The sequence below is a fragment of the Kitasatospora sp. NPDC101447 genome (assembly GCF_044767225.1).
Classification (GTDB): Bacteria; Actinomycetota; Actinomycetes; order Streptomycetales; family Streptomycetaceae; genus Kitasatospora.
This window is the reverse complement of the sequence record NZ_JBIWNL010000049.1, coordinates 1-56,285: the sequence shown is the minus strand read 5'-3', so window position 1 is coordinate 56,285 and position 56,285 is coordinate 1. Positions and strand designations below refer to the sequence as shown.

Genomic DNA, 56,285 nt, shown 5'->3' with positions numbered 1-56,285 from the left:
CGCAGGCCGACGGCGCGCAGCTGGCGGCGGGTCATCAGGTCGGGGGACGGCCGGTAGCGCCAGGGGTAGGTGGGCAGGCCGCCGTGGTGTTCGCCGGTCGGGTCGAGGTCGGTCGCGCGCACGGGCTCCTCCGGGGGTCAGCGGATGCGGGCCGGTTCGGGGCAGGCCGGGGCGGTGACGGTGATCCGGTCGACGTGGGCGAAGCCTTCGGCGAGCAGCTGCTCGGCGCTTGGCACGTGCTGTTCCTGGTCGACGAGGACGTGGTCCGGGACGACGCGTTCGCGGCCGGCGTTCAGCGCGCGGCGGGTTTCGAGGGAGACCTCGAAGAGCACCGCCGCGCATGGCCGCTGCCAGTAGCGGGCGCGGGCGAGCAGGCCGGCCCTGACGTGAGGCAGGAGCGCGGTCGAGTCGACCACGGTGGTGAGGTTGCGCGAGAGCCTGGCGTCGAGCAGCAGCGTCTGGACCTGGTCGGCGACCGGGGTCGCGGACTGGTCGGCCATGTCGTCGGTCGCCATGGCGCGGTAGTCGTCCAGGCTCAGGCGCCAGGTGGTCGGCCAGCGGCTGGCGAACGTGGTCTTCCCGGCGCCGGATCCGCCGACCAGGGCAATCAGCGAACCGGGGACGGGGACGAAGGTGGTGGGGTTCACGAGCGGTGCCTTTCGGATCGGGGATGAGGTGGGCCGGGGTCGGCTGCTGCACCGAGCGGTTCGGCGCAGCAGCCGGGCGAGCGGGGTGTCAGCTGCGGCCGGGCGGGAGCGCCCTGGCGCCCGGCTCGGTGGTGGCCTGGCGGTGCTGGAGGGCGAGCCAGGCCCCGGCGGCGGTCATCAGCAGGCCGTCGCCGAGGGCGTCCAGCGGGGCGGTGTCGATGTCGTGCATCAGCTCGGCCGGGTCGAGGGGGCGCATGAAGACGACCGGCGCGTAGCGGATGACCTCGTCGGTGGCCAGGACCTGCACGGTGGCCTTGTCTTTGAGGTAGTGGTTGTCGGCCAGGACCTTGCAGACCTGGGTGTGGTCGGGGTGGCCGGCGAGGTAGCGGTCGGCGTCGCGGTAGAGGACGTAGGTGCCGGGGAGCGGCTTGTCCGGGGCCTGGGTGGTCTGGGGCTGGGTGGTGGGCTGCATCGCGGTGTCCCCTTCGTCGGGTCGGTGCCGGCCGGGCGGCCGGTCCCTGTCCCCGGATGCGCGCCGCCCGCCGGGCTGGGTGCCGGGCGGGCGGTGCGGTCCGGGGGCGAGGCCGGCGGCCGGGTCAGCTGATGAGCGCGAGGACCAGGACGAAGAGGAGCACCGGCACCACCGCGGCGACGGAGCGCGGGATGTCGATGCAGCCCTTGAGGCGCTCGATCTCGTCGCTGATCGCCTCGCACTCGGCGAAGGTCCGGGCGTGAGTGCGGGAGCCGGCGGGGACGTTGGCGAGGGTCTGGCTGCGCTCGTGGAGGAGCTCACGCTGGGCGGCGATGCGGGCGTCACGGTCTATGGCGAACAGGACGGGTCCCCTTCCGGGATCGGTTCGGGCAGCGGGTTGGTGTGCGGGAGGATGGGGGCGGGCCGGTGGCGAGACCGGCCCGCCGGCACCCTCGGGTGCCTTGGCCTCCGGGGTGTCTTCTTCATCCCGGAGGCCGCTTGCGTTCGGGCGCAGTTACGCAGCGCGAGCGGCGGGCTTGAGCGCGGGCTCGTCGGCCTCGACCGCGTCGCGCACCCGCTGGCAGGTGCTGCGCGTCTGCTCGGGCGTGCCGGTGAGCAGTCCGCGCTCGGTGAGCGCGGCATGGATCTCGCCTGCGCGCGGGCGGTGGTCGAGAGCGTCGAACAGTGCGCGGACGGTCGCCTTGCGGGCGTACATGAGCGCGGCGTCACTCATCGGCGCTCCCTGGTGAGCGCCGCCGGTGTTCGGGACGGCGGGCGGGAGCGCGCGCTGAGCGCCACTGGTCCCGCCACCTGCGGCGATCTCGCGCTCACGTGAGCGCTCGCCGTGAGCGCCGGGCCCGAAGGTGGCCGTGCCGTGAGCGGCGGGCAGCGGCTGGCCGCCGTACGGCGGGCACGGGGCGGGGACCTCGTGAGCGCCGACCGTGGCGGCAGTGGGCGCGGCCGGGGCCTGGGCGGGTGCGGCCTGCTCGCCGTGAGCGTCCTTGCCGTGGTCGATGAGCTCGTGGACGCGCCAGATCGCGATGGGGACGACCATGGCGAGCGGGATCGCCAGGCCCCACTGGATCTGCCACTCTCCGTGAGCGTCCTGCTTGACGCCGAGCAGGTGGAGGTCGGTGAGGATCGCGGCGATCTGGCACAGCATCATCAAGGCGAGCGCGATGCGGGTCTCGCGCCGCATCTTGCTGCGGGTCGCGGCGATCACCCAGCCGTCCAGGCAGACGGCGAGCAGCCACGCGAGCATGGTGTTCATGCCGGCCACCACCGCGAGCTGGTGCTCGCGGGTGGAGGTGAAGGCGATGCCGGCCCACAGGACGGCGCGGGTGAGCAGCCAGGGGATGCGGCCCAGGTACCAGCGGTGGGCCCGCCGGTACCAGCGGTGGTGCCGGGCGGCCATCGCCGCCTCCAGGCGCTCCTGTTCCTCGGCGAGTTCCACCACCCGGGCCTCGGCTTCGGCGACCTGCGCCCGGGCCTCGGCGACGACCTTGTCCGCGTCGCGGCGGGCGGTGTTGCGGATCCGCTCGGCCTCGGCGTCGGCCTTGCCGCGCTTCGAGCTGGCCTGGCGCAGTTCCTCGCCGGTGGCCGCCTTGACCTCGTCGATGGCGGCCTGTGCGTCCCGGCGCAGCCGCTGCACGGCCTGTTCGCCGCGCTCGCGCGTCTCGGCGGCCTGGCGGGCGCCCTCCTCACGGAGCTCCTGCGCGTCGGCCTCGGCCTCCTCCCGCAGCCGGCGGGCCTCGGCGTCGGAGTCCTCGCGGACCGTGTCGGCCTCCGCGCGGGCGGCCTCGGTGACGCGCCCGGCCGTCGCCTCGGCCTCGGTGCGGGTCTCCTCAGCCTGCTCCTCGGCCGCCGCCGTGATCTGACGGGCGGTCTCGGCCGCGCGGGTGCGGATCGCCTCGGCCTCCGTGGCGGCCTCGGTCAGGGTCCGGTCGGCCGCCGCGGCCGCGTCCCGCTGCACGGTGGCCGCGAGTTCCCGCGCGCCGGTCAGGTCCTGCTCGGCCTGGGCACGGTCGGCGACCGCCTTCTCCCGGGCGCGCTCCAGCTGGTGGCGGGCGTCGTCGACCTGCTCGCGGACGTCGGCGAGGTCGCCGGCGGCCCGACGCGCCGCCGCCTCGGCGCCGCGCTCGGCCTCACCGAGCAGTTTGGCGGCCTGCTCCTCGGCGGTGGCGGTGATGCCGGCCGCCACGGCCAGGGCCCGCTCCTCGGCCTCGGCGACGATCCGCTCCGCCTCCTGCTCGGCCTGGACGCGGACGTCGGCGGCGCGCTGCTCGGCCTCCGCCAGCAGCACCGCGGCCCGCTCGGTGGCCTCCTCCCGCACCCGGTCGGCCGCCGCGTGGGCGTCGGCGTCGGTACGCTCGCGCTGCTCCCGGGCGGCCCGGCCGGCCTCGGCGAGCATCCGGTCGGCGTTCTGCTGGGCGGCGTCGAGGATCCACCGGCCCATCCGGTCGGCACGCTGCGTGACCGCTTCGGCCTCGGCTGCGGCGTCCGCGCGCAGCTGCTCAGCCTCGCCCGCCCACTGCCCGGCGGTCGCCAGCTCGCGGCCGGCCTGCTCGGCGGCGCGCTCCAGGACGGCGAGCGCCTGGTCCTCCGCGAGGGCCAGGACGTCGGCCGCCCGGTCGGCGGCATCCGCCAGAACCGGCTCGGCAGACGAGCGGCCGGTGAAGGTCGCGGGAGGCTCGGCCGGGGGGTTCGGCTGGGCGTCGACCGGGGTGGCCGGGCGGGCCGCGGGGGTCTTGGCGGCGGTCTTCTTAGCGGGGGTTCGGGTGCGGCGGCTGGTGGTGCGGGCCGGGGGCATGGCGGGAGACTCCTGTCTCTCGTGGTAACGGTGCGTATCGGTCTGGGGGTCGGTTCCGGGGCGCGGCCAGCGGGGCCGGCGGTGGGCGTGGAAACGGCCCTGAACGGGGGTTTCGGGGCCGTTTCCGGGGGGTGTGCGGATCTGATCGGCTGGATTGGATTCCGCAGCTCAGAATTGGTTTCTGATCGGCGGCTGTTCGGCCAGTGATCGGCGGGGCATCGGCTGCCCCGCCGATCGTTTGCCGATCAGGAACCGATCGGCTGCCGATGACGTGCTACCGCGTGCCGGTTACTCGCTGTGCTGTTCGGCGTGCTTGGCAGCGGCCGTGAGGAGATCGGTGCGGCGGATTCCGCGGGGGCTGCCGTCGAGCTCCTCCAGGCGCTCGGTGGACAGCTCGATCCCGGCCTTGCGGAGCTCGTTTCCGAGGTTCTTGCCGATCTCCCGGAGCCGGGCGGTGACGTCCTTGTCGTGCCAGCGGTCCCACCGCTTGGGGTCGTGGGCGATCAGGTGCGGGTGGAGCTGGTCGAGGGTGATGCACTCGGCCTTCTCCTCGTCCAGCGCCTGGAAGAGCACTGCGACGATCTCGGGAACCGGGACTTCCTCGGCCTGGGGTTCCGGGTGCGGGACCGGCTCGGGGATGCCTGCGGCGAGCCGCTCCTGTGTACGGAGAGTGGCGGTCGGGGCGTCGAGGTGGGTGGCCTTGCGCAGGATGGGGTCGCGCAGGCCGGGGGCGAGGATGTAGTAGCAGCCGGCGTCCGCGGGGTCCCAGTCGCCGGGGCTGGGGGTGAGGCGGTGCGGCATCCAGCCCTCGGAGATCGCGGTGTCGGAGCCGACCACGAGCGGGACGTCGGCCTTGCGGGAGGGCAGCATGATCCGGATGCCGAAGACGTCGGCGATGGCGTCGCCGACGACGTCGCTCGTGGCGTCCTGGGACAGCAGGATGACCGTGACGCGGGCCTTGCGGCCGATCCGCCCGAGCTTGATGACTTTCTGCTTCTGCTTCGGTGTCAGCTGCGGGTGCTCGTCGACGAGGACGAAGACGGCCGGGTCGTCCTCGGTGACCTGCCAGTTGTCGACGTCGTCGCCCATCCGCTCGGTGCGGATCTCGGCTTCGCGGATCGCCCAGTCCAGGGTGTCGTCGATCCGTTCCTCGTCGTAGGCGCGCATCGCGGCCAGACGGCGCAGCGGTCCCAGGCCCCGGCCGGTGGGGTCGATGTCGATGACGATGGCGTCGGTGCAGCTGGTGATGTAGTCGGCCATGCTGCGGACGATCATGGACTTTCCGCCGCCGGGGACCGCGATCACCATCACGTTCTGCCCGGCCAGGGTGACCTGAGTGGGCGTGCCGTCCATGGAGGGGCCCAGCGGACACGGCTTCAGGATGCTGTTCGAGCGCGGCGCGTGGACCGGGTGGGCCGGCATCGGGTCGAACGGGTCGCCGAGGAGCACGCGCAGCACGACGGAGCCGGCGGCGGCGCTCTGGGGCTGGGCCATCACGCCGCCCGCGCGCACACCGAGCGCGACGTCGAGTTCGGGCAGGCGCAGGACGAGGGCGGACGGCTTGCCCTTGGTGAGGTGGGCGGTGGCCTTCCAGCCCCACTTCTCGTGGGTGACGTCCGTGACCGCTCCGACGGCCAGGCCCTCGCCGAGCAGGGCCTGCAGCAGGGTCGTGCCGGCTTCCTCTGCGGTGGTGGCCTGGGCGATCGGGAACGGCTCGACGCCACCGGTCGGGGTGGCCTTCTCCTTCTCCTTCTCCTTCTTCTTCTCCTTGTCCTTGTCCTTGTCCTTGGGCTGCTTGTCCTGGGCGGGCCGGCCGCTCTCGATCTCGTAGGCGAGCGGCGGGACGTCGGGCAGGGCGCGGCGCCAGCCGGGGATCCTGGCCTTTGCCCAGCCGGTGAGGGCGATGCCGGCGGCGGTGAGCGCCGGGAGCAGCAGGCTGCCGATGGCGAGTTCGAGTCCGCCGATGGCCAGGGTGAGGGTGGCGAGTGCGGCGCGACGCTTGTGGGCGGTGCGGCGGCGGTGGTGTTCCAGTTCGGCGTCGCTGGGGTCGATGTGGCCGGTGTAGGGCTGGGCGTGGATGTCGCGGACTCGCTGGCGCCAGGCGGCTGCTTCCTCGCGGAGCGTGGCGGCGGCGGCGCCGGCCTGCTTGTGGTCGGCGGCCGTGGCGTCGTCGCTCTGCCCGGCGGCGGCCGCGCGGCGGGCCTGCTTCTCCAGTTCGCCGGCCTTCTCCTCCAGTCGTTCGATCTCCGCGTTCTGTTTGGCCTGCCAGGTGCTGTAGCGGCGGTTGAGGAGGGAGGCGCGCAGGTGGGCGGGGGTCTCCTCGGAGGCGGCCGCCCAGGTCCCGGTCTCGGTCTTGAGGATGGTCAGGCCGGTGCGCAGGACGGCGTATTCGCGGCGGGCCAGGTGAAGGGTGGCGGTGGCGAGACGGACGCCGAGGCCGAGGCCGGGGCCGGTGTCGGCCGGGCCGGTCTTGGCGTCGGTGTCGGTGTTCGGGGTGGGCTGGTCGTCGCCGGTGAGGAACTCGCCCTCGGTCTCGACGTCGATGATGATGCGCTCGGGCGGGTAGGTCGTCACGGTGCTCCTCCAGGGCGCTGTGTAGGGGGCGGGGTCCGGGCGGTTGCGGCCGTCCGCGCGCCGCGGCCGCGCCAGGGGCGCGGTGCGGGGCGTGGGCGACCGGTGGCGTCCGGGCGGGGTCAGGCGATGGTGCCGACGAGGGCGGCGCCGGCGGCGTTCACGGCGGGGATGACGGTGGCCATGACGACGCCGCCGAGGGTGGCGGACAGGCCGAGGAGGATCCCGGAGACGATGCCCAGGCGCATCTTGGGCTTGGCCTTGGTCGGGATCGCCTTCCAGCCGCCGATCACCACGACGGTGAGCAGCAGGAGGACGAGATTGCCCATGCCGGTGAGTTCCAGGTGGCTGGAGCGGGCGGCGAGGGTGGTTTCGCCGCCGGTGCTGCCCCACATGGCGAGGCTCCCGGCGGCGTTGCCGAACCAGGTGATGGCGCCGGTGGAGAATCCGATCAGGCCGCTGGTGGTGGCGGTGGCGATGCCGCCGTAGGCCATGCCGGCGGCAAGCGGCACCAGGTCAAGGGCGCCCTTGGTCGCGGTGGCGCCGTTCTTGATGCTGCCGATCGCGAAGCGGCTGACGTGCCACAGCGGCAGGGCCATGCCGACGAACAGGCCGCCGATGGTGAGGGTGGTGGCGGGGACGAACACGGTGGTGACCTCCGGGAGGAAGGAAAGAGGGGAGGGGCGGGCGCCGTCGGGCGGCCGAGGTGGTGGTCAGGGCTGGGTGTGCTCGGGGTGCTCTCGCTCCCAGCGCCGAATGGAGGCGACCAGGAACGGGATGGCTGCGGCGCCGAGGGCGACAACAGCGGCGTCGATCCACCACGGGTGGTCGACCAGGACGACCCACGCACCGTGCCGGAGGAACGGCGTGCACACGACGACGCCGGCCGCCGCGCCCAGGCCCGCACCCCACCGGACCGGGCGCAGCCAGCCGAAGCGGGTCCGCCAGGCGGGCAGCGGGGCGAGGTGGTGCAGGAATGTGCCGATCCCGGCGCCGAGGGCGACAGCCAGGGGTAGGCGGTCGAGGTGGTCCATGCGGCTGGGGTCTCCTGACGGTCAGTGGAAGGCGGCGAGGATCTGGCCGCCGAGGTGGTTGGCGGCGGGGATGAGGGTGGCGGCGGCGAGGCCGGAGATCCCTCCGGCGAGGCCGAGCGCGGAGCCGGAGACGATCCCGGCGGTGAGCTGGCGGCGCAGCTGGTAGTCGCAGCAGCGCCAGGCGAGCACGACGACGATCAGGAGCAGGGTGGTGGCGACGCCGCCGCCGGCGTTCATGCCGGCGGGGGCGGCCTGGGGGAGGAGCTGGCCGGAGCCGGTGCCCGCGATCTTGTTTCCGAGGGGGTTGGTGGCCTTGCGGACGAGGTAGTGGGCGGCAACGCCGAGCAGGCCGCCGGTGCACAGGGCACTGAGCAGGCCCATCAGCAGGCCGCCTGCCAGGGCGGCGGCGCCGGGCATCTCGCAGCCGCGGCGCCACCAGCGCACGGCAGTGGAAACGAGGACCGCGACGGCCAGGGCCAGGCCGCCGAGGGAGAGCTGAGCGGCGGTCATCCGGTGGCCCCCGTCATCAGGTAGCCGATGAGCTGCTGTCCGGCCGGGGTGATCACCAGCGAGGAGATCATCGTGCAGGTGAAGACCCGCACCGGCCACCAGACCTGGTAGCGGTGCCAGCGCCACTCCAGGACGGCCGCGACGGCCAGGCCGAGCACCGGCAGGCCCATCGGGTCGGTGAAGAGGTGGAAGAACTCGTTCACGGGGCCCTTCGCGAGGACCACCCCGGTCGCGGCGGCCAGGCCGTTGGCGACCGGGCGGATCCGACGGATCTCGAACCGGGCCGCGGCCGGGCCCGGGGCGGCCGGCGCCGGAGCGGCCGGGTAGTAGTGGTGGTGGTGCACCTCGGCGGGCGGCGCGTACACCGGGGCCGGAGCCGTCGCCACCCCACCGCCGCGGCCGCCGCCGGGCCTGCGCCACCACTCACCGGGCTCCGGCAGACCCCCGGAAGCGGGCGGCGGACCAGACGGCGGGGGCGGCGGCGGAGTGCCGGCTCCGGCGGGCGGCGGCTCGCTGCCGCGCCGGAGCGGCGGCAGGAAGGCGTCCGGCCCGCCGACCGTCGGCGGCTCGGACGGCGGCGGGGGCGGCGGGGTGGTGGGGCGCTCGCCGGACAGGACGACGTTCGTGGGCTCGATCGGCTGGTCAGCCATCGGAGTCCTCCGTCTCGGCCGGGTCGGCCGGGGTGAGGAAGCCGGTGGCGGCCTCGGCGACCAGCACCAGAAAGGCGGTGGCGGCGCTGCCGGCGAAGAAGCAGAAGAAGATCTGCTGGTCCATGTGCGACCTCCGTACGGGACTGGGTGGTGATGCGGTTCGCGCCGCCGGCCAGGGCCGTGGGCGGGTGGATCAGGCGGGGCCCGGTGCGGGCGACGAGTGGAGCCGATGGGGCGTGCGGGGCGGCTAGTCCCGGGTCGGGCGGGGGCCGGAGAGGGCCCGCGGGGTCTCGCTCCAGCGGCGGCCGTTGCGCCAGGGCGACCAGGTCTTGACCTGCTCGCGCTCGTGGCGGCTCCAGGCGTCCAGCGGGTCGTCGCCGAACGCGGCGAGCTCGACGGCCGTGTACTCCTCCAGGGCGAGCTCACGGATGCGCTCGCGTCGGCCGGCCGTCGCGGTGACCCGGGTCCGGGCGGCGGCCGCGGCGTGATCTGCGGCGTCGGCGGCGGCCTCGTTGGCGATCTCCGCCTCCAGCTCCGCGAAGTCGCAGCCGACCTCGGCCGGGAGGACCACCTCGATCGAGGCGTCGGTGCGCACGATCGCGTCCGCGCTCTGCGCCAGCAGCCGCCAACGGGTCTCGCTGCCGTCGAAGTCGCTCTCCAGCCACATCGCGGCGTCGGTGCCGGTCAGCTCGGCGACCTCGGCGGCGAACCGCTGCGCCGAGCCGGCCCAGGTCTGCGGGGCGGTCGTGGTGGTGGCGCGGACGATGTGCCGGGCGAGGGCGGCTGCGCCGCTGGTCGGGACGGCGGCCGGGCGGCGGCCGGTCAGGGTGTGGGACATCGGGTGCCTCCTGGATCGGCGGGAGCGGGGAACGTTGCTGGTGGTGGGCCCTGGCGGGGCCCGCCGCACCACTCCCGACCCCGTTCCGGCATGGGCATGCCAGAACGGTTCCGAGAGGCAGGCGGCGGGAGACTGCCAAACTGCGAGGGAGGGGAGGGGAGGGGGTCGGCTACTTACCGGTGCCGGAGCCGCCGGCCTTCGCCGCGTCGCGGCGGGCCTGGTCCTCGCGGGCCCGGCGCAGGGCCTCGTCGGCCTGGTTGGAGAGGATCATCGGCCGCCTCCCTTCGGGGCGGGGGCCTTCTTGTCCTTGCCGTCGCCGTTGGCGAAGGCGCGGCAGATGTGGCTGATCGTCACCGCGCACCCCCGTCCTCGCGGCAGGGGCGGCCGAAGTTGCGCCGCGTGCTGCTGTCCGGCCGGCTGTAGGGATCGGCGGAGTTCACGCGGCCGCCGCGCTGGTCGGTGCCCGCCGCCGGCAGCGAGACCTGCGCCTCGCGGTGGTGACGCCGGGCAGTCTCCTCGTCGGAGCGGTGCCAGCCGGTGGTCGACATCCCGCTGGTGCGGGTCGCCGTCCCGGAGGAACCGGAGGAGAGGCTGGAGCCGGTGGAGCCGAAGCCCAGGAAGGAGCGGATGCCCATCACTGGCCTCCCGCCTGCTGCGCGAGCTGCTGGCGCAGCCGCTCGGCCTCCTGGCGAGCCCGGTCGGCGGCGGCAGCGGCCTCGGCCGCCGAGCGCAGCCGGGCCTCGGTCATCGCCTGCAGCGCCCTGATGTTGTCGACGTCGAGGGGCTGCATCGTCAGCACCCCGCCATCTGGATGTTGTGGGCGAAGGTGGCGATGGCGTTCTGGACGAACCAGGAGATGTGCGCCCAGCCGGTGCGGCCGGCCTTGGCGAGGTGCTCCTCGGCCTGCCGCCAGACGTCGGCGACGAGCGCCATCACGATGCTCTCGCTGGCGGTCGGGGCGACCGCGGCGAGGTCGCGGATTACGAGCGAGAGCACGCGGCCCTCGTACTGCTCCTGAAGGGGAGCGCTGCGGTGGCTGGCGAGGGTGGGGTCGCTGTTCCCGCTCCTACGCGGGTCGGTCATGCTGGTCATTGCGGATCTCTCCTTGACGAGCTGGTCCGTTGGGACCCCGGTGGATGCTGTCCAGGCGCACCGGGGTCTCGCCGTTTCACGAGAACTTCCGTGTTGGCTTAGCCAGCTTAGCTGATACAGTCGCTGCTGTGTCAACTAAGCCGGTGAAGCTATCTATGACAGGGAGGTGGCCCTACGATGTGGCTCATGACTGATCCACTCGCCCAGCCCTACCAGCGGATCGTGGAGGACGTGCGCGATCAGATCCGTCTAGGTCGCCTTCGGCCCGACGACAAGTTGCCCAGCACCCGCGAACTTGCTACTCACTACAGCGTGGCTCACGGGACCGTACAGAGGGCACTTACCGAGCTCCGAGCGTCTGGGCTGATCTACTCGCACCAGGGGAAGGGGAGCTTCGTGCGGCAGGTACCACTGGACGAGCCCGAGGCGACATCCGAGCTCCAAGAGCTGCGGGAGCAGGTCAGCGCCCTGGCCGCCCGCCTTGAGCGGGTCGAGCAGGCGGTCTTCCAAAAGACGTGATCCACGGGCACTCCCTCGAGCCGGTTTCTGATGCACAGATCAAATCCGACCCGGCCGTGATGAACCATCACATCTCCATGGGGAGATCCGTACGTGGGTTCATCAATGCGTTTTCAACATCCACGTACACATGCGTTTCGGGGCACCGCCCCTAGGCTCGCAAGCATGACGACAGCGGAGGTGGGGAGCATGGCAAGGGTGCGGCTGGGATGGCGACCCGAGAAGCTGCGCCAGCAGCGGGAGGCGCACGGCCTGACACTCGAGGACGCCGGCGAGCGCCTCCGCCTGGTGGCGGAGCAGGCCGGGCTGAAGAACATTCCGGCTGCGCACCCGCAGACGATCTGGCAGCACGAGCAGGGCGAGATCTACCCTGGCCCGGACTATCGGCGGGCGTACTGCGCGCTCTACCGGGCGACGGACCCGCAGCTCGGATTCCGGAATCCACTACCGGGTGAGGACACCGCCTTTGCGCTGACGCCAATGTCCTCGACCAACAACGGCACTCACGTACTGGCTGTCGAGCGGGCGCTGCACAGGATTGCACCGGGTACGGCCGATGCCGACAGCATGTCGTTGCAGCAGCGGATTATGGACGCGTGGCGTCGGCGACACACGGGCGGCGATCCGCACCGGCCCTCGATTGTCCTGGTCGGCGGGTTCGCCGGCAGCGGAAAGACGGAGTTCGCCAGGTTCCTGACTCAGCTGACTGGCTGGCCGCTGTTGGACAAGGACCCGCTGACCCGACCGCTAGTAGAGCGTCTACTGGTCTCGCTCGGCGGTGATCCCAACGACCGACACACGGACCTGTACCGCAATGAGGTGCGGGCGTTGGAGTACGACTGCCTTATGCAGGCCGCCTACGCCAACGTGGCCTGCGGCATCTCCACTGTGCTGACCGCCCCGTTCATCGCCGAGATGGCTGACGAGGCGTGGATGACTCGGCTCATCAACCGCTGCCGCGCCCAGGGTGTCGACGTGTCGCCGATCTGGGTGTGCTGCGACGCAGAGTCGATGCGCGAGTACATCGGCTTCCGATCGGCCGCTCGGGACGCGTGGAAGTTGGCGAACTGGAACGACTACATCGCCACCGTCGACACGGGGCTGCGGCCAGTGGTGCCGCACCTAGTGGTCGACAATCGCATGGGGGCAGCAATCTCACTGGCTGATCAGGCCCGGCTCGCTCTCGCGGAGGTGCGCGTATGACCAGCCAGCCGCGACGTGGGGTGATCCTGTATGGGCCGCCGGCCTCCGGGAAGGACACCGTGACGGGCGCCCTGACCGCGCTCGACCCCACCTTCGCACTGTTCTCAAGGGTGAAGGTGGGGCCGGGCCGGTCGACCGGCTATCGGATGGGGACGCCGGAACTGCTGGCGCAGTTGCGCGCCACGGCAGGTGCCGTGGTTTACGAGAACAGCAGGTACGACAGCACCTATGTGACGGACCGGGCAGGGTTGGAGGCGGCGGTCGAGGCCGGGGTGCCGGTGATGCACCTAGGGCAGGTCGATGGGGTGCAGGCGGTACTGGACAGCTACCCCGCTGACTGGCTGACGGTGCTGCTCTGGTGCCCGAGGGAGTCGACGGCCGAGCGGTCGGCGGGCCGGGGAGACACGGACACCTCTGCGCGTCTGGCCGCCTGGGATGCCACGCAGGCGGACCTGGAGGCCCATGCCAGCTTCCGGTTCGATCTGGTTGTCCGCACGGACGTGGCGTCACCCGAGCAGGCAGCTGAGCGGATTCGTAAGGCGCTCGCCGAACGTGATCAGCTGCTGATGCTGGACTTCGACGACACGCTGATTGACCGCCTCGCTGCGGTGACAGCGTGGGTCTCCGGGTACTGCGCCGCCCACGGACTGGGCCCAGATGTCGAGCGGCGGATCCTGGGCGCTATGCAGGTCCGCGCGGATTTGCAGACGTTCGAGGGCCTGTGTGCTGAGCTGTCATTGCCGGAGTCCGCTGATCGGCTGTGGGCCCGCTACAGCGTGGAGTTCCCGGCAACGGTCCGGCCCTTCCCGGGCGTTCCGGACGCGCTGGAGGCGGTCAGGGCCAGCGGGTGGCAGGTTGTCGTCGTCACCAACGGCGGCGGCGAGATCCAGCGCGCCAAGTTGAAGGCGAGCAGGATCGACGGCCTGGTCGACGGGATATGCATCTCCGAGGAGGCTGGCACCCGGAAGCCGGACCCTGCGATCTTCGAAATGGCTGCCGCGAGCGTGGGGCGCCGCCTCATGGGTGGCGGTTGGATGGTGGGGGACAACGCGGCCTTGGACATGGTCGGCGGCCGCGCCGCCGGGCTGCGCACCGTCTGGGTCTCCCACGGTCGGCCGTGGCCCGGGGGCCCGGAGCCGGACCACATCGCGCTGGATGTCTTGGACGCTCTGGAACACGTCCGTGGAGGTGCCCGGTGACGGATCGACAGGTCACGGTCGGGGTGCTGCATCCCGGCAGCATGGGCGCGGCCGTCGCGGCGTGCGCCCTCACGAACAGCGGCCAGGTTTTGTGGTGCCCGCGGGGGCGCAGCGAGGCAACCGCGGCCCGGGCGGAGCAGTTCGGTCTGACGGCGGTGCCAGCGCTGGACGAGCTGGTGGCTCAGGCCGAGGTGATACTCAGCCTGTGCCCGCCCTCCGCGGCGGAGGACGTAGCGCGGGAGGTGGCCGGGCTCGGTTTCACCGGCCTGTACGTAGAAGCGAACGCGATCAGTCCGCAGCGGGCGGCGCGGATCGCGGAGCTGCTCGGCGGAACGGCCCGCGCGGTGGTCGACGGCGCAGTGGTCGGCTCGCCGCCGATCGGTACGAAGCGGCCCCGGCTGTACCTCTCCGGACCGGTGGACGAGGTCAGGCTGGTCGAGCGGCTCTTCTCCGGCACCGCAGTGTCGACCCACATGCTGGGCGAGGAGATCGGGCAGGCCAGCACGCTGAAGGCCGCCTACAGCACGTTCCAGAAGGCATCCCGGGTGCTGGCCGCGCTGTCCTACGGGCTCGCGCGCGAGCACGGCGTCGACCAGGCGCTGCTCGACGTCGCCGGTCAGCGGGCCGGCTCCTACCTGACAGAGACGGACTACATCGGCAAGACCGCTGCCCGAGGGTGGCGGTGGGGCCCCGAGCTGGAGGAGGCGGCGGACACGATGGCCGCCGCTGGCCTTCCGGACGGGCTGCTCCGCGCGGCGGCATCCACGCTCAGCCTGTGGGACGACGCCAAGGACACCAAGCTGTCGGCCGACCAGGCACTGGACGTGCTGCTCCGCGCAGAGGCCGAGCTGTCCAGCCGACACGCGGAACCTGAACGGCCCGAGGACCCAAGGAGACGAATAAGCTGATCCGGTCGCCCGTACGGGCGGCGCACAGACCAAAAAACGCGAAAGCGGCCCCCAGTCGCCAAACTTGGGCCGCTTGCGCTTCTCGATATAACCGGCCCTCGCCAGGGACACCCAGGTGAGCGCCCACAACACAGCCGTTGTTGGTCCGACGGTACCAGGCATACCCGGTCCGAGGCGAGAGACACTATCTCTCACCCGGCCGAGTCAAGTTGTCTGGTGCCGACGGACTGGCAGCGGCGGAGAGGCAAGCCCCCGTTGTCCCGCACCACCGCCAACCCCTATCCACAGGCCGCCCGGGCGACCACGGGGTTCGTGATCAACGCCCGAACCCAACCGCTGTCGCGTGACGAAAACCACGCTGCCCCCGGTCACACGGACTCCGGATTTCCGGCCTCTAGGGGCATGCAGAACCACACCCATGCCCAGATCCGCCCCTGCCCCGCCGTCCAGGCCAGGCCGGTCATGGTGCCCGCCGCCGGATCGGCCGCCGAGGCGGTGACCCGATGACCCGGCGCGCAGGCCGGGGCCGGACGACCCCGATCGGCGACGGCGCCGACGAGGTGCTGTTCGAGGGCGACATCACGGACTATTGGTCGCCGGCTGTCGTGCGGCACTGGGTCCTGCACATTCCGGAGCTGACGCCCACCGCCCGGCACCTGTATCTGATGCTGCGGGCCATGCTGACCTCCAGCCCTCGCGGGCTGCGCCGCATGACCATCGACCAGCTGTGCTACCTGCTGACCGAGCAAGGCGAGAAGCCCGTAGGCAACTCCACCGTCCGCAAGGCGCTCAAGCTGCTCGACGACAAGGGACTCGTCACCAATCCGGACGGCGAGCGGCTGGTCACCTCGACCGGCAAGGGCGGCATCCAGAACACCGCGCGCCGCTACAAGGTCAACGACCTGCCGCCGGACGATTTCACCGGCTGGTCCAACACCTGGCAGAAGCTCGACGCCTACCGCGAGGACTGGCGAGAGGTCCCCGTGGTGCCGCCGACGCACCGCAAGACCGAGGACGGCATCGTGCGCTCGATTTCGAGCGATCGAAGCGAACCGGCCTCGAAGGACAAGTCCCCTGGTGATTTCGTGCGCTCGATTTCGAGCAAGCCCGGCTCGATTTCGAGCGACGCCCGCTCGATGGCGAGCACGGACGAGACGCTGACCAGCGAAAACGGTCCCCTTATTCAGGGTCATGATCAGTTCTCTCTCTCCTCTGCCGAAGCGATGGCCCCACCGGAACCGTCCGTGCCACAGACCGCCGGGACGGGGGAGAGAGAGAAGCCGGCTGCGCCGAAGGACACCCCCGCTCCTGCCACGCCCACTGCATCGGGTGCCCGGGAGATCGGCGATGCCTGGGCTGAGGCTCGGGCCAAGGCCGGCCTGTCGGTGCCGCCCCGGGGCGCCGCCGCCGTCGCGAGGTCGGCTGCCGCGCTGCTGGCCGAGGGCGAGCCGTTCGAGCTCCTGATCGCTGCTGCTGCGGACATGGGCCGCCAGGAGCGGGTGCTGACGAAGCTCGACCAGCACCTGGAGTACTTCGAGCCGCCCGTCGCCGCTGCGGTGCCCAAGCCCCGGGCCGCCGAGCCGTCGTTCTGCGGCGAGTGCGACCTCGGGTGGGTCGACCGGCCCATCCCCAACGACCCACACGGCCGGACCAGGTCGGCGAAGTGCCCGTGCACCCGCGCTGGCCACACGAGCGCGGCCTGACCCCCCGAACACAAAGCGGCGTCCCGGGAGCCATTGGACCGGACCCGGGACGCCGTGCGACCTCAACAGGAGATCACTGTGAGCGTACCTCCGCAGCACTTCGTCGACGACGCCCCGTTCCCCGATGCCGCGCCCTTTGACGACGACCCGGGCCCCGATGAGCATCCGGTGCCCGCCGGGCGGCGCCGCCGCGACCGCCGGGACGACGAGGGCCAAGGCGGCTCCGACGGCTTCGAGCGGGTTCCGCCGCAGGACCTCGCCGCCGAGCAATCCGTCCTGGGCGGCATGCTGCTGTCCAAGGACGCCATCGCCGACGTGGTCGAGGTGCTCAAGCCCGCCGACTACTACCGACCCGCGCACGAGCTCATCCACCAGGCGGTCCTCGACCTCTACGCCCGCGGCGAGCCGGCCGACCCGATCACCGTGGCCGGCGAGCTCACCAAGCGCGGCGAGCTCCAGCGGGTCGGCGGCGCCTCGTACCTCCACACGCTCGTGAACTCGGTGCCCACCGCGGCCAACGCCGGCTACTACGCCGGGATCGTCCACGACCGCGCCGTCCTGCGCCGCCTGGTCGAGTCCGGGCAGCGCATCGCGGGCATGGGCTACACCGCCGAAGGCGACGTCGGCGAGATCGTGGACGCCGCGCAGGCCGAGATCATGGGCATCCGCTCCGGCATCGAGGCCGAGGCCTCGACCACGAAGACCTGGTCCGAGATGGTGGAGGAGGAACTCCTCGCTGAGGAGGCCGGCCCCGTCCCGTTCCTGCCCCTGCCTTACCTCGATCTGGAAGCCGGCCTCCAGATCGAGGGCGGCGACCTGGTCGTCATCGGCGGCCGCCCCGCCATGGGCAAGTCCGTGATGCTGGTCGACATCGCCCGCCACCTCGCCATCGACCACAGCATCAAGACCCTGCTCTACTCCCTGGAGATGACCCACCGCCAGGTCATCCAGCGCATGATCGCCGCCGAGGCACGCATCGCCCTCCACCACATCCGCAACCGGCAGATGACCGACGACGACAAGGAACGCCGCATGCGCGCCATCGCCCGCATCGGCGAACCCCCGCTCCTGGTCGACACCGCCGAAGAAGTCAACGTCGCCCGCCTGCGCTCCCGGCTGCGCGCCCTCCAGTCCCGCGGCGAACTTCCCGGCGCGCTCTTGGTGGACTACCTCCAGCTGCTGGGCACCGACGGCGGCAAGGGCACCAACCGCACGAACGAGGTCGACGAACTCGCCCGCGGCCTGAAGATGCTCGCCAAGGCGTTCGAGATCCCGGTCATCGTCGCCGCCCAGATCGGCCGCTCCTCCGAACAGCGCCAGGACAAGGTGCCCACCATGGCCGACCTGCGTGAATCCGGCGGCATCGAGGCCAACGCGAGCGCGATCCTCCTGCTCCACCGACCCGACTACTACGAGAAGGAATCCCCCCGCGCTGGCGAGGCCGACGCCATCGTCGCCAAGAACCGCATGGGCTCGACCTTCACCGCCACCCTCGCGTTCCAGGGCCACTACTCCCGCTTCGTCGACATGACCCGCGACATGACCTGATCGTTGAACAGGCCCAAGGAGAGCCCTGAGCACCCCTCAGGGCACCTGATGCGCCCGCCCACACCAAACAAGGACGGGCGGGGCCGCGATTGCCCCGCAGAAGACGATCTAGCCGCGACCAGCACCAACGACCAGAGCCAGGATGATGCCTTGAACGAGACTCACACCTCACTGCCGCAGCGCAAGCCCCAGCCCTTCAACACGGCCTGGCCCGAGATCAACGAGCTGCTCACGCTCAAAGCCGGACAGGTGGTCGTGGTCAGCGGCCCCGGCAGCACTGGCAAGTCGTTCTTCACCCACACCATCGCCGCCCGTGCCGCACTGATCTTCGGGCACGGCGCCGGGATCATCAGCGCGGAGAGCGACAGCCACTTCGTCCACCAGCGGCTGATCGCGGCAGAGTGCCTGATCCCCATCCGCGCGCTCACCGGCGCCGGAGCCACCGACCACCACGTCGACCTGCTCAAAGCTGCGTACGACCACATCGCCAGCGCACGGATCCTCACCGCCGGCGACGACGCGGTGCGGCCCGCCCAGCTGCGCGTCCTGCTCAACCGCATGACCTCCGAAGGCTGGACGCCAGGCGTGGTGGTACTCGACTACTACTCCGCCCTCGCCGCCGGAATCCACCCCGACGTCTCGGAGGAGGCCCTGGCCGCCGTCGCCGCCCAGCTGCCCGCCATCGCGGAGGAGTACGGGATCACAATCCTCCTGGCCACCCACCTACAGCACCCGTTCGACGACGACAACCCGAAGGCCGAGAACATCCCGGCCGGAGCCTGGAGCATCGCGGACACCGTCCTCATGCTCCGCAACAACGGCACCGCCCCGCGCCGCCGCATCACCGTCACCGTCGAGAAGTCCGAGGACGGACACACCGGAAAGTCCTGCGACCTGCTCTTCGACGGCTGGTACGGCCGCTTCGCCAGCACCGCCCTCGACGGCGGACCGGGACTCTGACACCGCCCGCTTCAGCGGCCTCGAACGGCTGCCCCACAAGGACGGAAGGACCTCGCGCGTGCGCGTGCGTAGGCCACCCATCAGGGGCCTATGGCCGTCCGGGAGAAGCGCCGCGCCCGGGTTCTGGAGACGGCCCACCGTATACCCACCCCTTCCAGGCCGCGGTCGTCGATCGGCCAGGAAGCAGCGCGAACGCCCGGGCGCAGGGCCTCGCACCCACCGATCCGCGCGGACATCGCTTCGCCGGACGCAGTACCACCTCCTCCGCGAGGACCGGAAGTTGACGGAGCGCGAGCGAGACCTCGGTGGCCGCCGGGGTTCTGCTGCCTCCGTGCGGCGGGTGGCGCTCGCGGCGGCGACCGGGGGCGGGCACGGGCTGAATTCAAACAAAGTATCGAAATCCAGCCATTTCGGGGCGGGGTGATATTCGAGAGCCCTATCTGTCGATTCTAAACACTCGCACCGGTGTTTAAATTGTCAGCCCCTGTTTCTATTCTCCGAATATGGCGAATGGCGTTTTCCACACCGCGTACGGCATCGAGATCAACCTGACGATGCCCGACCTCGACCACCCGGACCGGCCCGGCCTGCTGGAGGAGATCACCACCCCGATCGACCAACGCGACCGAGAGCTCCTGGAGTGCCTCGAACACCACCGCGACGGCGCCTGCCAGGCAGAAGAGGACGGCCGCTCCCCCTGGATGACGATCCGCCGTCGAACGGTCAACGGCTGCACGACCTGGGTGGCCGCCCACTTGCCGGTGCGCCACACCCCCACTGCCGAGGAGAGCGCGAAGCACCAGGCGATGAAGGAGCGGATCGCTCGGGCCGCCGAACGCCACGGCCTGCGCGCCCAGGTCGAGGCCCGCGCGACGGACGGTCGGATCCGCACCGACGTCCTCGTCACCGGAGACGACGGCCGGCGGATCGGCTGGGAGGCCCAGTACTCGCCGATCACCGCAGACACCGTCCGCCGCCGTTCTCGCGCGGCCGCTGAGCATGGGATCGTCCCGCTGTGGGTGACCGACACCGACCGCTCCGCCGTGGTCGAGCGGGCGCCGTGGGCGCGCGTCGACGACTTCAGTTGGAAGGAGATCGCTTCCCCGCTCGCCATGGTGGTGCGCGCCGGGGTGCGGCACCTGCAGCAGTGGAAGTGCCTGCCGAGCAGCGCGCGGCCCTGCCCGGTCAAGGGCAGTTCCTGCGGCCGCTTCCACGCCGAGTGGTTCCTGCCCGCGCTGTGCCTGCCCGCGAAGGCCCCCACCGAGGTTGACCAGCTCGTCGTTGCCAGCGCCGACGGCGAGTTCGTGCCGATGCGCATCCCCAGCCAGCGCGACCCGCGCTCCGTCTCCCGGATGTGGGTGCCAGCGGCCGACCGGGACCGCTGGCACGACATGTTCGGCCCCGACGACGACGAGGACTCCCCAGCCGAACCCGAGAACGGGGAGGCCGGCATCACCTACACCTGCCAGGACCTCGACGCGACCTGCCGCTACGGCGAGGAGACCTTCACCTTCAACGACCCCCGGCCTCGACGCGGCAACTCCGCCGGCACCGGCCTGCACACCTTCGACGAGGTCCCCAAGCGGCTGTTCACGGTGCCCCGGCAGGACCGTCGGCTCGACGCCACCGAGACTCAGCGCCGCGAAGCCGCCCTCGCCTACGGCTGCGAGCCCTGGCAGATCGGCCCGTGCGCCGGTTGCGGGACACCGATCCGCCGCTACGGTGACGCCGGAGTCCACGCCTGCGCGGCCTGCAGGGCAGGGGCCGCCCGACGGTAGGCACTCGGCTGGGCACCGCTGTACCCAGTCAGTTTCACCGTGCTGAAAGCGTCGATCTGCTTACCCGCAGCCGTTCACTGTCAGCTGCTCCGGCCCGAAGGTCCGGACGCAAGGCCATAGCCCATGGAGCTGAAGGAGAGGATGGCGGGCGGCCACCCGGCGGGGATCGGCTGGCATCGCGGCGGACAGCAAGGCACCGCCGCACCTCGGCGAGACCGTGTCGGCTCCGTGAGCGGCCTCGTTGAAGCATCAGGCCCGATTTGCCGCACGGACTCGTCCGGTCGTCTCAGGCCAGTCGCGGGTCAGCGGTAGATGTCCGAGTTCGAGGTGAGCTGATGTCGACTCTTGGTGAAGGCTCTGAGCCTCAGTCCGGTGGTCTTCGCAACGGGTGGATTCACCGCCGCAGTCCCTCGAAGGTTCTGCGGTCCCGTGCCACGGGGCGCTGCAAGTGGTGCGGAAACAGGGTGCTCTGGTACGACCGGCACGACGGCGGCCGGATCCCGCTGGCCCCTGCCAGGTTCCCCGCACACCGGATCCCGCCGCGGTTCCGGTGGAGCGTGGACGTGGGCTTGGCCGCCTCTGGGGCGCTGTTCGGCGACTGTTTCCTGGCGCACCCCGCGATCTGTCCGGCGGTCGAGCACGAGGACCTTCCGCAGGAGATCGAGGACATCGTGCGTGTCCTGGGCCTGCGCATGCGAAAAATGATCCGTTCTGGGGAGTTCGTTCCCGCCGATCCGCCGCTGGACGAGACGGAGGTCGCCGAGCCGGAGCCCGCTGCCGCAGTCGGGGCGGGTGAACGGCACGTGGTCTGCCACGGGCCGGTGCTGCGGATCTGCCCCGGGAGGGTCGAGGACCTGCAGTGCGTCGCCGAGGGAGCGCCCGGGCAACGGTGCGAGCGCGCGGTGTTCAGTTCAGCGGAGGGACGCTGGGTGGAGGTCGACATTCCCGAGGCGAAGGGCCGTTTGGGAAAGGCGATCCTGCTGACGTACCGCGGCAGGATGTGGGTCTGGGAGATCGACCCGCTGGACTTCCGGGATACCACACGGTGGCTCTGGCAGAGGTGTCCCTCCCACGCGTCCGCCGCCGAGATGTACGAACGAGAGCTCGTGGGCTTCTCCACCATCCGCCACCACGGCTTCATCCTGAGGCGCAGGCCCGCCGGCTACGACTACGCCGTCGAACGGCCAGAGAAGTCGGCCGGGGGAACTTCGTCCGAGCGCACCCTGTGTGCGGGCGACGGGTGCCGCAACGGCACCATCATGTCAGTCGACAAGGGATGGCTGTGCTGGCGATGCGCGCCAAAGGCCCGACGGCGTCAGGGCACCTGGGATCGGGCACGGAAAGAGAGGACCCTTCCGCACCCGACCCCGGCAGCCGAGGACTTGGCCGAATGGACTCCGGACCCGCCCACGGTCTTCCTCCCGCACGAGCGCAGCGATGCGGAGCGGCTGGTCTGGGACGGCCTCCACGACGAGAACGCAGACGATCCGCCGTTCTGATCCGCGACGGGCTGCACCCCTCTCAACGACTCCGGTAGGACCCGCTGCCTGGACGGAACGACTCCTGGCGTGGGGCACCACCCCGGGGTGCTGGCCCACCTGACTGGTTGGTGGACTGGTGACTTCGGCAGACCAGGTGTCAGCCTGCGGCCCTGGCTGCTGCCCGCAGGTGCGTGCGCAACCGGCTTCGCAGTCCGCTCAGGCTGGTCTTGGCACCGAGGCGGGCGAGGAACTCGTCCGCACCCCAGACCACCAGGTGGCCCTGGCGAGCCAGGTAGAGACCGACCTGGTCGATGCCGTAGTCGTCGTCGTAATCGAGCAGAAGGTAGCCGACGAGCTGGTAGATCTCATCCCGGCCGAGCCGCTGTGGGCGAGTGGTGGCCTTGCAGTCCAGGAGCAGGCCGTCGAGGATGAAGTCAGCGTCGGCGCCGCCGATATCCGCGCTGCCCGCGAAGACCGGGCCGCAGACGCGGTCTTCGGACGGCAGCGAGCGGAACGCCTTGAACGGTCCTTCGGCGAGTTCCATCTGGCGCCGGAGGTCCTCGACGGCGTACGGCGGGACGTCGGCGCACAGCCGGTCGAGGGTCGTTGTCCCGGTGGCACCCGCCAGCGGGTTGTTCCGGCGAAATTGCCCGCTGCGGAAGACGGCCTCGAAGTGCGCGGCGACGAAGCACAGCTGGCTCAGCCGTTCGTCGTCGGGCACAGCGGGTCGGGCGAGGTGGTCGTCCACCTTTGCCAGCAGCTCCAGCCCAGCAGCGTGCAGGGCCATACGGGCATCGTCCGCGGGTGCTCCCACAAGCCGTTGTCCGAGACCGGCGCTGCGGACGCCCAGTTCGACGGCTTCACCCAGGGGGCGGCCCAGAGACAGCCGCAGCCGGTAGTCGATGGCGTGTCCGAGTGCCGGCCAGTCCGGGTACTGGACGTCGACGGGCTGGATCGGATGCGGCAGGCCAGCGATGCGCCTCTGGTAGTCGGACACCACGGCCCCGCTTCCCGGCAGGTGCTCGGCCATGAACCGAGACAACGGGGACGTCGTGTATTGCAGCTGGCCGGTCAGGCTCAGGTGGATCATCGGAACACCACCGATGGTGCCGTCCCTCTCCTCGATGGCCATCGCTTTCTCGTAGCCGCTCACCCACGAAAGCCCTCGCACGTCGAGCTGGCGGCGGGCCCGGGTGACCGCTACGTAGACGAGCCGCGCCTCGTCCAACCGCATGGGCAGCTGCCGGCCTTCGTCGGTCACCGGCGGCGGTGCGAACCCCTCACCGACGCAAACCGTGCCCCACTCACGGCCCTTCGCCTTGTGCACGGTGGAAACCGTCACCCTGGCGGTCTCCTCCGTGCTCAGCTGCGCGACGGCCCTGAGAATCAGGGGCGCCCCGTAGTCGTCGACCAGTTTGACGATCGCCTTCAAGTCCTGGCCGGCCTTGTCCTGCTCGACGTACTCCTGCACCTCACGCCAGGAGTTGAACAGGAACAGCTCGGGGTGGCTGGTGCGGCGTCCCGCCTGGAGTTCGAGAGCGGCATTCGCGATCCGCTCCAGCGCGCTTCCGCCGCCGGCCAAGGCAACCGGCACCCCGTCGTCCAGGAAACCCAGGACCTCCTTCATCGCGTCCGCGTTGCCGCGGCACAGCACAGCATCGGATTCCCTCAGCGGTCCGACCTGCGAATCGACCGCTCCGGAGCCGGTCAAACGCAGGTCCGACTCCGCGTGCTTGAGCCACCGGTTGGCCTCCTCCGCGACCCGGGGGCCGAAGCGGAACGACTGCGTCAAGTGGAGGTGCTCGGCGGGGAAGCCCGTCATCACGTCCTTCGCCGAACGCCAGCCGTAGATCTGCTGGGCCGGATCGCCGACGCAGATCCGCTGCGCCGGCTGGTTGAGGAAGATTTCCTCCAGCACCGGGTTGGTGTCCTGGGCCTCGTCCAGCAGGATGAAGTCCGCCGGCAGTACCGGCTCGTTCATGGCCCACATCTTCATGTAGAAGTCGTGCTCGAACCGGAGCCGACCATCCAGGGACTGAATGTCCTCCCACGCCTTCACCGCGTACGGCAGCAGCATCCGGGCGGCGAAGTCCTGGCCCTGCATGCTGAGACCGTTCAACCGCTCCATGTGCCGGGCCATCACCTGACGGTCGGTGGTGTAGCAGAAGCGCCGCACCGTGCCCATCACCAGCCGCGCCTGGTGGGCGATTGTGATTTTGGTGCCGCCCACCATCAGGTCGCTCGTGATACCGAGCAGCCGCGCGGTCTGCCTCGCCGGGATCCGCGCGGACGACTCCAGCCGCGGCCCGTAGTTCTTCCCTACCGCCTTGAACGCCAGCGAGTGCGCGGTCCGGCACTCCACGTTCCAGCCGAAACGGCCTCGGGCATCGTCCGCGATGGCCCGGTTGAACGAAATGTACAAGCCACGCTTGCGCGTGGCCGAACCCATCAGCATCAGGGTCGAGGTTTTGCCCGTACCGGCGCCCGCCACCAAGGCCAGATCCCGGCCGGCGACGAACACCTCCCTCGCGGCCTGCTGCTCTTCGGTCGGTTTCATGACCATGTGGTCCTCCTCGGCTGCGGCTTCATGTACCGCGATCACAGAGAATCACCACTTGGAAACTCCCAGTCAAGAAGTGCTCTACAGCGAGGAGCCCTCTCTCCCCCGAGCCCGCCCCGGCCGAGGACCACTGGCAGGGATGCTCCCTACGGCTGTGAACACCGACAGCTCCGGAACAGTCTGCTCAGGAGGGGATACCGGCACCGTCAATTGGCGTGATGCCCAAAGCACCCAATTCAGCGCTTCTCGCATCGCTCGGGCGCCCGTGATCGATGAGTCCATCCGGCCCCTTCGCTCTTCCCCACCCAGCAACGCGCGCCACCTGCCCTGCCGACCAGGCCGGGGACGGGCGGCAACCGCGCACTGATGCGGACCGCGGCCGTGTGGGTGGCTGGGCGCGGCGTGCTCCGCCCCCGCACCCGTGGCCAGCGCCCGGCGGCGCTGGACCCGCCCTCCTGCCGCCTGCCCTGCGCCGCCGGATCCGCCGTCAGGGCCGTGGCCGGCCCGGCCGTCGGCCCGTCGCCGCACCGGCCGGACCGTGGACGGTCCGGCCTGGGCAGTTGCCATCGAGCAGGTGGCCAACGCCCGTGCTGAGCGGAGCCACATGCCGGAGCGGCCTGCACTGAGTACCAGGCCTGCCAGCCACCGAGCGGTTGCCGAGGTCACGACTCACCTGACGACGACCTTGCTGCGCACCTTCACAACCTGAAAAGCGCTGGCCGGGACCGCCCGGTAGCCACATCCGGCATCGGGCCTCAGTGTCAGTAGTGGTAAGGCACGGAGCCCGTAGGCATGGGGGCCCCGACCCCTTGGCCCGGTTCCGGCGGCAGCCGGAATTTTGGCGTAGTGATACCTGCTGGCCCCGGCCAGCAGGGCCAAACCGAGCCGAGCCCGGACTGCGGCAGCGGCACGGGTAGCCAGCCCGCCGGAGGCCACCCTAGACGCAAACCCGCAGGTCAGACCCCTTGCGGTAGCCGCTATGACGAAAGGTGCCGCCGGGCCCGCCGGTACGGGAGCGCCGGTTCTCCCACGCGGCGGGTGTATGAGAGAGCCCCGCCCGCAAGAACCGGTCAAAAACGTGCTCTGACCTGCGAAAACAACCACTTTGTCTCAGGCATTGTTTGGCCCTGGCCAGCAGGGCCAAACACCCGCGACTTTGGCCCTGCTGGCCAGGCCGAACCGGCGGGCTTTATCCACAGGTTCCGGGGCCTACCGTCGGACGCGGCTGGGCGACTCGCCGAGACGTTCGGCCCTAACGGTAGGGCCAAAGCACTATCACCAGTGATAGTGTCCTGGTGACATTGGATCAAGGAACTTGGAGAGTGCCGATGGCCGACAAGCCCAAGCTGGGCTACGGGGAGCAGTTGGTGACCCGGCTCGACGGCCGGGGGAACGTCGTCTACTCGGTGCAGAAGATCTCGGGCCGCACCTTCGCGGAGTCCGACACCACCAAGGGCTACACGACCGACGCCCCGCTGATGATGCTCACCCTCGCCCAGATGGACATCCCGCAGACCTGGATGCGGACGTGGTGCACCCTGGTCGGCTTCCAGCAGATGAGTGGGAAGGCCCCGCGCCGGGCGCCGCTGGGCATGGTGAAGACCACCCACCGCGACATCAGCGCGGCCTCCGGCGTCTCGCGGACCTACGTCGGCGAGTCGCTGCTGTTCTTCAACGAGATCGGCTGGCTGCGGACCGCGCGCCGTTCGGTCTACCAGCTGAACCCGTTCCTCACCTTCGCCGGCTCCAGCGCGGACCAGGAGGCGGCCCAGGACGTGTGGGTCGCGGAGGTGCCCGAGTTTCTGATGCCGGGCCCGGAGTACGCCGCGGCTTGGCGCAAGGAGCGCCGCGAGGACCAGCGGTCGGTGGCCAAGGCCGCGAACGTCGTGTTGCTGGGCTCCAAGGCGGAGAAGAACGAGATGCCGGCGGCCTCGAAGGCGCGGGCCGTCCGGAGCGCCTGAGACGGCGAGGTCCGCTCCGTTGCACCGGAGCGGGCCTAACCTGACATTGGATGCTCAACGTATCAGCTAGCCGGTGGGCGCCCGCGCCCCTGACCGAGGACTCCAGATGACGACCACCCGGTACGTCCCGCCGATCCCCACCACCGAGATGGTGACCATCAGCCGTGAGGCGCTGGCCGTCCTCAGCCTGGTCGAGCTGACCTCGAACAGCCACCGCCTACTCACCACGCTGCTTGCCTACCAGGACCCGGAGACCGGATGCGTCGGCCTCTCCCAGGCCGAGATGGGCACCCTGCTCGGGCTGAGCGCGCCGAGCGTCAACCGGGCCGTGAAGCAGCTGGCGGACAAGAAGCTGGCCTGGCTCCTGGAGCCGGGCGTCTACCAGATCCACCCGCTGCTGACCGGCGGGAAGATGCGGGCCAGCCTGGCCACGGTGCCCCGGATCGACTCCCTCGACCCCGAGCGGTTCGGCGAGCGGCTGCGGCAGCGCTACGAAGGCCAGCTCGCCAACCTCGGCATCAGCGCATAGCTGGCGGGCGACCAGCGACGGCCCGGGCAACCGCCCGGGCCGTCATCGTTGGCCCTGCCAGCAGGGCCAGACCGCTACCACCCGTGATAGCGGTTTGGCCCCACTCGCGGGGCCAAACCGCGCGTTGCCCCAGGTAGGCGGCCAGTTCCGCGCTTTGGCCCTGCCAGCCAGGGCCAAAGCCCTACCACCGGTGATAGCGCTTTGGCCCTGCTGGCAGGGCCAGGCCACAAGGCGTGCGTGGTGGCTCGGCGGCCAGCACCCGCTACCACCAGTGGTAACGGGATTGTCCGGGGAAGAGTGCAAATCGCGAGGGCTCGGGCCTGGCCCACTTCAGGCGGGCGGCCCTGGTACCAGAGGCTTAATTACGCCGTTTTGGAGATTCGAAACAACGGGCCGGCTGCGGTTGGCACCGGTGGCCAGGGCCAAGGCACTACCACTGGTGCTAGCGGTTTGGCCCACCGGACCCATGGCCCCTGCCGGCTGCGAGGCTGGTGATTAGGACCGACCGTCGCAGGCTCTCCCTGCGCTATTCCGCGTCCGCCTCCCATGCCCGCCCAGTCCAGCGGGCGCCGACTGCTGCCGGTCGAGCAAGGCGCCGACTCCCGCCAGCCGCCCGGCGAGACGCGGTGCGGGCGCGGACGCCGGCCGGCGTCCGCACTGGCCGGCGGCCTGATCTTCTCCGACGCTGCGCCGAGCTGTGCCGGGCACCTGTGGACCGCCACGGTCGAACGAGCCGTGCTGGCGGCCACGTTAAGCCGTCTGCCCGCACTGCCCTGTACCTGGGGAATTCCGAAGTCCGGGCGCCATGACGGGCCGGCGTGGCAGGATGGCGTCGTCACTTTGAGGGAGGGATCTGTGACGCTGCGCCAGGATGAGTGGGGGATGCTGGAGGCCGTCGTCGCCCAGGGCCCGGGTTGGGTGACCGGGGACCTGCCTCTGGAGCGCCGTGTCGCGGCGCACGGGATCGTCCGCCGGCTCGTGGGGGCGGCGCTGTGCGAGCTCGCCAGCCCTGAGGAGCTCGACGCGCTTGCCGCCGGTGCAAACCGTCCGGCGTGGGCGGTCCGGTCCACCGAGCTGGGACAGGAGCTCCTGCGCTACCGGGCCCTGCGGGAACGCCCGATGAAGCCGCCCGTCGCGGCAACGACGGGCGGCGGGCTGGACACGACGATCAGTGTGCGCGGCACCGACCTGTCCTTGCTCCATACCGTGTGCGGGGACGCCGCGACCGGCGCCCTCCCCGGTGTGGACGCTGCGGCGCTGGGCGCGGCGATCGCCAGAGCGCGTCCGGTGGATGGCTCGCGCCGGCACACCGTGGACGTGACCAGGGCCGAACTCGCGACGATCCTGCGGGTGCTGTACCTGGAGTCGTTGAGCGGCGACGCCACGGGCTACCACCATGTTCTGCGTTCCTCATCCCTGGCCGATGTGCTCCGGCCCGATCCGGTCCGCCCGGCGGCGCCGCTGGTGCGGGCTTGCACCGCCGCCGGCCCCTCGGCGAAGGCCCGCTGAACCCGGCCGGAGCGTTCGCGCCGACGGGCACGAAGACCGGTTCCCTGTAGATGCCGACCGACGCAGCTGTCGGCTTCCGGCCGGAAGGAGAAGCAATGGAATCCACGATCGGCTGGATCCTCCTGGCTGCTCTGGCCACAGGCGCTCTGGCGCTTTGGCTGCGACACCGCTACCCCGGGGACTGGCGATACGCCCTGAGCACCCGGTACGCCGGCGAGCGCCGCGACCTGGACGCCGCCCGCGGCAAGCGAACGGGCTGCACCGCACGGCGGAGCGCGAGCTCGCGGCAGCCCGCTCCGCAGTCACAACAGCCGAGCAGGCCCACCGCAGCCGCATCCGCCAGGCCCAGGCACACCTGGACTGGCTCCGATCGCCCGGGCGAGGAATCCTGCGTTCCTCCATCGGCAACGCTCTGCACCTGTACGAGCATGTGCTGGTGGCACAGGTGGACGGCCGAAACGTCGACTACCCGCTGCACGAAATCTCGATCATGGACGAGTACTCGGGCAAGACCGGCCACGTCTACATCTCCCTCCCGGACCGCAGACGGCAGATGCTGTCCGTCCCCCTGGACGACGAAACCCCGGAGACCGAGCTGCGCCGATTCGTCGTGGCGGTCTTCAACGCTGCCGCCGACGAGAAGGCGGCCCAGGCCGAGCGGCAGGCGCTCGTGCCGAAGGCCGAGGCAGAGCTGCGGCAGACAACTGCCGACATAGCTGACCGCGAGCAGGCGGAGGAGCGCCTGGCCGTAGTGAAAGCCCGCCAGAAGTCGGACACGCGCATCCCACGGGCACGCCGCGACCTCGACGCAGCTTTCGACCGGTGGGAGCAGCTCACCGGCCGTCGGCCGCGATAGGCCGGGCGATCGTACGGTCCAAGGCAGAGCTGCCATCGGCAACGCTCCTGGCCTGGGCGACCGAGGACGGCGACAGGGCACCGAATCAGATGGTGCACTGCTCTGATCTCCCGGCGGTACCCGGGTCCACCTACCAGATCTGGTAGGTGGACCCGGGTACCGCCGGGAGCCTGGGACACTGGTACCGGTCCCGCACGCACGAGACGCCCGGAGGACACGGTGAGCGCAGCCCCCCTGCACGGCCACCACGACGGCCAGCAGCCCATCCCGCGTACCCAGGACGCCGTCGCCGCCGCGCTCCCGCCGGCGCAGCGGATGGAGTTCTACCGGGAGATGGGTGAGGCCGACGTCGAAACGATTGGCGGCGTGTTGAAGCGGTGGTGGCTGCGTGCGGAGCTCTACCGCGACCCGGAAGGTGACCGTATCCACGCTGCCGTTCAGGCCGGCACCGCCCCCGGCACCTCCGCCTCCGCAGTTCTGCGTCGGCTCGGGGCCCTGTGAGCGATTTCAGCGAGTTCCCGGACGACGAGGACGACCCGATCACCCTCTCCCCGGTCGTCGAGGAGTTCCTCGGCGACCCGGGTACGCCGGCCGAGGTGTTCTCCGCCGTGGTGGCGTTCTTGGTCGATCTGCGCGAGAACGCCTTTCCGCACCTGAGCATGCCGGTCCCCGGACGGCTCGGCATGCACTCCGCACCGCTTCGCCGGGATCTCGGGCTGGTGGAGTACGTGGTGAACGAAGGATCGGACCCGCCGCGGATCTACGTCTCGCGGATCCTGCGAGCGGACTGAGCGGCAGGCCCGCCCCTGAAGGGGGCGGGCCTGCTCGTTATGGCTGTGCGAGGTGGGGTTGCCGGGCGATGACCAGGGCTATTCGTTGGCGAGGAGCTGCTGGAAGAGCGTGCAGTCCACGGCGTGCCACTCGCGGACCAGGATTTCGGAGCCCTCGCGGATGACCTCGAAGTGCCAGGGATAGCAGTCGTTGCATGGCCAGATCTCGTACGGTGTGCCGTTGTCTTCGAACGCCGGCAGGTCGATCGAGCCGACGGGTGCTGTGTTGACGATCTTGCGCGTTTGGGGCGAGGCCATGGTGTCCTCACTCGGGTCTGCCAGTGGCAGCTGGGGCTCGGGAGTTTTGGCGGCCGATGTTCAGTCGGCACGAGAGGCGGGAGGCCGGTTCACTGCTGTCCTGGTGGCAGGTCGAGGGTGATCTCGCAGTCCGGTGAGATGAGGGTGACGGTTCGCGCGCCGCCGCCGATGGCTTGGTCGATCTTCTTGATCTGAGCCCAGGTGAAGCCCTGGCGGCGGTAGCGGTTGCGCTGCCTGGGCGTCATGTAGCGGATGTCGTCCTTGCTGGCGGTCGTCATTCCGGGGTGCCAGGCCGCCGCTGGGCTGCTGGTCATTTTGCTCATCGGAACCCCTTCTGCCTGTGAGGCCGGACTGCGTGGAGGTTGGTGCTATCGCGCTGCGGTTCTGCCGGTCGGTGACGAGGGCGCGTCAGCGGGCGCGGACTGGGTCGGGTCCGTCGAGCCGGCGCGCGGGGGAGGGATAGTGGAGCTCCTGGCCGGCTGGGGAAGCGGGCCTTTGCCCGGTCCGGGACGCTCGTGGGGCGCCGCCAGCGGCGCTGGCGGCCCTGCTCCTCCGGGCGGAAGGTTATGTCCACCGGCAGTTACTTCGGGCGGATGCCTTCGGCGAACTCCTCAAGGATCTCTTCGATCTTTTCTCTGAGGCTCGGAAATAATTCGGTGAATTGCTGGCCGCGATTGGCCTGGATCACCCGAAGTGCCCGGCCTGTCAGCTGGGAAAGCTCCTCAAGATGACTGAAAGAGCGGCGTACGGGCTCAGGTGCCCGGAGGTTGATATCCGCTTCGTGGCAGGAGAGGTTTCCTTGCCATTCGGACAGGGCTTCACCGATGGAGGTCAGCCTATTTTGGCCGATGTAGTCCGATGTTTTCGGAAGGTGTTTCATCATCTTTCTGGTCCCGCTGTAGATGGACCGGTAAGTCTCCCAGGCGTCTTCTCGGGTGTTTTTATGGGTATGGATCTCCGCATTTACAATGCCAGCCTGAATGACAACGTCCGCGTCGGATCCGGACACGTCGTTGGTGACGGATCCAACCGTTGGAGAGTCGGCGGCAGTGGGTGGCGGTGCTGTCGTGGCCCGGAAGTCGTCGAGCGCACATTGAAGACTTCCCCGAATCGCCGACAGGGAGGTCAACGGCCCAGGCGTGTGATCCTGTGCGATCCCCGGGTCGGTGTCACGCGGCACGTATCCCAGTCTCCGCTGGCGCGGGGCGCCGTATGTGAATTCCTCCCGGCCTGGGGCAGGAGGTGGTTCTCGGCTGTGCAGGTCGGTGATCGTGGATATCGCAGTCTCCAGCTCAGCCTGTAGACGTTCGAAGGAATCGGATGTACTTCGGGGTGAGAAGAGTGCGATATCGGCCTCGCGCGCCTGCAGTGCCTCCTGGCATTTGGAAAGACGGATGACGATGGGCATGGCCTCTCGCATTTTCAGAGCCCGCGGGGTGCTGTCCTCCGGGATGCTCCTGACAGCCTGCACGGTCGCTTCGTAGATCCCCCGGTAGAGATCCTTCATCTCTTCGGACATCGGTCCGCTTACCTCCCACCCAGTACGCGGTGCTGCCGGGTGGTGACGAGGTTGCGCCAGCGGGCGCGGACGGCCTGGTCGCCGTCGAGCCAGCGGGCGGGGGAGGGGTGCGGGAGGTTCCTGTCGGCCATGAACGCTGCGATGTCGGTGTAGTAGGCGTAGTCGCGGTCGCGGGTGAGCTGGTCGAGGTCGCGGATCGCGGTGTCGAGCGCGTCGCCGTCGTCGAGGACGGCGTGGTGGAAGCAGAGGGCGAGGGCGAGGGTGGTGCTGGCAGCGCGTACGCCTGAGGTGTGGACCTCAGCGTCGAGGACGCTTGCGCGGTCGAGGAACTCCTGGCCGCCCGTGCCGGCGTCGCGCACGAGCGCGGCGATGCGGGTGGTGAGGGCGGTGGCGCGCAGGTCCAGGCCTGCGAGGAACTGGTCGGCGAGCTGGAGGTCGTCGTCGGCCTGCTCGGGGTCGGTGAAGGCATGGACGAAGGCGAGCTGGGCCTGGGAGGTGGCGCGCTCGCCCGCGACGGCGTGCTGCTCGGCGTCGGTGCGCGCGGCCTCGTAGGCGGCGGCAGCCTCCTCCATTTCGGCGTGGACCCACCACAGGTCGCCGAGGACGCGGTGCTGGCGTCCGGCCCAGCCGAGGCTCTGGGCGGTGGCGAGGGCGGTGGGGAAGTCGGCGTCGAGGCGGGCGAGGTGGGCAAGCCCACGGCGGGCTGCGGGGGCGAGGCGGGTGGTGCCGGCGGCGACCTTCTGCATGCCCCGGCGGGACGCGCCGGTGCGGCCGAGGTCGCGGTGGGCCTTGGCCCGGTAGTAGCGGGCCAGGTCGGTCAGGTCTTCGGGCAGCAGACGGCTGTCGAGGACGCGGGTGAGGCGGTCGGCGGTGCGGGTTCGGTGCTCGCGCTGGCGGGCGGCGAGCGTGCTGAGGGTCTCCACCAGGGCGTCGGCCGGGGTCTCCAGCACGGCGGCACCGGGAGACCCACCTGCGGTGGCCTGCCTGACCGGATCGGCAGAGACGGGCGGGGCGAGGGGCTCCCAGATCGAGTCGGCCACGTAGGCCCAGGCGGCGTCGGCGAGCCAGCCGAGATCGAGGCGGTGGTCGCGGGCCAGACGCAGCCCCTGGCGCAGGCAGCCGACCAGCAGACTGCGGCCGCCAGCGCCAGCGCCAGCGCTGGCCCACTGGATGCCGAGGGCGGTATGGGCACGGTCGGCGGCACGCTGCCAGTCCTGGTCGGACCAGCGGTCGTCGGTGCGGTCGTCGGCGCCCCGCAGGGTGGAGCGGACCAGGGCGTGCAGGTGGTAGGGCCACAGCGCGGCCGGGTCCTCGTGCACGAAGGGCCGCTCCAGCAGACGCAGGGCGGGGGCGTCGTGGTTCATGCCGGCGGCGGCGGTGGCGAGGGGGAGGTCGAAGGCGTCGAGCAGCGACACGGCGCGCAGGACGTGGCGTTCGTCGCCGGTCAGGTCCTGGAGGGTGCGGGCGACGAGGGCGGGGAAGTCGGCCTCGAAGTCGTCGGCGGCCGGGGGACGGGTGCGGCGGATCTCCAGGAAGCGCAGGGCGGAGAGGTCGAGGTACAGCGGCAGGCCGTGGGAGCGGCGGGCGATGACGGCGCGCAGGGGGGCGGGGATGAGGGGCTGGCCGCCGCTGGTGAGGCGGTGGGCGAGGTAGTCCTCGCAGTCCTCGGGGGAGAAGTCGCCGATCAGAAGCTGCCGCGGCCCGGCGGCCGGTGCCGGGGTGCGGGCGGCGGGCAGCAACGGGCTGGAGGCGGGGGCGAGGCCGGGCCAGGCGGCGGGGCCGGTGTAGTCGAGCTGGCCCTGCAGCGCAGGGTCGGCCCACTGCAGGCGGGAGCGGCCGGTGATTACGAACAGGGCGTTGGGCAGGAGCCAGACGACGCGCTGGACGAGGCGTTCGAGGTCGCGGTGGGTACGGTCGCCGACGTCCTCGAAGCCATCCAGCAGGACCACCGGCACCACGGCGTGCTTGGCGGGCAGGCGGGCGATCTCCCACGCCAGCAGGTGCGGGTAGAAGGACAGCGCCTCCACGTCCGGCTCGGCCTCCAGCAGGTCCGCCAGCCGCAGGCAGCCGGCGAGCGCTCGGGCCTTCTCGTGTCGCTGGCGCAGCGCGGTGACCAGGGCGGCGGCGACCTGGCCGGCGGCGGAGCCGACCATGCCGGGTAGGGCGAGCTGCTGGGCGGCCTCGCCGACGGCGCCCTTGATCTGGCCGGGCAGGGCCTCGCCCGCCATCGCGGCCAGGCCGCGGCGGCGCAGGTACTCCTCCAGCGGCTCGCCCGGGTGGACGGTGTCCCAGTAGCGGCGCAGCGCGATATCGAAGGCGGGGAGGCCGCGGCCGACGTGGCGGGCGAGTGCGAGGCGCAGGGTGAGGACGAGCTGTTCGATGTCGGTGCCGGCGGAGCGGGCGAGATCGGCGCGTACCGGCAGGAGGCGGGGGCTGGCGGGCCAGGCGGGTTCCCCCCACTGGGCGGGGCGTTGGGCGGCGTCGGTGAGGGCCGTTTCCAGCTTGCGGGAGAGTGTGGTCTTGCCGATGCCGCCGACGCCGTGGAAGACCAGCACGTTGTGTCGGGGGGCTTCCAGGTCCTGGACGTCGAAGCCCGGTGCGGCGATGTGGGCGAGGTGTTCGGTGAGTGTGCCGGAGATGGCCCCCCACTGGGCCTCGCGGTTGGTGAACGTCTCCTGGGAGTTCAGCTCGCGGCTGTTCGAGCCGAACAGCGCCCTCAGGTCCCCCGCCACCGATGACTCCCCTTCGTAAAGATCTGACTGGGCATCAACCTACGCCTGATCGTGGCAGGCCGGCACCGGCGGCGGGACCGCCGCCGTGATCGTCTAACCGGATCCGGTTCGGTGCCGGACGGGGCGTGGCCGCGGGCGTGCCGTACACCGGACGTTCCTTGGCTTCCGGTGTCCGGCTTCCGGCTGTCGGACCGGGGCAAGGGGCCAGGCGCGGGGGGCGGCGTGTGAGACTTGCAACCGCAATCTCTGTCACTATCCAGGCGGTGTCCCGTGCACGATCCCCGTCCCGAGGACGGCCCCGGCGAGATCCCCGGTGAGCTGGCTGCGGCCGATCCGTGGGAGCGGGCGGAGCGGGCTGTCCGTGCGGTGGTGGGCTGGTACACCTGGGGCATCCATGACCTGTGCCGCTCGGCCGTGGAAGGTGCCGGCCCGGCGGCCCTGGACGTCATGATGGCTGCCCGGCGGCAGGCTGCGGCCGATCTCCAGCGGTTGAAGGACGGCGTGGACGCCGGGGAGGCCGCGCACTTGGCCGCCTACTACGTGGCGGTCATGCGGGAGTTGACCGAAGGCTAGGCGGCCTTGGCCACGACTGCGGGCAGTGGTCCGACGGGCGGTGTGGCCAGCGGTAGCGGCGGCTTCGGGAAAAGAGGCCGGGCCAGTGCCGCGATCTGTTCCAGCTCTCGGAGGTGCTGTGGAAGGGCTCGGCGTACCTTCGTCTGGGCCGTGAGGAAGTGCCGTGCCTCCGTCTCGGTGTAGGGACGGGTCCGTTCGGTGGCGAGCGCCCAACCGGGCGGCCCGGCGGTCACGCCCCGGCGCCATAACGGACGTCCATCGCGGCCCATCACCACCAGGTCGTCCACGGCGTGGGACAGCACGGCTTTCTCGACCACATCGGCCACCGCTTCAAAGCACCGGTCGTGCCCGACCGCCGTCGTGAAGCGTGCCGGGAGACCGTCACGCTGGGCGTCCGCGTAGCGGTTGGCGGTGCCCTGTCGGCTGTCGGAGGCGCGTACCGCCAGGGCCAGCACCTGAACGCGGTACCCGGCCCGGTGGAAGGCCTCGGCTTGGTCCAGGACCTCCCGGACGTTTCCCGGCGCGGTCTCGACCACCAGGTCGGCCCGCCGCTCGCGCAGATATTCGTGTGCCATGGCCATCCAGGCCTTGTAGTCCGCGCGGATCGCGGCTCCTGCCTCGCGCGCGTTGCCTCGTAGCAGGTCGAAGTAGTCAGGATGCAGCATCTTGAGGTCGTCGCCCACGAGGTGGACCGTGCCTGGGCGCATCGCGCGCCGCACCATGCGTGCGGCCCGGCTCTTGCCCGCGCCGGGCTGGCCGACGACGAACACCGCCACCGGGCGTTCCTGGGTGACGGCGCCACTCAGGAGCAGCGGCACGATGTCGAGGTCGAAGATCTTCCGGTGCTCGGCAGGCGAGAGCCGGTGGAAGTCGACGCCCGGCGGGCGTCGTAGGGCCTGGGCGATCCGGCGCACCGGCTCGGCCAGAGCGGCCGCCCGCCGGGCGTCGCGGGCCACCGCCAGCACATGGTCGGCCGGAAGTCGCCCCTCGGCGAGCACCAGAGCCCGTTCGGCCCGGGACAGCTCACGCTGGAAGCCCGCGCTCTCCGCCGCATCCCACCACCGGGCCCGCTCAGCCTCCACGGCCCGCGCCGCACCTGGCGGCCTCTGCCAGGCGCGGCCGATGAACTCGTTGCTGTACAGCGGGACCAGACCGCGCCGCACCACGGTGACGCGGTCGGCCACCATCTCCTCCTCGACGACCCGCAGGGTCGCCACGAGGGCAGCCGCACAAGCGTCGTGGTTCTCCCAGGACACATACCGGCCCGCACCGGCCTCCAGAGCCTGCTGGGTGTAGCGGGTGAGAACGCCGAGCTGGCTCCACGCCGGAGCGCAGGCCAGCGCCACCACCTCGACCCGGTATCCGGCCGCGCGGTACGCCAGCATCTGCCGCCGGGCTATGTCGGTGTCCGCGAGTGCGGTCTCGACCAGGGCGTCCAGGCGGCGCTCGCGCACGTGGGATTCGACGGCGGCCTGCCAGCGGCGGGTGTCCTCCCGCACGCCCGCCCCCGCCGAGCGCACGTCCTCGCCGAGCAGGACCGGGTAGTCCCGGTGGGCGCTCTTGTAGAGGTCTGCGCCGATGCGCACCGCGCCGCCGCGCAGATCGAGCACCGCCATCAGCAGGTCGCCGAGGGTGGATTTGCCGCTGCCGGGAGGGCCAGCCACCAGCAGGACCACCGGGCGCTCCTGGGGAACTGCTCCATGCGTCCAGGCCGGGACGATCAGCCGTTCCAGGACATAGCGGTGCTCCTCCTCGGACAGCGCGTCCCCTGCCACCTGGTCCCCTCCCTCTGCGCTGGCCGGTCAGGTCCGGTCGTATGCCGCCAGCGCCAGCACGAGTGCCTGGCGCAGCGTGTCCTCGTCCGTGATGTCGATGCTCACCCGGTACTCCCGGTGGCCGGTGTGCACCGCGAAGGCATCCGGCGCGAGGTTTCGCAGCGCCGGTTCCTTGTCGTAGTTCAGCCGGAGGTTGATCCGCCCGGTCTCCGCCCACACGTACGCGAAGCCGCCGTACTGGCTGCCGACCTTGCGCAGCCGCAGGTAGGCCGAGTAGTCCAGCTGGTCCTGCGGCTCCGCGTTACGGCGCCTGATCCCGAAGACCTCCGCGTTCTCCCACGAGCACGCCTCGCGCAGGAACGCGACGAAGTGCGCGGCAGCGGGGTTCTTGGCGAGCAGGGCCGTTACTGCGGCCTGCCCCTCGTCGGCGACGCCAGGCACCGCCTGACCAAGGCGCCATGGCCCAGGCGTCATCTGGCTGGCCTGCTCCTTCACGAACGCCCCGGCGCTGGAGACGGTGCTTCCCGCCGCAGCGATGAGACTGCGCACCAGCTCGGAGGCGTCAAGCTCCTCCGGAGTCCCCTCGAACTCGATGTACCGGACCTTCATCTCGGATCCCCTCCCACGCCCAGAATAAGCTGAACCCTAGAACCTGAGCTAACTACCCGTCAAACCGGGTAAGTAGCGGAAGTTATATAACTTCACTGTAGTTGGAGCAGAGCTACCCCCTGCTAGGGGAAGCTGGCTCCTGCCTGCTGGAGTCCTTGGCCCGACGCCCTGACCGCAACTCTCACGAACCCGCTCCCCTCGACCTCGACCCTGCCGGCTGCTCCTCGCCCAGCAGTGCCACCGCCGGCTGGCGGGCCTACCGGGGCTGTCGAAGGTCTAGTCACCCTTCACGCCGCGCAGCCAGCCGTGCAGCGCTGCCAATTCCTGCGCCTCGTCGGGCGGGCAGGCCCCAGCGACGCGGGCGGGGGTCATCTGCGGTTGCCAGCAGTGAGCGCGGCGAGCAGGCGGCCGCGGGTGCAGTCATCCCGTTCGCGTGATGCACGGACCCCTCGTCAACGATTCGCGCTGCCTCGACCCGTTGATGTGCGTTTGAAATGTGCGATCCAGAGGTGACTTTCATGCTAGAGTGTGTGATGGAGGTGGAGCTGTGAGTGAGGACCTGTTTGCGTCGATCGACGCGCTGCTGGCCCGGCCCCGGCCGGTGGAGGATTTGCCGGTGCCCGCGGAGCGGGAGCGGCTGCGCAAGCTGGGCGACTACACCCAGGAAGAACTCGCCGCGGCACTGAAGACGCGGCGGGAGACGATCGTGCGGTGGGAGGCCGGGACGACAGAGCCCCGCCCGCCGAAGCGCGAGGTGTACATCCGGTTCCTCGCCACGCTGGCGCTCCAGCACGGCACGGTCGAGCCCACCGAGTGGCTGCGCCGCGCACAGGCCGCCGGCCTCGTGCGCGCCGAGGGCGACACGGCGGCCGCCCCGGCTGAAGCCCCCGCACCCGCCCCGGAGCCTGTCTCCATTCCGGCCGCCCCGGCGCCGGAGGCTTTCGAGGCCGCCCCGGTGGCCGAGCAGCCGGCCCCGGCCGCGCAGGTGGTGATGCTGGACCAGAACCCGGACGGCTCGCTGCTGATGGCCGCCCCCGCGCCGTGCGTGCAGTGCGGGCAGCCGTCGGTCTACCGGGCGCAGGGGCACCCGATGCACCTGGGCGGGTTCTGCCGTCCCGTCGCCGTCCCGGCCGCCCCGCAGCAGCCCGCCCCCGTCGCCCCCGTCGCCCCGGCCGCCGCGGTGGCGCCGCAGTCGGCGGCCTCGGTCGCTCCGGTCGCTGCGCCCCGCCAGGACGCCCCCGCGACCGGCCCGGCGGCCGCGCCCCGGCGTGCGTCGTCGTCGCGGCCGGCGGCGTCTTCACGCTCGCGCAAGGCCCCGGCGAAGAAGCCGGCAGCCGAGGACGGGCCGACGGACTGGGAGCAGGCTGCGGCCGCCAGGTTTCCGGCCGGGCCGCTGGCGGTGCTGGACGTCGCCCGGGACGGCCGGTCCCTGGTGGCCTACCTCGCGGACGGCACCGAGGCGGCAACTGCGCCGTCCGGGCGCATGCTCGCCGACGTGGTCGAGTGGGCGCTTGCGGTGAAGCTCGGCTCGCCGCGCCTGCACCGGCACGGCAAGGACGGTGACGCCCTGGTCGTCCTCACCGACGCCGCGCTCGCCGAGCTCGGCCTGCCCCCGCTCGGGCGCGACGAGAAGAAGGAGTTCGTCCCGCGGCTCGGGCAGCTGCCGAAGACCCACAAGGCCGTCAGGCAGATCGAGAAGGCCGGCTGGCTCCTCACCCAGCGCGGCCTCGGCCCCTGGGCACGGATCTACCGCACCCCCGAGGACGGCAAGCGCCAGTGCGTCCAGCTGTGCATCCCCGCCTGGGGCGCCCTCGCCTCCGGCGGCTGGCAGATCCCCGACAGCCTCGACACCCCGGACCTCGCCCGCCTGCTCGGCACCTACGCCACCCGCGTCCTCACCCCCCGCGGCTCCACCGCCGTCTCCGGCCTCGAACTCGTCACCGCACTGCGCCCGCCCACCCGCGCGGTGCGCACCGAGGCCGGCTGGACGTCCGGTCCGGTGGAGGGCTCCCGGCCGAAGGATGCCTTCGACCCGGCGCCACCGGAGGTCCCGGACGTGCACCCGCTCGCCCAGGACCGCGGCCCCGGGCAGGAGCTGGCGACCGAGGCGTGGGACTGGCACCGCCCGCTCACCGGCCAGGAACAGACTGCGCCGTTCGCCGTCGGACTCGACGTCAACATGGCCTTCCTCGCCGCCGCCGGCCGCCTCACCCTGCCACTGTCAGGCCCGGTACACGAGCTCGCCCCCACCTTCGACAAGAAGATCCCCGGCTCCTGGCTGGCCGACCTCTCCCACGTCGACACCGACCCGCTCCTCCCCAGCCCGTTCACCGCCGACGGCTCCCGCCCGACCGGACCGGCCTGGTACTCCACGGTGAAGCTGGCCTACGCCATCGAACTCGGCGCCACCGTGCAGCCGCTGGAGGGCTGGCTGCGCCACGAGCACGGCCCCTACCTCGACCCCTGGCACAAGCGCCTGCGACAGGCCTACATCGACACCATGACCGCCCTCGGCGTCCCGCTCGACCTCGCCGACACCGACCCGCTCGCCTTCCTCGACGCGATGGCCGCCCTCAAGACCACCGGCGACCCGGCCGAACTCGCAGTCCTCACCGCGATCAAACAGACCGCGAAGGGCACCATCGGCAAGATGCGCGAACGCCCCCGCGGCCACGGCTACAAGCCCGGCGAACGCTGGGCCGCCCTGGAACGGCCCACCTGGGACCCGCTCATGCGTGCCCTGGTCATCGACACCGCCACCGTCAACCTGCACCGCAAGCTCCGTAAGATGGCCGCCGACACCGGCCGGCACGCCATCGCCGTCCTCTCCGACTGCGCCGTCTTCATCGCCAACGGCCCCGGCGCACTCGACGTCCTCACCCGACCCGACGGCACCCTCACCACCTCGCTGCGCCTCGGGGTGTCGCCGGGGATGGTGAAGTTCGAGGGCTCCCGGCCGATGGCCGAGATCGCCGAGCTGCTCGCCGATGACGCGAACCCGGCCCGGCACATCAAGACCGGTGGCGTCGTCTCCGCCGACGAGTAGTTCCCCCGCGGCCCGCCGGTACCCGCCCGGCGGGCCGCCCACCCATGACCACCAGTGGCGGCCGCCGACGTCTGCGGCCCGGGAAGGAGAGCAGCGTGAGCCGGGAGATCGACGAGGGCCTGGAGCGGGCCGAGCGCACCAAGCCGATCCCGCAGTCCGTCCCTGCCCGGATGCGCTTCCTGCTCAAGGGTGCCAAGGGCTCCACCAAGAAGCTCGCCCAGGACCTCGGTGTCTCCCAGCGCACCGTGCAGCGCTGGCTCAAGGGCCAGGGCACCCCGAAGCCGGCCGCCGCCAAGGCCATCGAGCAGAAGGTGCGCGCAACCTGGCAGCCGCGGGTCAAGCAGCGGGTGCGCCGCGACGCCGAGAAGAACGGCTTCATGCTCCACATCCAGGCGACCTTCGGCTACAGCGCGGCCGGCGGCTCGACCGACGACCCGCGCGAGCGCATGATCACCCAGAAGATGCCCGGCTCGGTTGCCCAGCGGCTGTATGCGGCCCGCGACGCCGGAGCCAGCCAGGACGAGCAGGAGCGGATCCTCGCCGAAGGCCTGCGCGAGCACTACTTCAGGGACAACGGGCACCGCGCTCGCGGCCTCGACGTCGAGCTGAACGACATCGCGTGGATGGACGTCGAGCTCTAGCACCACCCCGTAGGCGGCCCGTGTCGCCGATAAACCCCAATCCCGGCCGCCGAAAAGGGCGGCCGGGACCTTTCTTATGACCAGCCGAACCGAAACTCACGGAGGCACATCCATGGAATCCCCCGACCACGGAGAGCACGAAGAGCAGGGGGTTCCACCTGCTGGTGCGCCGCGACCAGGTAGATGCGCGGACACCTCGCGCATCTACTGGACCTGGGGCGCGGGCACCACTACGGGCCGCCGCGACGATGGCCAGGACCAGGCAAGGCAGCGCTCACCGTGCTGCTGATCGGCCCGCACCAGTAGCCGTGGGCTCTGCGAAGATCGTCAGGTGGCGCGCACCGCACTCCATTGCCCGTGGTGCGCGCCCAACCGGGCCCGGACCGGCACAAGCGCCGCCAGACCGGTCCGGGCCCGGTTGGGCGGCCCTGCCGCTCGGCCTCTGTCCGCCGACAGGCCTCTCCAAGATCAGTCTCAGGGGCAGGCGACCCCGCCCCCAAGACCTGCACCGGGCCGGGTCGTCGCTACACCACCCACCGGTGCCCGTCGGACCCGAGATGCACAGTCCGGGCCATCGGCGGCGGGCACCCCGCAGCCGGCCTGGGACACGGCTGAGACACCCCCGGGGATGCCGCCTGGCGTGGGCCCTGCATAGGCGGGAACTATTCGGCACTCAGAACCACTGGCAGAGGGATCCGTCGGTCCACCCACTGCCCCAGCAGGTTCCGACCCATAAGATAGATGCCCTGCTCATGAGCGAACTTCTCGGCGTAGCGTGTGAAGCGGCCGTTGGTAACCACGACGGCAACGTCCGCTCCATGTACTGACCAGGCTGTCCCGTTCACCTGGTACAGCACCGGCGCTCCAACCGAGCCTTGACCGTGGCGGAAGTGCTTAGCCTGAATGACCCAGCGCCGTTCCTCGATGTCGAGAGCGATGACATCGGCCGCTCGGTCGTTGGCTTGACCCCCGGCCTGGACGACGCGGAAGCCGTCCCGCTTCAAGAGAGCGGCAAGGGCGTTCTCGAAGTTGCGGAAGTGCATGACGTCGATCACTTGAAGCCGAGCGGGCGCAGGATCCGTCTGGCGGCTTGGGTCATGGCGGCGTGCGTCGCTCTCGTCTGCCGCCACCGCGTCGTTGATCCTCGGCGCAGGTATGTAACTCGGGTCCGGGCCATAGCCCGGTTGCGGGATGACGAGCGTCTTGGGGGTACCCCGGCCGCACATATACACGTCGCTGTAGTCGAACCTCTCGAAGTCTCGCTCGTGGGTGCGCACCAGCGTTTCGTAGAGCCCAGTGGCGTCCCACTCCGACTCGACCTGGAAGACGCGGCGGCGGTGCCGGGTGGCCTCGATGATGTAGTACAGATCCTCACCCCCGACGTAGATCCGATCCACTCGCTCCGTGGTCCGGGTAAAGGTGAGCCGGAGCGGAGTGACGTCTGCTTCTTGCACCAGATTTGGGGTCAACAGGTTGAGCCTGGTCGACGCGTCGTACAGCAGCGTGGACCGATACCGCGCGAGGCTCCCCAGCCCATAGATGTCATCCTCCGGCGCGTCCTGTGTCCCCATGCTGCGTCAGATTACTGACCGGGCAGTGCTTGAGTGACCCAACGGACGCTGAGCGGTCGAGGTTCTATGGCAGCGAACGGTCGCGCCTGCTTCCAGCGCACGGGACGGTCAGGCAGGACGACCCAGGCCCATATGGATGGCCCGCTGTGAGAGCCCGGTGGGTCGGAGTGCTGGAGCAGCCGTCCCGCGCGACAGTTCGTGGTCGTTGGCTGGTCGTCTGACCGCCTGATGCGAAGACGGCAGGGAGGCTGAGGTGGGGATCAATGATCGCCGCTGGGTGTTGTTGCCGGCGCTTGCGGTGCTGCTTGTGAGCGTTCCCGGGTGTTCTGGTGAGCCCGCGTCAAAGGCATCCGGCGGTGCGGTGACGGCCAGTGCAGGGGGTCCCGTCTCCACCAACGGGGTCCCCGGAGCTGGTCCGACGATCACGGTGGGCAGCGCTGCCCAGTTCTCCAGTCAGTTCGGTGGGGAGCAGGGCACGACGATGAGGGTGCTCGTGAACGGGGTGACCTATGCCTCCAGCATCGCCGGTGAGAACGGGGCGTCCCCAAGCACGCCCAGTCGCGGCCTGTACCTGCTGGTCAGTCTCACAGTGACGAACGTCGGAACTGCGGCGGGTTACTTCACCGGTGCCAACTTCCGCTGGACCTCGTCGAGCGGACAGACGATCCCCCACAGTTCGGTGGCGATCCTGAACGCTGGCGGGGACTACGGCCAGGCGGACACGACCTTGCAGCCCGGACAGCACGCCACTGGGACCGAGGCGTACGATGTTCCCGAGCGTGGAGGGCGGCTCGACTACGAGATCTACTCGGGCCAGCCTCCGCTGCTGACCCTCACTCTCCCCTCAGGGTAGGCAAGCCGCCCGGGCAGGACCAGGACGGCGCGCTGCGGGGGCTAGGCCCTGCGGTTGCGGTGTCGCCGTTCAGACCGCGCTGGTCTCGGTGGCCGGGCGGCCAGCCTGCTTGAGGGCCGTCTCGGCCTTGTGCCGGTTCCCCGCGCCGGCCCAGAACGAGTGCGCGTACAGCTCGGCGCTCACTTTGGAGAACGCGGTTCGTGTGTCCTCGGCCGGGTCGGTGGCCCAGGCGGCCTCGGCGGTGTACCAGCGGCGCTGGAGTTCGAGCAGGTCAGCAGGGAATTCGATGTCGGACACCCGCCCATCCTAGGTCGCACACTCGTACGTACCGCGGTGCGGCGCCAGGCGCGCCGAAACGGTTCAGCCATCCGGCAAGCGGATCGCGCCTGCTGGCATGTTCGCGGCCGAAAGATTGCAGGTCAAGGCCCTGGCCACCGGCCGATCAGCGGGTCTAGCATTCCCGCCACGACGGTCCCACCACAGCACCACCAAGCCGCCGAGCAGAGCAGCCGCGCCCCTGACCCGAGCACTGCTGGCCTCCCACGGCCGGGTCCCGGGGAAGCCCCTCCCTGCTTCCCCGGGACCAGGCCATCTGCACCCGGCTGGCCAGCCGGGACCATCACTCACTCGCTCCGGTGTCGGACGTCGGACCGGCGGGAGCGGGGTAGAGCAGTGTTCGGCGGTGTTGAAAGTGGCGCGCGCCATATTCGCGGCCCACCCTGGGGCCAGGGGGGAGCCGGTCGGCTCGCTGTGGGTGAGCTTGTTGCGCAGCTCCCGCCTGGCGTCGAGCCGGTCGGCAGGGCGCCGGCCCCTCGATGCGCTGCTGCAACGTCCTCGTCCTGCCGCCCAGATGCTGCTCGGCGAGGGCCCGCTCCAGCGCGAACAGTGATCTCACCGGCCGGATTCCTCGGCAGGCCAACGGGTTTGGCTGCGGGGCAGGCAGCGGGTTGGCTACGTTGCTGGTCTCAGCGACAGAGGGAGGTGGGCGAGGTGGAGTTCCCGAGGCGGCAGGACCTGGCGGAGCTCGGTGCGGCGGAATACGAAGCGCTGGCGTCGCTGTGGGAGGCGGTGAGCACGCTGCACGTCGAGCTGAGCACAGTGCTGGCGGCCGAAGACCGGGCTCGGAGGCTGGAGGACAATGCCGAGCGCCGTACCGATGGGGCACGGTTCGCGTTCGAGGTCGAGGCGTTCCGCGGACTGGGTCGGGCGGCATTCCAGTGTGCGGACGAACTGGAGACGCTTGTGTGGCGGTACGCCAGCGCAGCTGCGGTGCTCGGGATCAGCGTGCTTGAGCGGCTGGCGGCCGGCGGCCCGCCGCTGTCCGCGGAGGTGGTCGAGCGGTTGTGCGTCGAGCCGACCTTGGCCGAGTTTGAGTGCGCGGTTGCCATTCCGGTCGACGGTCTCCTCAACCGGAAGGGGGAGCACCTGGAGCGTCACCGCGAGGAGCGGCGCAAGATGCTCCACCTTGTGGAGACCGCCTATGAGTGCCTGGGCGAGTGTGACGACCCCATGGACCGGTCCACGGCGGCCGGCGCCCGGATCTCGGTGGACCACCCCAAGCGCATGGACCGGCCGTGGGTCGGCCTGCTCGATTCCCTGGTGGGCCTCGCCCTTCAGCACCCGAACGAGATCAGCCACGTGCTGAAGGGCTGACCCTGCACCACCAGGCAGTCCGGAGCACGGAGCGACGACACCGCCGACGGATCAGCGCCGCCACAGGCGGGCCGCGAGCGGCGGGCGGGCCTGCGTGCCGGGCCGTCCAGGTGCAGCAGGAGCACAATCTCGTCGACTCCCTGCGCGAGGAGTACTTCAGGGACGGCGGCCGCCGCGCCCGCGGCCTCGGTGACGAATTCGACGCCGTTGTTTCGGACATGGAGCCGCAGGTCGGCCGCCCGCCCGTTCCGGCCGCACCACCCCGTTCCGCCCGAGCCGCAGTCCCCGCCGGCCGTGCCCCGATGCCCGGGAGGCTGTGGGAGTTTCCCGTACCTGGTCGACGACCGGCGCGAGTGCACGCCCACCGTCCGCGCGCGGGCCGGGTGCTGCACGTGACCGTCGCCGTGAAGCCCGGCGAGGGGCCGTGGGCGGGCTGCGGCAACGCGGGCCTCCTGCACGAGGACCAGCTGCTGTTCGCCGACGCGGCCGGCGCTGCCCGGTTCTGCGCTGCGACCGGGTGCACCGGCCAGCCGTGGAACCAGGGTCGCGGCGCCCCGCCGACGTACCGCTGACCGCCCCGCGACCACCCCCTGTCGCTGATAAACCCCAGTCCCGGCCGCCGAAAAGGCAGCCGGGAATTTTTCAATGGCTACCGACAGAAATTCACGGAGGGAATCCATGGAATCCAGCAGCGACGGCGAGCAGCAGTTCCACCTTCCGGTGCGCCGCAGTCAGGACGGCGTGCTGGTGGTCCGGGCCGGTTCCGTCCGCGGCCTGCCGCGCGGCATCGCCGCCACCGGGCTGACACCCGCCGGCTGCGCCGGGTTCGCCGCGCCCTGGAGCGCCTGGCCGCCGACCCGCACTACCCCGGCATGCGCTCACACCGCTACCCCTGCCTGCCCGGCCACGATCACACCACCGCCTGGACCTCCTACGTCGGCCAGGGCGCCGGCGCCCTGGCGCCTCCACTGAACCTGGGGCCCCGCCGACGGCGCCGCCCGCCACGGTGGCGACGGGCCGGACGGCGCGGTGGTCACCGTGCTGCGCGTCGGCCCGCACCTGGAGCGGCCCGCGGTCCCCCGCTGTCGGCGGACCGAAGGCCTCGACGCCGGGGTTCACCGATTCCCGATCAAGGGTTATGCCGTACAGCGGCGGCATGGTGGAGCTCGCCGTGCCGCCGCTCGTCCCGTAGATCTGGTGCGGCCGGTTCCGCCGTGTCCCGGGCCCTGGCGGCGACGGCGGGCGCTAGGGTGCCACAAGGCCGTTCCGGCGGTTTTGCCATACGGCGTTCAGGGCCGACTCCCCTGGCTGCGCCAGGCAGAGGAAGCCTGCTTCCCCGGTAGAGAACCTATCCGCGTGCCTGCTCTTCCCGGCGCGCCGGAGTCGGCGGCAGCGCCCGAATGGAAGATCATCATGGCCCGTGACAAGCAGCAGCGGATGGCGAAGATCCGCTCCTTCTGCACCACCGAGAGCCACCAGCAGTCCCTCGCCGCCGTCCGGGGCGGTGGCACCTGGCGTCCGCTGACGATCAGTGCCGAGCTCAACGACGCCAGTGGATGGGACATCCGCATGGGCGGCGACGGCCTGCTGCGCACCTGCCCCGAGTGCGATGCCGACACATTCGTGGACACCCGGCACGAGGTGATGCCCAAGAGCCTCGGCCCTGGTGATGCCTGGTTCTGCTTCACCTGCCTCTTCACCGCCGCCGACCGCGAGCTCGACGACTGCCAGTTCTGCGGCCAGCCCACCACCGGCACCGAGCTGTCTGTGTGCGGCAGGTGCGTGAGCGAGTGGAAGTCCTGAGCAGGGACCGGGTGGGATTTACCCACTTGCCCGAAGTGGGTAACGTGGGGTTACCGACAACGAACCGCCCGGTGCGTGCAACGAACCGGTGACCGGGAGAGTGAGCCCCCACCATGACGATCATGCAGAGTGAGGAGTTCGAGACAGTCGCCGAGACCGAAGTCGACAGCCGTGGCCGGGTGTCCCTCGGCCGGGCCGGTGCCAAGCCCGGCCGCCGCTACCGGGTGGAGTCCAACCCGGACGGCGTCCTGCTGCTGACCCCTGTCGTCTCCATTCCGGAGCGGGAGATGCAGGTGTGGACCGACCCGCTGCTCGCCGAGCGCATCCGCGTCGGCATCGAGCAGGCGCAGCGCGGCGAGACCGTCGATCTCGGCGACTTCTCGGAGTACCTCGACCAGGAAGAAGACGGCGAGGACTAGGACACGGTGCACGTTCTGCGATTCACCGAAGACGCCGCCGAGACGCTCCGGCGCCTGGCGGCCGGCCCCAAGGCCGACCCGGTCAAGTCGAGGAAGGTCCGCAAGGCCCTCGCCCTGCTCCAGACCGACCCGCGCTACCCCGGCCTGCACTCCCACCAGTACGAGGCCTTCCCCGGGCACACCGCGGAGAAGGTCTGGGACTCCTACGTGGAGAACCACAACCCGTCGGCCTGGCGGATCTACTGGATGTACGGGCCGGACGAGAAGAACGACCGGGGCGAGCCGGTCTCGGTCATCACGGTGCTGGTGATCGGCCCGCACCTGTAGGACGACGCGGTCGATGGGCCCAACTCCGATCAGGGGGCTGGGCCCACCGCGTGGGCCGGTCAGGCTGCGGACATCGGGGGTCTGAGTGTCATCCCAGATCTTCGTCTTCCCTTGTTTGATTGGGATCCTGATCGCGCGTCTTAAAATTATGCCGCACCCTGCTGAAGTCGTGCGGCCTAAAAGCCCTTTCAGCGGGCAGCGCCTTTGAACCTTTCAGTGCTTTCATGTTTCCGCTGCGGCTCAAATATGCCCCCCTCGTTACGTCCTCGACTAGTTGTCGCCGGGCCTTGTTCGCTTCGACCGGATCGGCGATTCCATCGATCGCCCACCGAATCATCGCATCCTCTCGCTCTACTCGACTAGCACTTGCAGCGAATTCAATGGATCTTTCCACGCTGCGATCCACGAACATCGATAGTGCTCCAAAGGTGCTTCCTCCAAGTGCGGTGTATATTGCGGTCGACGCTGCCTGATCGCCAGATATGATCATCACAAGCCCTGCCAGCCAAGCGAGCACCGCGATGACGCGAAGGCTAAAGGAGATGGCAATGCTCTTGTTGAGAAATTGCAGTGACGCGCCTTGAAGCCCTGCAGTGGTCGGCAGTGGAGAAATAGTAGCGCCGATAACCGGCAGTGCGGAAGCTGCAAGGACGGCGACTTCCACGGGATCTGGACTTCCGTTGGCTGTTTGCGCTAATAGGTTGAGAATCATGGCCATCACTCTCATTTGCGCGGTAGCTGTATTTATGATTCTCGTCCTGTTCGGTGATCGATGCCAATCTGCCGAAGGCCGCGACGCCTACCCCGACTGGCTCCACACCTACAATCACCATCGCGGACACACCGCTCGTCATGACCGGGTGAACCGGGATACCGCCGACCGGGTTACGGGCCGCCGCGCGCACCCGGGCCGATCCCGTCACCCCGCCCGCCCCGGGGTGACACACTCTCAGCCATGCGTGACGACCAACCAGGCCGCCCGGCCCGCCGCCCGCTCGCCCAGCCGTTCTCCCACCAGACGGCCGCGGTCGACCAGCCGCTCGGCGAGCGCCTCCTGCCAGTCCAGCACCTGGACCCCTTCACCACCCCGGCACCGGCGCCCGACATCCCGGCGCAGCCCGCCCGGCCCACCACCCGCCGAGCCCTCGGACCCGGCGGCCTCGCCCACACCGCCCAGTAGCAACGGCCCAACCGAACCCGGCCGCTGCGCCTGCGCGACCGTTGCGCGCACCGGCCACGCACATGCGCAGCGGCCCGCCACAGACCGTCGGCGAAGCCGGCTGTCCGGGGCGCCGGATACTCTCCCGATCATGGAGACCGGAAACGACGCGCGACGAATCAAGACCGGCACAGAAATCGACGCGCGAGGAAACAAGGCTGCCGCGGGTACCGACGCGCGACGAATTGAGGAATCCCCGCAGGAGCCCGGCTGCGCCGAGTGCGGTGCCGAGCTGCACCACTTCGGGCCCGGCCGGCGCCCGGTCTACTGCGGCCGCTCCTGCTCCTCCAAGGCCTACCGCCGCCGGCGCACGGAGCACCAGCAGGACGCCGTAGCCGAAGCCCTTGTTTCCTCACGCGTCGAAATCCCGGCCCCTGGCGAAGGCGGCCACCAAGAACTCCTCGAACTCGCCGCCGCCGTCCAGCGCAGCACCGCCCGCTACCTGGAAAGCCTGGAGCGCTCCCGCCGCGGCGACGGCGACGACCCGCGCTGCAACCAAGCCCTCGCCCTCCTGGAGACCAGCCTCACCGGCGCCACCCAGCGGATCCTGCGCCAGGCCCACATTCTGCGCTACGAGATGATCACCACCCCCTTCCGCACCGAGCCAACCACCCCGCCGGCGGCCCCCAAGCCGGCCGCCGACGACATCCTTGATACCTCGCGCGTCGAAACCAGCAGCCCCGCCAGCGCCACTGCGCCGGCCGAGCCCGCCGCCGACATCCTCCACTCCCCACGCGTCGACACCAGCGGCCCGGCCGCCGCGCCGCCTGCCACCGCGAACACCACCCAGACCCCGCCCACCGTCCCCGCACAGCTGCGCCTGGCGCTCGCCGCCGAGACTTCCGCCCATTCGCCGCTCGCCCGCGGCCTGGGCGCCCCGACTGACTCCTGGAGCATCACCGGGAGCGACCTGGTGGTGGAGGGCTGGAACGGTGTGGTGGAGGGATTGCACCGTCGCCTACAACTCGAAGTGAACCGCCGGGCCGTCCTCGCTGGCCCCTCCGGGACGCCGGTCACGCTCCCCTGCCAGCAAGACGACGACCCGCTGCGCCCGCCGCCGGAGCCGACCTGCGCGGCCTGGGCCGCTACGACCTGATCCCCAACGCCGCAACGCTCCTCGGCTCCGGCTGGGACCTGGTCGGCTGGAGCCGGGCCCCCGGCCTGTTCTACGTCCGCAAGGACGGCCGCGCGCTCGGCTGGATCGAGCACGGCGCTGGCCGCGTGAACGGTTGGGCCGTCCTGGTCGCGGGCGCCTTCCTCATCGACTCCAACGTTCCCGCTCGCTCGCCCGTTCGCCCGTTCGCCCGTTCGCCCGTTCGCCCGTTCGCCCGCTCGCCCGCTCGCCCGCTCGCCCGCTCGCCCGCGACACTGCCGCCCTGCTCGTCCGCCAGGCCCTAGACCAGGGCCTCATCGACGCCGCCGGCCTCGTCCGGGAGCCGAGCTGACACTGCAACACGCCCACCGGCGGGGTGCAACGCGGGGTGCAACGCAACGACAGTGTTGCACCCCTGACCTGCGAAAACGCACACGACGCCCTCCACCGCCCAGCGGCCGCCAACAACCGCCCTGGACCTGCCCCGCGCCCCACCCGGGCCCTCCGCCCCGCCCACAACCGCCTCAAGCCGCCCAGCGGGCCGCCGTCGCGCCCTCGCCGCGCTGCGCCGCGTCTTCATCCCGGCTGCCGCCCTGGAGCGCGCGTTCTGCCTCGCCCAGCCCTCCTGGGCAACCCCGGTACTTGGCGTCGGCCATCGGCCTGAGGAGCAGTAGGACCGACCACCTGAAGCACCGTCCGCGTGGGCGGCGGTACGGTGGACCGTAGAGCGGGAGAAGCGGTCCCAGCCCACGGCTCATGGGCTTCAGCCTGTTGCCCATGCTGAAGGGCTGACGGCCTGCGGGCGCTCTGACCAGAAGCCCCCGGCCACTTCACTTGGCCGGGGGCTTCATGACGTCGGCGAACAAGGCCTCAACGTTGTTCGATGCTGGCCTTGCTAACGCGCTGGGCAGCGCGCCGCCATTAGTGCGGACGGCTGGATGCCGTCAGCCGGGCATCCCACTACGCGCGGAACAACCCCACGATCACTCCCGCAGCGGTAGCGACGGCTCCGATGGGGCCGGCATTCCGCCGCAACCACCGGCCGACCAGAGCGAAGAAGCGATCCTTGTGCTCCATAGCTGACCTCTCACTCGAAAGGGCCGGGCCAACCCCGGCCAGACGGTGAGGTGAGGTGTCGACTGCAGAGCAGCGCTCACCACGCTAGTCCGACCTCCTGCCCTCGTGCTGCTGCGCCATATCAACGGAGGGTGACAAAACGCCCCAAAGGTATCTAATCGCAAGAGGACGGTTGAATATGACCATGTAGTGCTAGCCGTCCCTAGCCGGACTAGACCAGGCAAGAGCAGCGACCGGACTAGTGCTACCAGGCCATGCAGCGGAATCAATATGTAGGCGTACGACTTCTTTCCAGTGCTGCCACGTAGTTCTTGCCGGAGCCGGCGGCCATCTGGACTTGTGACCTGCAGCCTGCCCGGCGCGGAGTGTCAGCGGCGCCAGAACGGCCATGGGCAGCATGCGGCGGACCCGTGGCGGGTAGCTTCCTCGTGGCCGTCCAGGGCCGCTGTGAGCCTCTGTCAGAGCGGGCCGCGGGCCCGGCGAGGCGGAACAAATTCCCGGGTGTCTCCCCGGGGGCGTCCCCGGGTGCTGCCCCGGGGGGCTTCCCTCCCAAGGATTTCGACATTTCCGCAGGCCGGAGCCCAAAATCGAGGCCGCCAAGCTTGCCGACAACCCTTTCCCTCTCCTTCCTGTCCTTGGCTTGTGGTGTTGGTGGTTGGCGGTTGGGTGGGGCGGTACGGTCTCGGGTTCGCTCCTGGTCCGACGGGCCCTGTTGCCGCTCCGGGTCCGCTCTGCCCCTTCCCCTCGCGGCCGGGTGGCCGCGCGCCTCCCGGTGGTCGGCGCTGGGTGGTCGGGGGCGGTGGGCGGCGCCCGGGTGTCGGTGCCGTGAGGTAGAGAGACGAGGAAGATCAGCACCAGCGACGGGGAGCGGACATGCACGAGGACCAGGAGCACGCCCGAGACGACCAGCAGCCGCCGGCCCGGCCCGCCCGGGTCCACTTCCGCCGCTCCGCCCGCAACCCCAACGGCTCCTGGGGTCCAGTACGGGACGACGTCCTCGCCGTCCTCGGCGTCCTCAAGATCGCCACCTACAAGCAACTGCACGCCCTGATCGCGGGCGGCACCGACGACCGCGAACACAACCGCACCGAGCACGTCGCCGAAGCCGTCCGAGACCTCGAGAAGCAAAAGCTCGTCGAATCCCGCGGCACCACCCGCCCACCCGGCCGCAAACCCGCCGACAAGACCGCCGGCTCCAAACCGCAGCCCGGCGGCCCCGGCGCCGAGAAGATCTGGGGCCTCACCCCACTCGGCCTGCTCGCCGCCGCCGAAGCCCTCGAAGACGACCGCGACATGGGCGGCAACGCCCGCGGCGCCGGCCAGACCGGCGCCCGCCACGCCATGCTCGTCAACGAAGTCATCATCACCGCCGTCACCGGCACCACCACCCACGGCGCCCCACCCCGCGAACACGAACGCCAGGCCCCGCCCCGCCGCGCCCTGCCCTGCGGCCCGCTGCCCGGCGGCCTCGACGACTGGGCCACCGAAGTCGCCCACACCATCACCGGCAAACAGACCATCATCCCCGACGCCGTCCTGCGCGCGCCGGAGCTCGGCATCCCGGTGCTGTTCCTGGAACTGGACCGGGGCACGAAGACGGACGTGCGCCAGGTCGCCGCCAAGCTCGACAACTACAAGCGCTGGTTCGACAAGTCCGTCCAGGACGGCGGTCACGAGCGGCCCCTGTTCGAGGTGGTGTACGGCTCGCCGCAACCGCCCGCCTACGGCTACCGCCACGAAGAGGTCGTCCGCCCGCCCGTCCTGTTCGTCCTCGACCAGGGCGACAAGCTCGGCCGGCCCCGCTACACCCCCGAACGCCTGCACCAGCGCCTCAAGGACCTGCGCACCGCCACCGAGGACCACTGGCGCGGCCGACGCTGGGAAGACGAGGGCGTCGCCTACTCCACCTTCGAGGGCAAGATCCCCGTCCTCGGCACCACCATGGAGCGCCTGCGCCGCCACGGCTTCCTCGGCCCCATCTGGTGGCGCTTCGGCCGCAGCCAGTGGCAGACCCTCACCGACGCCCTCAACGACACCCCCGACTGGGACCTCATCCACCAGCGCCGCAAGGACCGCAAGCAGCAGGAAGAAGACGACCGCCAAGCCGAACAGCAGGCCCACGAGGAAGCGGCCGCCGCCAAGCAACGCGCCCAACTCCTCGCCGCCCGCACCCACAACGACGCCATGCACCCCTGCTACACCTGCAACGGCCCCCTCGGCGGCGCCCACGACTCCGACCACGAACTGGACGAGAACGCCGAGCCGGACCGCCTGGAATGCCCGGCCTGCCTCGCCGACCGCCGCGCCCAGGGCGGCCGCCCGATCGTCCTCGACCTCCCCTCCCCCCGCGACCTCAAGAAGGCCGACAAGCACGGCCCGCCCACAGGCGACCAGTGGTGGACCGTCCGACTCATCCACGCCCAACGCTGGCCCAAAGCGAAGCGGGACGCCGGAAACGTCCCGGAACTCTGGCCCAACGCCCGCGCCTGATAAACCACAGAAAACCGGCGTCCGTCTGTCAGTGCATTCTGCATTCTCACTGGCAGACGAACGCCGCTACACGACGTCAATACTGCGGCCCTACGCAGAGCGCGTCCCACGACCGAGTTGCACCCGCGTTTCAGCGCTGACGGGCGGCCTTACCACGATCCCCCCGCCTATCGTGTCCAAGCCGACCGGCGGTCGGGTCGATGAGACGAAGCCACCTTGCGCGCCAGCCTCAAACCCACACGGTAGGAACGGGCTAGCAGAAACCAAGCTGGTGTCAGCGGTCCCCCTCAAGCACGCGTCTATTTCGTTCGCGAAGGCCCCACAGTTCCTTGCCATCGGTATCCCTCTCGAAGCGCACTGCGCCAGAGCGGATAAGCAATTGGCGCAGCTCGTCACCCCTGAAGCCGCCCAGACGCTTTTCGATCACTTCGAATGATCGCTTAGCTTCAGCCTCAGACAGTAGCTGGTGAATGGCCGCCTCGGCCATAAACTGGGTGCGAAGCTCTACGCGCAGCCGTTCTTCCTGGAGTCGAAGGTCGCTATCGAATTTATCTTTCTGTCGAGAAATTTCCGCCTCAAGTTGCGTTTTCTGCAGCCCTATTTCCGCCTCAAGTTGTGCTTTCTGCAGCTTCGCGTCTGCCTCAAGTTTCGCTGTCTGCAGCGCCACGTCTGCCTTAATCCTTAGTTGTGCAACCACGTAGGTTACAGTCCCTGTGATCAGCGCTGCCGATACCGCGGAGACCACCGCAATGGATGTGTCGCTCATCAGCTTGACCTTCCACGTCGCATACTGGATAGATTTCATCCAATCCCATTGGCGGGCAATTTACTACTCAAGCGCACCCGTCTGGGTGACATCCGCCGTGGACCGTTTAACTCATCCACGCCAAACGCTGGCCCACGCAGGCCCGAGAATCAGGAAACGTCTCCGAACTCTGGGCCCAACGCACACGTCTGATAAACCCAGAGGAAACGACTTAAAAGCGACAGTGTATTTTGGACTGCCTCTGGATTTCCGGAACGGCGCTGAGCACACATTTGGCGGAAGCCGGAAAAGTAACTCGACAGGAGGTCATGACCTCTCCGGCAACGTATGCGATGCGCGCTATCCAGAGGCCTTTCCAGTTATCCGAACAGGGCGGTCGTGAAGGTTTCGCGGTGGGCCGCCGTATGTGCGTGCTCCCGCTCGGACCAGTGGATGCGCTCGGCGATCTGGTGGTCGTCGGCGACCCGGGGGCCCGGACCCGCGAGTCGGTTCCGCCACCATCGGGCGTTGCGGGCCTGGCGGTCGAGCATGGCGTCGACAAGGCGGGCGCGGGAGGGGACATCGAGCCCGTAGGCGTCCGCGAGGAGACACACCTGTGCGGCCTGGGCCGAGGCCGGCGGTGCGTCGGGCTTGGAGGAGACACACCAGGTCCACGCCATGTAGCCGACGTCCTCCAGCGGGTCCCCTGGGGCGGCGGTGTCGAAGTCGATGAAGGCGACAGGCACGTCGCCGGAGAAGACGGCGTTGTTCGGCCCCGGGTCGTGATGGCAGACCACGGGATGCCGGCCTGCGAGGCGGCCACCCCGGGTGGCGTCGTGCAGGCCTCGAAGCAGGGCCCCTGCGGCGGCGACCTGAGGATCGTTCCAGCGCTGGAAGCGTGCGGGCACCCAACCGGGCAGATAGCTGAAGACATCCCGGCCGGCCTCATCGGAACCCAGGTGCCGCGGGGCCCCGGCGAACCCTTGCCGTTCAAGGTGACCGAGCAGCTCCGCGACGAACGGAGACGACGCGGTGACCGGCCTCCGAACGGTGTTGCCGACCCTGACCACGCCCTGGGTGATGCGCCCGCCGGCCAACGGCACTTCGCTCTCCATGCCTCCATACTGCCCCGGCCCGTGCCCGCCACAGCGCCGACTCGACTCGCGCGCCACTCCAAAAACCCGCACCAGAGGAACGGCAGGAATTTCCGACAGGTGAATTCTGAAACACACTCTGAGGCGCTCAGACGGCTTCGCAAGCCGCACTCGACGCGAATGAAAGGGCAGAAAGAGTGGAAGGGAATCAGACGATTACCGGCGAGTGGAAGACTAGCGAAAGATCGGGGACCGCACCTCCGATTCGGCAGGATCCTATGACAATACTCAACTGATACACTCCTGACGTGTGGTCACCCCCAGTCTCCGTCAAACCGGGTGACGGCCTCCCGATCGCCAGAGGTCTAGACCCAACCTGAGAGAGGAGTGAAGTCGACCCGCACGCGCCCCCTTGACGCCCCCCTCCCCCTAGTCAGCCTGTCGCGAGTTCACCCAAAATCCCAGTTAAGCGATGTAAGCAGGCATCAGCCTACCGGCACCATGGAGCGAAGCGGAGTGATGCCGGCCCGAGCGCGAAGCGCCGGGCCCACCCGGGCGAAGCCCGGGTGCGGACACGCGGAGCGGGTCCGCCGCCTGACCGAAGGTCAGGCGCGAACGGAG

Annotated in this window: 54 protein-coding genes and 1 pseudogene (1 of these 55 running past the window's edge); 29 read left to right on the top strand and 26 right to left on the bottom strand. The window is 70.5% G+C overall.

The window, feature by feature from the left end; all coding sequences use genetic code 11:
- The 3 genes from ACIRST_RS38525 to ACIRST_RS38515 all read right to left on the bottom strand — a co-directional run.
- Positions 1–122, bottom strand: partial view of an RRQRL motif-containing zinc-binding protein gene (locus ACIRST_RS38525; protein ID WP_402808720.1) — the 5' end (the start) only. The gene continues 280 nt to the left of window position 1, outside the view; the window shows 122 of its 402 coding nt (coding positions 1–122); the start codon lies at positions 120–122; its stop codon lies beyond the left edge, outside the window.
- A 15-nt stretch (positions 123–137) separates the two neighbouring features.
- Positions 138–647 carry an AAA family ATPase gene (locus ACIRST_RS38520; RefSeq protein WP_402808717.1) on the bottom strand — a complete coding sequence of 170 codons (510 nt, stop codon included), beginning with the start codon at positions 645–647 and terminating at the stop codon, positions 138–140.
- A gap of 88 nt (positions 648–735) precedes the next feature.
- Positions 736–1,119, bottom strand: coding sequence for a hypothetical protein (locus ACIRST_RS38515; protein ID WP_402808714.1), 384 nt, complete (start codon positions 1,117–1,119; stop codon positions 736–738).
- Between the two features lie 131 nt (positions 1,120–1,250).
- Here ACIRST_RS38515 and ACIRST_RS38510 point away from each other — a divergent pair, with 131 nt between their 5' ends.
- The gene (locus ACIRST_RS38510) at positions 1,251–1,382 is read left to right on the top strand and encodes a hypothetical protein (protein WP_402808712.1); all 132 of its coding nucleotides are present in this window, start codon (positions 1,251–1,253) and stop codon (positions 1,380–1,382) included.
- Between the two features lie 251 nt (positions 1,383–1,633).
- Here ACIRST_RS38510 and ACIRST_RS38505 read toward each other — a convergent pair whose 3' ends face one another.
- The 11 genes from ACIRST_RS38505 to ACIRST_RS38455 form a co-directional block, all read right to left on the bottom strand.
- A complete protein-coding gene (locus ACIRST_RS38505; protein ID WP_402808709.1) occupies positions 1,634–3,928 on the bottom strand; it encodes a hypothetical protein in 2,295 nt (764 codons plus the stop codon).
- 288 nt (positions 3,929–4,216) lie between these two features.
- Positions 4,217–6,502: a hypothetical protein gene (locus ACIRST_RS38500; protein ID WP_402808706.1), complete on the bottom strand. Its 2,286-nt coding sequence runs from the start codon at positions 6,500–6,502 to the stop codon at positions 4,217–4,219.
- Positions 6,503–6,621: 119 nt separating this feature from the next.
- A complete protein-coding gene (locus tag ACIRST_RS38495; RefSeq protein WP_402808703.1) occupies positions 6,622–7,146 on the bottom strand; it encodes a hypothetical protein in 525 nt (174 codons plus the stop codon).
- 66 nt (positions 7,147–7,212) lie between these two features.
- Complete coding sequence (locus ACIRST_RS38490) at positions 7,213–7,533, bottom strand: hypothetical protein (protein WP_402808700.1); 321 nt, start codon at positions 7,531–7,533, stop codon at positions 7,213–7,215.
- A gap of 21 nt (positions 7,534–7,554) precedes the next feature.
- Positions 7,555–8,043: a hypothetical protein gene (locus tag ACIRST_RS38485; RefSeq protein WP_402808698.1), complete on the bottom strand. Its 489-nt coding sequence runs from the start codon at positions 8,041–8,043 to the stop codon at positions 7,555–7,557.
- Positions 8,040–8,693 carry a hypothetical protein gene (locus tag ACIRST_RS38480; RefSeq protein WP_402808695.1) on the bottom strand — a complete coding sequence of 218 codons (654 nt, stop codon included), beginning with the start codon at positions 8,691–8,693 and terminating at the stop codon, positions 8,040–8,042. Before ACIRST_RS38480 ends, ACIRST_RS38485 begins: the two co-directional genes overlap by 4 nt.
- Positions 8,686–8,817, bottom strand: coding sequence for a hypothetical protein (locus ACIRST_RS38475; protein WP_402808692.1), 132 nt, complete (start codon positions 8,815–8,817; stop codon positions 8,686–8,688). Before ACIRST_RS38475 ends, ACIRST_RS38480 begins: the two co-directional genes overlap by 8 nt.
- Before the next feature lie 123 nt (positions 8,818–8,940).
- Positions 8,941–9,531, bottom strand: coding sequence for a hypothetical protein (locus ACIRST_RS38470; protein WP_402808690.1), 591 nt, complete (start codon positions 9,529–9,531; stop codon positions 8,941–8,943).
- Positions 9,532–9,881: 350 nt separating this feature from the next.
- Positions 9,882–10,166 (bottom strand): hypothetical protein, encoded by a 285-nt coding sequence (locus ACIRST_RS38465; RefSeq protein ID WP_402808687.1) that lies wholly within the window; start codon positions 10,164–10,166, stop codon positions 9,882–9,884.
- Entirely contained in the window at positions 10,166–10,321 is a 156-nt protein-coding gene (locus ACIRST_RS38460; protein ID WP_402808685.1) for a hypothetical protein, read from the bottom strand. The genes ACIRST_RS38465 and ACIRST_RS38460 overlap by 1 nt, the downstream gene beginning before the upstream one ends.
- Before the next feature lie 2 nt (positions 10,322–10,323).
- Complete coding sequence (locus tag ACIRST_RS38455; RefSeq protein WP_402808682.1) at positions 10,324–10,623, bottom strand: hypothetical protein; 300 nt, start codon at positions 10,621–10,623, stop codon at positions 10,324–10,326.
- A 177-nt stretch (positions 10,624–10,800) separates the two neighbouring features.
- Here ACIRST_RS38455 and ACIRST_RS38450 point away from each other — a divergent pair.
- The 10 genes and pseudogenes from ACIRST_RS38450 to ACIRST_RS38405 form a co-directional block, all read left to right on the top strand.
- Positions 10,801–11,010: pseudogene (locus ACIRST_RS38450) on the top strand (GntR family transcriptional regulator); the annotation flags it as partial.
- 9 nt (positions 11,011–11,019) lie between these two features.
- Complete coding sequence (locus ACIRST_RS38445; RefSeq protein ID WP_402808737.1) at positions 11,020–11,142, top strand: hypothetical protein; 123 nt, start codon at positions 11,020–11,022, stop codon at positions 11,140–11,142.
- 165 nt (positions 11,143–11,307) lie between these two features.
- On the top strand, positions 11,308–12,345 hold the full coding sequence (locus ACIRST_RS38440; RefSeq protein WP_402808679.1) for an AAA family ATPase: 1,038 nt from the start codon (positions 11,308–11,310) through the stop codon (positions 12,343–12,345).
- Positions 12,342–13,544, top strand: coding sequence for an HAD-IA family hydrolase (locus ACIRST_RS38435; RefSeq protein ID WP_402808677.1), 1,203 nt, complete (start codon positions 12,342–12,344; stop codon positions 13,542–13,544). Before ACIRST_RS38440 ends, ACIRST_RS38435 begins: the two co-directional genes overlap by 4 nt.
- Positions 13,541–14,452: a DUF1932 domain-containing protein gene (locus tag ACIRST_RS38430; protein ID WP_402808674.1), complete on the top strand. Its 912-nt coding sequence runs from the start codon at positions 13,541–13,543 to the stop codon at positions 14,450–14,452. The genes ACIRST_RS38435 and ACIRST_RS38430 overlap by 4 nt, the downstream gene beginning before the upstream one ends.
- Positions 14,453–14,955: 503 nt before the next feature.
- On the top strand, positions 14,956–16,155 hold the full coding sequence (locus tag ACIRST_RS38425; protein ID WP_402808672.1) for a hypothetical protein: 1,200 nt from the start codon (positions 14,956–14,958) through the stop codon (positions 16,153–16,155).
- Positions 16,156–16,233: 78 nt separating this feature from the next.
- Positions 16,234–17,703: a replicative DNA helicase gene (locus ACIRST_RS38420; protein WP_402808669.1), complete on the top strand. Its 1,470-nt coding sequence runs from the start codon at positions 16,234–16,236 to the stop codon at positions 17,701–17,703.
- Positions 17,704–17,853: 150 nt separating this feature from the next.
- Positions 17,854–18,663 carry a DnaB-like helicase C-terminal domain-containing protein gene (locus tag ACIRST_RS38415; RefSeq protein ID WP_402808666.1) on the top strand — a complete coding sequence of 270 codons (810 nt, stop codon included), beginning with the start codon at positions 17,854–17,856 and terminating at the stop codon, positions 18,661–18,663.
- A gap of 503 nt (positions 18,664–19,166) precedes the next feature.
- Complete coding sequence (locus tag ACIRST_RS38410) at positions 19,167–20,441, top strand: hypothetical protein (RefSeq protein WP_402808663.1); 1,275 nt, start codon at positions 19,167–19,169, stop codon at positions 20,439–20,441.
- Positions 20,442–20,776: 335 nt separating this feature from the next.
- Complete coding sequence (locus tag ACIRST_RS38405; RefSeq protein WP_402808660.1) at positions 20,777–21,940, top strand: DUF6083 domain-containing protein; 1,164 nt, start codon at positions 20,777–20,779, stop codon at positions 21,938–21,940.
- Positions 21,941–22,079: 139 nt separating this feature from the next.
- On the opposite strand, the gene ACIRST_RS38400 is transcribed toward ACIRST_RS38405, so the two are convergent.
- The gene (locus ACIRST_RS38400; protein WP_402808658.1) at positions 22,080–24,485 is read right to left on the bottom strand and encodes a UvrD-helicase domain-containing protein; all 2,406 of its coding nucleotides are present in this window, start codon (positions 24,483–24,485) and stop codon (positions 22,080–22,082) included.
- Between the two features lie 1,325 nt (positions 24,486–25,810).
- On the opposite strand from ACIRST_RS38400, the gene ACIRST_RS38395 reads away from it, so the two are divergent.
- The 6 genes from ACIRST_RS38395 (at position 25,811) to ACIRST_RS38370 (ending at position 30,128) form a co-directional block, all read left to right on the top strand.
- Positions 25,811–26,443: a hypothetical protein gene (locus ACIRST_RS38395; protein WP_402808655.1), complete on the top strand. Its 633-nt coding sequence runs from the start codon at positions 25,811–25,813 to the stop codon at positions 26,441–26,443.
- Between the two features lie 106 nt (positions 26,444–26,549).
- Positions 26,550–26,972, top strand: coding sequence for a hypothetical protein (locus ACIRST_RS38390; RefSeq protein ID WP_402808652.1), 423 nt, complete (start codon positions 26,550–26,552; stop codon positions 26,970–26,972).
- Between the two features lie 855 nt (positions 26,973–27,827).
- A complete protein-coding gene (locus ACIRST_RS38385; protein WP_402808650.1) occupies positions 27,828–28,481 on the top strand; it encodes a hypothetical protein in 654 nt (217 codons plus the stop codon).
- A gap of 436 nt (positions 28,482–28,917) precedes the next feature.
- The gene (locus ACIRST_RS38380) at positions 28,918–29,337 is read left to right on the top strand and encodes a hypothetical protein (RefSeq protein WP_402808648.1); all 420 of its coding nucleotides are present in this window, start codon (positions 28,918–28,920) and stop codon (positions 29,335–29,337) included.
- Positions 29,338–29,556: 219 nt separating this feature from the next.
- Complete coding sequence (locus ACIRST_RS38375) at positions 29,557–29,838, top strand: hypothetical protein (protein ID WP_360264742.1); 282 nt, start codon at positions 29,557–29,559, stop codon at positions 29,836–29,838.
- The gene (locus tag ACIRST_RS38370; protein ID WP_402808645.1) at positions 29,835–30,128 is read left to right on the top strand and encodes a hypothetical protein; all 294 of its coding nucleotides are present in this window, start codon (positions 29,835–29,837) and stop codon (positions 30,126–30,128) included. Before ACIRST_RS38375 ends, ACIRST_RS38370 begins: the two co-directional genes overlap by 4 nt.
- 78 nt (positions 30,129–30,206) lie before the next feature.
- Here ACIRST_RS38370 and ACIRST_RS38365 read toward each other — a convergent pair whose 3' ends face one another.
- The 4 genes from ACIRST_RS38365 to ACIRST_RS38350 all read right to left on the bottom strand — a co-directional run bounded on the left by ACIRST_RS38365 (position 30,207) and on the right by ACIRST_RS38350 (position 34,676).
- Positions 30,207–30,425, bottom strand: coding sequence for a hypothetical protein (locus ACIRST_RS38365; RefSeq protein ID WP_402808643.1), 219 nt, complete (start codon positions 30,423–30,425; stop codon positions 30,207–30,209).
- Between the two features lie 89 nt (positions 30,426–30,514).
- The gene (locus tag ACIRST_RS38360; protein WP_402808641.1) at positions 30,515–30,739 is read right to left on the bottom strand and encodes a hypothetical protein; all 225 of its coding nucleotides are present in this window, start codon (positions 30,737–30,739) and stop codon (positions 30,515–30,517) included.
- A 266-nt stretch (positions 30,740–31,005) separates the two neighbouring features.
- The gene (locus tag ACIRST_RS38355; RefSeq protein WP_402808638.1) at positions 31,006–31,944 is read right to left on the bottom strand and encodes a hypothetical protein; all 939 of its coding nucleotides are present in this window, start codon (positions 31,942–31,944) and stop codon (positions 31,006–31,008) included.
- An 8-nt stretch (positions 31,945–31,952) separates the two neighbouring features.
- Positions 31,953–34,676: an ATP/GTP-binding protein gene (locus ACIRST_RS38350; protein WP_402808635.1), complete on the bottom strand. Its 2,724-nt coding sequence runs from the start codon at positions 34,674–34,676 to the stop codon at positions 31,953–31,955.
- A gap of 270 nt (positions 34,677–34,946) precedes the next feature.
- Here ACIRST_RS38350 and ACIRST_RS38345 point away from each other — a divergent pair, with 270 nt between their 5' ends.
- Positions 34,947–35,249, top strand: coding sequence for a hypothetical protein (locus tag ACIRST_RS38345; protein WP_402808632.1), 303 nt, complete (start codon positions 34,947–34,949; stop codon positions 35,247–35,249).
- Here ACIRST_RS38345 and ACIRST_RS38340 read toward each other — a convergent pair.
- Positions 35,246–37,024, bottom strand: a complete 1,779-nt coding sequence (locus tag ACIRST_RS38340) for a zeta toxin family protein (RefSeq protein WP_402808629.1) — start codon at positions 37,022–37,024, stop codon at positions 35,246–35,248. The two genes, ACIRST_RS38345 and ACIRST_RS38340, sit on opposite strands and share 4 nt — an antisense overlap.
- 27 nt (positions 37,025–37,051) lie before the next feature.
- Positions 37,052–37,633 (bottom strand): hypothetical protein, encoded by a 582-nt coding sequence (locus ACIRST_RS38335; protein WP_402808626.1) that lies wholly within the window; start codon positions 37,631–37,633, stop codon positions 37,052–37,054.
- Positions 37,634–38,180: 547 nt separating this feature from the next.
- Between ACIRST_RS38335 and tap the strand changes: the two genes are divergently transcribed.
- A complete protein-coding gene (gene tap / locus ACIRST_RS38330; RefSeq protein ID WP_402808624.1) occupies positions 38,181–40,679 on the top strand; it encodes a telomere-associated protein Tap in 2,499 nt (832 codons plus the stop codon).
- Between the two features lie 95 nt (positions 40,680–40,774).
- Positions 40,775–41,320, top strand: coding sequence for a telomere-protecting terminal protein Tpg (gene tpg, locus ACIRST_RS38325; RefSeq protein WP_402808621.1), 546 nt, complete (start codon positions 40,775–40,777; stop codon positions 41,318–41,320).
- A gap of 662 nt (positions 41,321–41,982) precedes the next feature.
- Here tpg and ACIRST_RS38320 read toward each other — a convergent pair.
- Positions 41,983–42,891 (bottom strand): restriction endonuclease, encoded by a 909-nt coding sequence (locus tag ACIRST_RS38320; RefSeq protein WP_402808618.1) that lies wholly within the window; start codon positions 42,889–42,891, stop codon positions 41,983–41,985.
- A gap of 253 nt (positions 42,892–43,144) precedes the next feature.
- On the opposite strand from ACIRST_RS38320, the gene ACIRST_RS38315 reads away from it, so the two are divergent.
- Positions 43,145–43,744, top strand: coding sequence for a DUF4352 domain-containing protein (locus ACIRST_RS38315; RefSeq protein WP_402808615.1), 600 nt, complete (start codon positions 43,145–43,147; stop codon positions 43,742–43,744).
- A gap of 69 nt (positions 43,745–43,813) precedes the next feature.
- Here the strand turns inward: ACIRST_RS38315 and ACIRST_RS38310 are convergent, their stop codons facing one another.
- Positions 43,814–44,041 (bottom strand): hypothetical protein, encoded by a 228-nt coding sequence (locus tag ACIRST_RS38310; protein ID WP_402808612.1) that lies wholly within the window; start codon positions 44,039–44,041, stop codon positions 43,814–43,816.
- Positions 44,042–44,725: 684 nt separating this feature from the next.
- On the opposite strand from ACIRST_RS38310, the gene ACIRST_RS38305 reads away from it, so the two are divergent.
- The 5 genes from ACIRST_RS38305 to ACIRST_RS38285 all read left to right on the top strand — a co-directional run bounded on the left by ACIRST_RS38305 (position 44,726) and on the right by ACIRST_RS38285 (position 47,946).
- The gene (locus ACIRST_RS38305; protein WP_402808610.1) at positions 44,726–45,397 is read left to right on the top strand and encodes a hypothetical protein; all 672 of its coding nucleotides are present in this window, start codon (positions 44,726–44,728) and stop codon (positions 45,395–45,397) included.
- A gap of 392 nt (positions 45,398–45,789) precedes the next feature.
- The gene (locus tag ACIRST_RS38300) at positions 45,790–45,969 is read left to right on the top strand and encodes a hypothetical protein (RefSeq protein WP_402808608.1); all 180 of its coding nucleotides are present in this window, start codon (positions 45,790–45,792) and stop codon (positions 45,967–45,969) included.
- Between the two features lie 784 nt (positions 45,970–46,753).
- The gene (locus tag ACIRST_RS38295) at positions 46,754–47,200 is read left to right on the top strand and encodes a hypothetical protein (protein WP_402808606.1); all 447 of its coding nucleotides are present in this window, start codon (positions 46,754–46,756) and stop codon (positions 47,198–47,200) included.
- A 113-nt stretch (positions 47,201–47,313) separates the two neighbouring features.
- Entirely contained in the window at positions 47,314–47,619 is a 306-nt protein-coding gene (locus ACIRST_RS38290) for a hypothetical protein (RefSeq protein ID WP_402808603.1), read from the top strand.
- A 6-nt stretch (positions 47,620–47,625) separates the two neighbouring features.
- The gene (locus ACIRST_RS38285; RefSeq protein WP_402808602.1) at positions 47,626–47,946 is read left to right on the top strand and encodes a hypothetical protein; all 321 of its coding nucleotides are present in this window, start codon (positions 47,626–47,628) and stop codon (positions 47,944–47,946) included.
- An 88-nt stretch (positions 47,947–48,034) separates the two neighbouring features.
- Here ACIRST_RS38285 and ACIRST_RS38280 read toward each other — a convergent pair whose 3' ends face one another.
- Positions 48,035–48,664 carry a hypothetical protein gene (locus ACIRST_RS38280; protein WP_402808599.1) on the bottom strand — a complete coding sequence of 210 codons (630 nt, stop codon included), beginning with the start codon at positions 48,662–48,664 and terminating at the stop codon, positions 48,035–48,037.
- A gap of 237 nt (positions 48,665–48,901) precedes the next feature.
- Between ACIRST_RS38280 and ACIRST_RS38275 the strand changes: the two genes are divergently transcribed.
- The 3 genes from ACIRST_RS38275 (at position 48,902) to ACIRST_RS38265 (ending at position 53,825) form a co-directional block, all read left to right on the top strand.
- Positions 48,902–49,126, top strand: a complete 225-nt coding sequence (locus ACIRST_RS38275; protein ID WP_402808596.1) for a hypothetical protein — start codon at positions 48,902–48,904, stop codon at positions 49,124–49,126.
- A 130-nt stretch (positions 49,127–49,256) separates the two neighbouring features.
- Positions 49,257–50,261 carry a hypothetical protein gene (locus ACIRST_RS38270; protein WP_402808594.1) on the top strand — a complete coding sequence of 335 codons (1,005 nt, stop codon included), beginning with the start codon at positions 49,257–49,259 and terminating at the stop codon, positions 50,259–50,261.
- 1,947 nt (positions 50,262–52,208) lie between these two features.
- Positions 52,209–53,825 carry a replication-relaxation family protein gene (locus ACIRST_RS38265; protein WP_402808592.1) on the top strand — a complete coding sequence of 539 codons (1,617 nt, stop codon included), beginning with the start codon at positions 52,209–52,211 and terminating at the stop codon, positions 53,823–53,825.
- 274 nt (positions 53,826–54,099) lie between these two features.
- On the opposite strand, the gene ACIRST_RS38260 is transcribed toward ACIRST_RS38265, so the two are convergent.
- A complete protein-coding gene (locus ACIRST_RS38260) occupies positions 54,100–54,591 on the bottom strand; it encodes a hypothetical protein (RefSeq protein WP_402808589.1) in 492 nt (163 codons plus the stop codon).
- A 359-nt stretch (positions 54,592–54,950) separates the two neighbouring features.
- Positions 54,951–55,685 carry a phosphotransferase family protein gene (locus ACIRST_RS38255; RefSeq protein ID WP_402808587.1) on the bottom strand — a complete coding sequence of 245 codons (735 nt, stop codon included), beginning with the start codon at positions 55,683–55,685 and terminating at the stop codon, positions 54,951–54,953.
- Positions 55,686–56,285: the final 600 nt, after the last annotated feature.

What these genes read in the sequence shown, in the direction of transcription:
- ACIRST_RS38515 (WP_402808714.1), bottom strand. Translation starts at nt 1,119, where the DNA reads ATGCAGCCCACCACCCAGCCCCAGACCACCCAGGCCCCGGACAAGCCG.
- ACIRST_RS38510 (WP_402808712.1), top strand. Translation starts at nt 1,251, where the DNA reads ATGAGCGCGAGGACCAGGACGAAGAGGAGCACCGGCACCACCGCGGCG.
- ACIRST_RS38505 (WP_402808709.1), bottom strand. Translation starts at nt 3,928, where the DNA reads ATGCCCCCGGCCCGCACCACCAGCCGCCGCACCCGAACCCCCGCTAAG.
- ACIRST_RS38490 (WP_402808700.1), bottom strand. Translation starts at nt 7,533, where the DNA reads ATGGACCACCTCGACCGCCTACCCCTGGCTGTCGCCCTCGGCGCCGGG.
- ACIRST_RS38485 (WP_402808698.1), bottom strand. Translation starts at nt 8,043, where the DNA reads ATGACCGCCGCTCAGCTCTCCCTCGGCGGCCTGGCCCTGGCCGTCGCG.
- ACIRST_RS38480 (WP_402808695.1), bottom strand. Translation starts at nt 8,693, where the DNA reads ATGGCTGACCAGCCGATCGAGCCCACGAACGTCGTCCTGTCCGGCGAG.
- ACIRST_RS38475 (WP_402808692.1), bottom strand. Translation starts at nt 8,817, where the DNA reads ATGGACCAGCAGATCTTCTTCTGCTTCTTCGCCGGCAGCGCCGCCACC.
- ACIRST_RS38470 (WP_402808690.1), bottom strand. Translation starts at nt 9,531, where the DNA reads ATGTCCCACACCCTGACCGGCCGCCGCCCGGCCGCCGTCCCGACCAGC.
- ACIRST_RS38465 (WP_402808687.1), bottom strand. Translation starts at nt 10,166, where the DNA reads ATGGGCATCCGCTCCTTCCTGGGCTTCGGCTCCACCGGCTCCAGCCTC.
- ACIRST_RS38460 (WP_402808685.1), bottom strand. Translation starts at nt 10,321, where the DNA reads ATGCAGCCCCTCGACGTCGACAACATCAGGGCGCTGCAGGCGATGACC.
- ACIRST_RS38455 (WP_402808682.1), bottom strand. Translation starts at nt 10,623, where the DNA reads ATGACCAGCATGACCGACCCGCGTAGGAGCGGGAACAGCGACCCCACC.
- ACIRST_RS38440 (WP_402808679.1), top strand. Translation starts at nt 11,308, where the DNA reads ATGACGACAGCGGAGGTGGGGAGCATGGCAAGGGTGCGGCTGGGATGG.
- ACIRST_RS38435 (WP_402808677.1), top strand. Translation starts at nt 12,342, where the DNA reads ATGACCAGCCAGCCGCGACGTGGGGTGATCCTGTATGGGCCGCCGGCC.
- ACIRST_RS38425 (WP_402808672.1), top strand. Translation starts at nt 14,956, where the DNA reads ATGACCCGGCGCGCAGGCCGGGGCCGGACGACCCCGATCGGCGACGGC.
- ACIRST_RS38410 (WP_402808663.1), top strand. Translation starts at nt 19,167, where the DNA reads ATGGCGAATGGCGTTTTCCACACCGCGTACGGCATCGAGATCAACCTG.
- ACIRST_RS38405 (WP_402808660.1), top strand. Translation starts at nt 20,777, where the DNA reads ATGTCGACTCTTGGTGAAGGCTCTGAGCCTCAGTCCGGTGGTCTTCGC.
- ACIRST_RS38400 (WP_402808658.1), bottom strand. Translation starts at nt 24,485, where the DNA reads ATGGTCATGAAACCGACCGAAGAGCAGCAGGCCGCGAGGGAGGTGTTC.
- ACIRST_RS38395 (WP_402808655.1), top strand. Translation starts at nt 25,811, where the DNA reads ATGGCCGACAAGCCCAAGCTGGGCTACGGGGAGCAGTTGGTGACCCGG.
- ACIRST_RS38390 (WP_402808652.1), top strand. Translation starts at nt 26,550, where the DNA reads ATGACGACCACCCGGTACGTCCCGCCGATCCCCACCACCGAGATGGTG.
- ACIRST_RS38365 (WP_402808643.1), bottom strand. Translation starts at nt 30,425, where the DNA reads ATGGCCTCGCCCCAAACGCGCAAGATCGTCAACACAGCACCCGTCGGC.
- ACIRST_RS38360 (WP_402808641.1), bottom strand. Translation starts at nt 30,739, where the DNA reads ATGACCAGCAGCCCAGCGGCGGCCTGGCACCCCGGAATGACGACCGCC.
- ACIRST_RS38355 (WP_402808638.1), bottom strand. Translation starts at nt 31,944, where the DNA reads ATGTCCGAAGAGATGAAGGATCTCTACCGGGGGATCTACGAAGCGACC.
- ACIRST_RS38335 (WP_402808626.1), bottom strand. Translation starts at nt 37,633, where the DNA reads ATGAAGGTCCGGTACATCGAGTTCGAGGGGACTCCGGAGGAGCTTGAC.
- ACIRST_RS38320 (WP_402808618.1), bottom strand. Translation starts at nt 42,891, where the DNA reads ATGGGGACACAGGACGCGCCGGAGGATGACATCTATGGGCTGGGGAGC.
- ACIRST_RS38290 (WP_402808603.1), top strand. Translation starts at nt 47,314, where the DNA reads ATGACGATCATGCAGAGTGAGGAGTTCGAGACAGTCGCCGAGACCGAA.
- ACIRST_RS38280 (WP_402808599.1), bottom strand. Translation starts at nt 48,664, where the DNA reads ATGGCCATGATTCTCAACCTATTAGCGCAAACAGCCAACGGAAGTCCA.
- ACIRST_RS38275 (WP_402808596.1), top strand. Translation starts at nt 48,902, where the DNA reads ATGCGTGACGACCAACCAGGCCGCCCGGCCCGCCGCCCGCTCGCCCAG.
- ACIRST_RS38270 (WP_402808594.1), top strand. Translation starts at nt 49,257, where the DNA reads ATGGAGACCGGAAACGACGCGCGACGAATCAAGACCGGCACAGAAATC.
- ACIRST_RS38265 (WP_402808592.1), top strand. Translation starts at nt 52,209, where the DNA reads ATGCACGAGGACCAGGAGCACGCCCGAGACGACCAGCAGCCGCCGGCC.
- ACIRST_RS38260 (WP_402808589.1), bottom strand. Translation starts at nt 54,591, where the DNA reads ATGAGCGACACATCCATTGCGGTGGTCTCCGCGGTATCGGCAGCGCTG.
- ACIRST_RS38255 (WP_402808587.1), bottom strand. Translation starts at nt 55,685, where the DNA reads ATGGAGAGCGAAGTGCCGTTGGCCGGCGGGCGCATCACCCAGGGCGTG.